Origin of the sequence: Streptomyces sp. NPDC101118, assembly GCF_044759445.1 — a bacterium.
Lineage (GTDB): Bacteria > Actinomycetota > Actinomycetes > Streptomycetales > Streptomycetaceae > Streptomyces.
This window is the reverse complement of sequence record NZ_JBIVZG010000026.1, coordinates 55681-106205: the sequence shown is the minus strand read 5'-3', so window position 1 is coordinate 106205 and position 50525 is coordinate 55681. Positions and strand designations below refer to the sequence as shown.

The 50525-nt window shown below is 75.0% G+C and carries 50 protein-coding genes (1 of these 50 running past the window's edge); 30 read left to right on the top strand and 20 right to left on the bottom strand.

The window, feature by feature from the left end:
• Window positions 1-246: 246 nt before the first annotated feature.
• From ACIQUQ_RS31525 to mug, 5 genes are all read left to right on the top strand, one after another.
• Entirely contained in the window at window positions 247-1596 is a 1350-nt protein-coding gene (locus ACIQUQ_RS31525) for a hemolysin family protein (protein WP_403982806.1), read from the top strand.
• Window positions 1593-2612 (top strand): hemolysin family protein, encoded by a 1020-nt coding sequence (locus ACIQUQ_RS31520; RefSeq protein WP_403982803.1) that lies wholly within the window; start codon window positions 1593-1595, stop codon window positions 2610-2612. Before ACIQUQ_RS31525 ends, ACIQUQ_RS31520 begins: the two co-directional genes overlap by 4 nt.
• An 84-nt stretch (window positions 2613-2696) precedes the next feature.
• Window positions 2697-3476, top strand: coding sequence for an SGNH/GDSL hydrolase family protein (locus ACIQUQ_RS31515; protein ID WP_403982800.1), 780 nt, complete (start codon window positions 2697-2699; stop codon window positions 3474-3476).
• A 135-nt stretch (window positions 3477-3611) separates the two neighbouring features.
• The gene (gene purB, locus ACIQUQ_RS31510) at window positions 3612-5045 is read left to right on the top strand and encodes an adenylosuccinate lyase (RefSeq protein ID WP_403982797.1); all 1434 of its coding nucleotides are present in this window, start codon (window positions 3612-3614) and stop codon (window positions 5043-5045) included.
• Entirely contained in the window at window positions 5042-5590 is a 549-nt protein-coding gene (mug, locus tag ACIQUQ_RS31505) for a G/U mismatch-specific DNA glycosylase (protein WP_403982823.1), read from the top strand. The genes purB and mug overlap by 4 nt, the downstream gene beginning before the upstream one ends.
• A 41-nt stretch (window positions 5591-5631) precedes the next feature.
• Here the strand turns inward: mug and ACIQUQ_RS31500 are convergent, their stop codons facing one another.
• Genes ACIQUQ_RS31500 through ACIQUQ_RS31490 form a run of 3 tightly spaced genes read right to left on the bottom strand, consistent with a single transcriptional unit; the run spans window position 5632 to window position 7801 of the window.
• Window positions 5632-6069 carry a hypothetical protein gene (locus ACIQUQ_RS31500; protein ID WP_403982795.1) on the bottom strand — a complete coding sequence of 146 codons (438 nt, stop codon included), beginning with the start codon at window positions 6067-6069 and terminating at the stop codon, window positions 5632-5634.
• Window positions 6070-6109: 40 nt separating this feature from the next.
• Window positions 6110-6862, bottom strand: a complete 753-nt coding sequence (locus ACIQUQ_RS31495; RefSeq protein WP_403982793.1) for an ABC transporter permease subunit — start codon at window positions 6860-6862, stop codon at window positions 6110-6112.
• Window positions 6863-6865: 3 nt separating this feature from the next.
• Window positions 6866-7801: an ABC transporter ATP-binding protein gene (locus tag ACIQUQ_RS31490; protein ID WP_403982790.1), complete on the bottom strand. Its 936-nt coding sequence runs from the start codon at window positions 7799-7801 to the stop codon at window positions 6866-6868.
• Window positions 7802-7909: 108 nt separating this feature from the next.
• Here ACIQUQ_RS31490 and ACIQUQ_RS31485 point away from each other — a divergent pair, with 108 nt between their 5' ends.
• The 8 genes from ACIQUQ_RS31485 (at window position 7910) to ACIQUQ_RS31450 (ending at window position 14351) form a co-directional block, all read left to right on the top strand.
• Window positions 7910-9088: a sensor histidine kinase gene (locus tag ACIQUQ_RS31485; protein WP_403982787.1), complete on the top strand. Its 1179-nt coding sequence runs from the start codon at window positions 7910-7912 to the stop codon at window positions 9086-9088.
• Between the two features lie 4 nt (window positions 9089-9092).
• Window positions 9093-9743, top strand: coding sequence for a response regulator (locus ACIQUQ_RS31480; RefSeq protein ID WP_403982785.1), 651 nt, complete (start codon window positions 9093-9095; stop codon window positions 9741-9743).
• A 99-nt stretch (window positions 9744-9842) separates the two neighbouring features.
• Window positions 9843-10997 carry an ROK family transcriptional regulator gene (locus tag ACIQUQ_RS31475; protein WP_403982782.1) on the top strand — a complete coding sequence of 385 codons (1155 nt, stop codon included), beginning with the start codon at window positions 9843-9845 and terminating at the stop codon, window positions 10995-10997.
• A 351-nt stretch (window positions 10998-11348) separates the two neighbouring features.
• Window positions 11349-11573 (top strand): hypothetical protein, encoded by a 225-nt coding sequence (locus ACIQUQ_RS31470; RefSeq protein ID WP_403982779.1) that lies wholly within the window; start codon window positions 11349-11351, stop codon window positions 11571-11573.
• Between the two features lie 91 nt (window positions 11574-11664).
• On the top strand, window positions 11665-12717 hold the full coding sequence (locus ACIQUQ_RS31465) for an aldo/keto reductase (RefSeq protein WP_403982776.1): 1053 nt from the start codon (window positions 11665-11667) through the stop codon (window positions 12715-12717).
• Between the two features lie 225 nt (window positions 12718-12942).
• Window positions 12943-13545: an RNA polymerase sigma factor gene (locus ACIQUQ_RS31460; RefSeq protein WP_403982774.1), complete on the top strand. Its 603-nt coding sequence runs from the start codon at window positions 12943-12945 to the stop codon at window positions 13543-13545.
• A complete protein-coding gene (locus ACIQUQ_RS31455) occupies window positions 13535-13897 on the top strand; it encodes a hypothetical protein (protein ID WP_403982771.1) in 363 nt (120 codons plus the stop codon). Before ACIQUQ_RS31460 ends, ACIQUQ_RS31455 begins: the two co-directional genes overlap by 11 nt.
• Window positions 13898-14024: 127 nt before the next feature.
• Window positions 14025-14351 carry a cupin domain-containing protein gene (locus tag ACIQUQ_RS31450; protein WP_403982768.1) on the top strand — a complete coding sequence of 109 codons (327 nt, stop codon included), beginning with the start codon at window positions 14025-14027 and terminating at the stop codon, window positions 14349-14351.
• A 93-nt stretch (window positions 14352-14444) separates the two neighbouring features.
• Here ACIQUQ_RS31450 and ACIQUQ_RS31445 read toward each other — a convergent pair whose 3' ends face one another.
• A complete protein-coding gene (locus tag ACIQUQ_RS31445; RefSeq protein WP_403982765.1) occupies window positions 14445-15206 on the bottom strand; it encodes a GntR family transcriptional regulator in 762 nt (253 codons plus the stop codon).
• Between the two features lie 412 nt (window positions 15207-15618).
• Here ACIQUQ_RS31445 and ACIQUQ_RS31440 point away from each other — a divergent pair, with 412 nt between their 5' ends.
• From ACIQUQ_RS31440 to ACIQUQ_RS31425, 4 genes are all read left to right on the top strand, one after another.
• Complete coding sequence (locus ACIQUQ_RS31440) at window positions 15619-16494, top strand: alpha/beta fold hydrolase (RefSeq protein ID WP_403982762.1); 876 nt, start codon at window positions 15619-15621, stop codon at window positions 16492-16494.
• 124 nt (window positions 16495-16618) lie between these two features.
• A complete protein-coding gene (locus tag ACIQUQ_RS31435) occupies window positions 16619-18232 on the top strand; it encodes an alkaline phosphatase D family protein (protein WP_403982759.1) in 1614 nt (537 codons plus the stop codon).
• A 173-nt stretch (window positions 18233-18405) separates the two neighbouring features.
• Entirely contained in the window at window positions 18406-19827 is a 1422-nt protein-coding gene (locus ACIQUQ_RS31430; RefSeq protein WP_403982757.1) for a GNAT family N-acetyltransferase, read from the top strand.
• A gap of 311 nt (window positions 19828-20138) precedes the next feature.
• Entirely contained in the window at window positions 20139-21836 is a 1698-nt protein-coding gene (locus tag ACIQUQ_RS31425) for a DUF885 domain-containing protein (protein ID WP_403982754.1), read from the top strand.
• Between the two features lie 136 nt (window positions 21837-21972).
• Here ACIQUQ_RS31425 and ACIQUQ_RS31420 read toward each other — a convergent pair whose 3' ends face one another.
• Complete coding sequence (locus ACIQUQ_RS31420; protein ID WP_403982752.1) at window positions 21973-22476, bottom strand: rhodanese-like domain-containing protein; 504 nt, start codon at window positions 22474-22476, stop codon at window positions 21973-21975.
• Window positions 22477-22570: 94 nt separating this feature from the next.
• On the opposite strand from ACIQUQ_RS31420, the gene ACIQUQ_RS31415 reads away from it, so the two are divergent.
• Complete coding sequence (locus ACIQUQ_RS31415; protein ID WP_403982749.1) at window positions 22571-23017, top strand: Lrp/AsnC family transcriptional regulator; 447 nt, start codon at window positions 22571-22573, stop codon at window positions 23015-23017.
• A gap of 33 nt (window positions 23018-23050) precedes the next feature.
• Here the strand turns inward: ACIQUQ_RS31415 and ACIQUQ_RS31410 are convergent, their stop codons facing one another.
• Window positions 23051-26065, bottom strand: a complete 3015-nt coding sequence (locus tag ACIQUQ_RS31410; protein WP_403982746.1) for an AAA family ATPase — start codon at window positions 26063-26065, stop codon at window positions 23051-23053.
• Window positions 26062-27228, bottom strand: a complete 1167-nt coding sequence (locus tag ACIQUQ_RS31405) for an exonuclease SbcCD subunit D (RefSeq protein WP_403982743.1) — start codon at window positions 27226-27228, stop codon at window positions 26062-26064. The genes ACIQUQ_RS31410 and ACIQUQ_RS31405 overlap by 4 nt, the downstream gene beginning before the upstream one ends.
• 124 nt (window positions 27229-27352) lie before the next feature.
• On the opposite strand from ACIQUQ_RS31405, the gene ACIQUQ_RS31400 reads away from it, so the two are divergent.
• The gene (locus ACIQUQ_RS31400) at window positions 27353-28375 is read left to right on the top strand and encodes an enoyl-CoA hydratase/isomerase family protein (protein WP_403982741.1); all 1023 of its coding nucleotides are present in this window, start codon (window positions 27353-27355) and stop codon (window positions 28373-28375) included.
• Window positions 28376-28830: 455 nt separating this feature from the next.
• Entirely contained in the window at window positions 28831-30060 is a 1230-nt protein-coding gene (locus tag ACIQUQ_RS31395; RefSeq protein WP_403982738.1) for a phosphoesterase PA-phosphatase, read from the top strand.
• A gap of 27 nt (window positions 30061-30087) precedes the next feature.
• Here the strand turns inward: ACIQUQ_RS31395 and ACIQUQ_RS31390 are convergent, their stop codons facing one another.
• Window positions 30088-30717, bottom strand: coding sequence for a YigZ family protein (locus ACIQUQ_RS31390; RefSeq protein ID WP_403982735.1), 630 nt, complete (start codon window positions 30715-30717; stop codon window positions 30088-30090).
• A gap of 84 nt (window positions 30718-30801) precedes the next feature.
• Here ACIQUQ_RS31390 and ACIQUQ_RS31385 point away from each other — a divergent pair, with 84 nt between their 5' ends.
• Entirely contained in the window at window positions 30802-31209 is a 408-nt protein-coding gene (locus ACIQUQ_RS31385; protein WP_403982732.1) for a CoA-binding protein, read from the top strand.
• 8 nt (window positions 31210-31217) lie between these two features.
• On the opposite strand, the gene ACIQUQ_RS31380 is transcribed toward ACIQUQ_RS31385, so the two are convergent.
• Entirely contained in the window at window positions 31218-31802 is a 585-nt protein-coding gene (locus tag ACIQUQ_RS31380; protein ID WP_403982729.1) for a helix-turn-helix domain-containing protein, read from the bottom strand.
• Window positions 31803-31910: 108 nt separating this feature from the next.
• Between ACIQUQ_RS31380 and ACIQUQ_RS31375 the strand changes: the two genes are divergently transcribed.
• Window positions 31911-32777, top strand: a complete 867-nt coding sequence (locus ACIQUQ_RS31375) for an EamA family transporter (protein WP_403982726.1) — start codon at window positions 31911-31913, stop codon at window positions 32775-32777.
• Window positions 32778-32818: 41 nt separating this feature from the next.
• Here ACIQUQ_RS31375 and ACIQUQ_RS31370 read toward each other — a convergent pair whose 3' ends face one another.
• The 4 genes from ACIQUQ_RS31370 to ACIQUQ_RS31355 all read right to left on the bottom strand — a co-directional run bounded on the left by ACIQUQ_RS31370 (window position 32819) and on the right by ACIQUQ_RS31355 (window position 37560).
• On the bottom strand, window positions 32819-33571 hold the full coding sequence (locus ACIQUQ_RS31370) for an acyltransferase (protein WP_403982723.1): 753 nt from the start codon (window positions 33569-33571) through the stop codon (window positions 32819-32821).
• Window positions 33572-33653: 82 nt separating this feature from the next.
• Window positions 33654-34187 (bottom strand): gamma carbonic anhydrase family protein, encoded by a 534-nt coding sequence (locus ACIQUQ_RS31365; protein ID WP_403982720.1) that lies wholly within the window; start codon window positions 34185-34187, stop codon window positions 33654-33656.
• 83 nt (window positions 34188-34270) lie between these two features.
• A complete protein-coding gene (locus ACIQUQ_RS31360; protein WP_403982718.1) occupies window positions 34271-34945 on the bottom strand; it encodes a DedA family protein in 675 nt (224 codons plus the stop codon).
• A 77-nt stretch (window positions 34946-35022) separates the two neighbouring features.
• Window positions 35023-37560 (bottom strand): beta-glucosidase, encoded by a 2538-nt coding sequence (locus ACIQUQ_RS31355; protein WP_403982716.1) that lies wholly within the window; start codon window positions 37558-37560, stop codon window positions 35023-35025.
• Window positions 37561-37795: 235 nt separating this feature from the next.
• Here ACIQUQ_RS31355 and ACIQUQ_RS31350 point away from each other — a divergent pair, with 235 nt between their 5' ends.
• Window positions 37796-38290 carry an NUDIX domain-containing protein gene (locus ACIQUQ_RS31350; RefSeq protein WP_403982713.1) on the top strand — a complete coding sequence of 165 codons (495 nt, stop codon included), beginning with the start codon at window positions 37796-37798 and terminating at the stop codon, window positions 38288-38290.
• Window positions 38291-38382: 92 nt separating this feature from the next.
• Here ACIQUQ_RS31350 and ACIQUQ_RS31345 read toward each other — a convergent pair whose 3' ends face one another.
• A complete protein-coding gene (locus ACIQUQ_RS31345) occupies window positions 38383-38835 on the bottom strand; it encodes a DUF4442 domain-containing protein (RefSeq protein ID WP_399957048.1) in 453 nt (150 codons plus the stop codon).
• A gap of 96 nt (window positions 38836-38931) precedes the next feature.
• Here ACIQUQ_RS31345 and ACIQUQ_RS31340 point away from each other — a divergent pair, with 96 nt between their 5' ends.
• Complete coding sequence (locus ACIQUQ_RS31340) at window positions 38932-40104, top strand: hypothetical protein (RefSeq protein ID WP_403982711.1); 1173 nt, start codon at window positions 38932-38934, stop codon at window positions 40102-40104.
• On the top strand, window positions 40101-41387 hold the full coding sequence (locus tag ACIQUQ_RS31335) for an MFS transporter (RefSeq protein WP_403982708.1): 1287 nt from the start codon (window positions 40101-40103) through the stop codon (window positions 41385-41387). The genes ACIQUQ_RS31340 and ACIQUQ_RS31335 overlap by 4 nt, the downstream gene beginning before the upstream one ends.
• Here the strand turns inward: ACIQUQ_RS31335 and ACIQUQ_RS31330 are convergent.
• From ACIQUQ_RS31330 to ACIQUQ_RS31310, 5 genes are all read right to left on the bottom strand, one after another.
• Window positions 41349-42164, bottom strand: a complete 816-nt coding sequence (locus tag ACIQUQ_RS31330) for a spermidine synthase (protein ID WP_403982820.1) — start codon at window positions 42162-42164, stop codon at window positions 41349-41351. The genes ACIQUQ_RS31335 and ACIQUQ_RS31330 overlap by 39 nt on opposite strands.
• Window positions 42165-42545: 381 nt before the next feature.
• On the bottom strand, window positions 42546-43400 hold the full coding sequence (locus ACIQUQ_RS31325) for a patatin-like phospholipase family protein (protein ID WP_403982705.1): 855 nt from the start codon (window positions 43398-43400) through the stop codon (window positions 42546-42548).
• 107 nt (window positions 43401-43507) lie between these two features.
• Entirely contained in the window at window positions 43508-44689 is a 1182-nt protein-coding gene (tuf, locus tag ACIQUQ_RS31320) for an elongation factor Tu (RefSeq protein ID WP_403982702.1), read from the bottom strand.
• A 154-nt stretch (window positions 44690-44843) separates the two neighbouring features.
• Window positions 44844-45005 carry a hypothetical protein gene (locus ACIQUQ_RS31315; protein ID WP_403982699.1) on the bottom strand — a complete coding sequence of 54 codons (162 nt, stop codon included), beginning with the start codon at window positions 45003-45005 and terminating at the stop codon, window positions 44844-44846.
• A gap of 194 nt (window positions 45006-45199) precedes the next feature.
• The gene (locus ACIQUQ_RS31310) at window positions 45200-45934 is read right to left on the bottom strand and encodes a DNA alkylation repair protein (protein WP_403982817.1); all 735 of its coding nucleotides are present in this window, start codon (window positions 45932-45934) and stop codon (window positions 45200-45202) included.
• Window positions 45935-46169: 235 nt separating this feature from the next.
• Here ACIQUQ_RS31310 and ACIQUQ_RS31305 point away from each other — a divergent pair, with 235 nt between their 5' ends.
• From ACIQUQ_RS31305 to lnt, 5 genes are all read left to right on the top strand, one after another.
• Window positions 46170-46883: a TVP38/TMEM64 family protein gene (locus ACIQUQ_RS31305; protein WP_403982696.1), complete on the top strand. Its 714-nt coding sequence runs from the start codon at window positions 46170-46172 to the stop codon at window positions 46881-46883.
• 95 nt (window positions 46884-46978) lie between these two features.
• On the top strand, window positions 46979-47851 hold the full coding sequence (locus tag ACIQUQ_RS31300) for an undecaprenyl-diphosphate phosphatase (RefSeq protein ID WP_399957072.1): 873 nt from the start codon (window positions 46979-46981) through the stop codon (window positions 47849-47851).
• Between the two features lie 121 nt (window positions 47852-47972).
• Window positions 47973-48140, top strand: coding sequence for a hypothetical protein (locus ACIQUQ_RS31295; RefSeq protein WP_403982693.1), 168 nt, complete (start codon window positions 47973-47975; stop codon window positions 48138-48140).
• A 156-nt stretch (window positions 48141-48296) separates the two neighbouring features.
• Window positions 48297-48794 (top strand): nuclear transport factor 2 family protein, encoded by a 498-nt coding sequence (locus ACIQUQ_RS31290; RefSeq protein ID WP_403666410.1) that lies wholly within the window; start codon window positions 48297-48299, stop codon window positions 48792-48794.
• A 31-nt stretch (window positions 48795-48825) separates the two neighbouring features.
• The gene (lnt, locus tag ACIQUQ_RS31285) at window positions 48826-50391 is read left to right on the top strand and encodes an apolipoprotein N-acyltransferase (protein WP_403982691.1); all 1566 of its coding nucleotides are present in this window, start codon (window positions 48826-48828) and stop codon (window positions 50389-50391) included.
• On the opposite strand, the gene ACIQUQ_RS31280 is transcribed toward lnt, so the two are convergent.
• On the bottom strand, window positions 50336-50525 hold the final stretch of the coding sequence (locus ACIQUQ_RS31280) for a Gfo/Idh/MocA family protein (RefSeq protein ID WP_403982688.1). Its footprint extends 716 nt past the window's final position; 190 of the gene's 906 nt are visible here — the last part of the coding sequence; the start codon falls outside the window, past its right edge — the gene reads right to left on this strand; the stop codon is at window positions 50336-50338. The genes lnt and ACIQUQ_RS31280 overlap by 56 nt on opposite strands.

The window sequence follows — 50525 nt, the reverse complement described above, 5'->3', positions numbered from 1 at the left end:
GGCTGCACTGGTACAACTACCACCGACCCCATACCGGGATCGGCGGCCAAACACCCGCCAGCCGCGGCACCAACCTGCCCGGACAACACACCTAGCCGCTTTGCCTGTCCTTTACTATGGGGTGACCGTATGAACGACCACCCCGGCATTCGAAAGGTGTGAGCGTCCGCCCATGGGCGAGCCTCCCAGTACCCGACATCGCGCGATACCCCTCCTCCTGGCTGATCATGGGACGGAGGTGAACCGATGACCGAAGTGCTTCTGCTGGCCGTGGCGCTCCTGCTCTGCGTCGCCTGCGGCGCCTTCGTGGCCGCGGAGTTCTCGCTGACCACGGTCGAGCGCAGTGAGCTCGAGCGGGCGGTCGAGCGCGGGGACCGCGGTGCCGCGAGCGCCCTCAAGGCGGTGCGCAGCCTCACCTTCCAGCTCTCCGGCGCCCAGCTCGGCATCACGGTCACCAACCTGGTCATCGGCATGCTCTCCGAGCCGTCCATCGCCAAGCTGCTGAGCGGCCCGTTCGAGGACATGGGCCTCTCGGAGACGACGGCCTCCTCGGTGGCGCTGGTGCTGGGCACCGCCCTGTCGACCGTGGTGCTGATGGTCGTGGGCGAGCTGGTGCCCAAGAACTGGGCGATCTCCTCGCCGCTCAGCGTGGCCCGGCACGTGGCCACGCCCCAGCGGGTCTTCAGCGCGGCCTTCAAGCCCCTCATCGGGCACCTCAACACCACCGCGAACCACGTGGTGCGGCGCTTCGGCATGGAGCCGGCCGAGGAGCTGGCCTCCGCACGCACCCCGCAGGAGCTGGTGGCGCTGGCGCGGCACTCCGCGAAGGCGGGCGCGCTGGAGAAGGACACGGCCGAGCTGTTCGTGCGGACACTGAACCTGGCCGACCTGACCGCGGAGAACGTGATGACCCCGCGCGTGCAGGTGACGGCGCTCGACGTGCAGACCACGGCGGAGGACGTGGCGAACGCGACCATGGCCACCGGTCTGTCGCGGTTCCCCGTGTACCGGGGCAGCCTCGACACCGTGGTCGGCACGGTGCACATCAAGGACGTGCTGGCTCTCCCCGCCGAGCAGCGGCACCGGTACCCGGTGTCCCAGCTGCTGCGCGAGCCGCTGCTGGTGCCCGAGTCGCTGACCGTGGACCGGCTGCTGGACCGGCTGTCGGGCCGGCAGACGATGGCCGTGGTGATCGACGAGTACGGCGGCACGGCGGGCGTGGCCACCCTGGAGGACATCGTCGAGGAGGTCGTCGGCGAGGTCCGCGACGAGCACGACCCGCACGAGACCCCCGACCTGGCCCCGGCGGGCACCGACGCCAACGGCCGCAGGCTGTACTCGGCCGACGGCGCGGCCCGCACGGACCAGCTCGAACGCATCGGGCTCCGGGCTCCGGAGGGGCCGTACGAGACGCTGGCCGGACTGATAGCCACCGAGCTGGGCCGGATCCCGGCCGTCGGCGACAGCCTGGAGATGGACGGCTGGAAGGTGGACGTGGTGGACGCCAGCGGCAGGCGGGCGGCCCGCGTGCTGCTGCACGCCCCGGTCACCGGCGGTGCCGGTGAGGGCGAGCGAGGGACGGGGACGGACCGATGACCGCGGTACAGCTGCTGATCGGCTTCCTGACACTGGTCGTGAACGCCTTCTTCGTCGGCGCCGAGTTCGCGCTGATCTCGGTGCGGCGCAGCCAGATCGAGCCCTATGCGGAGCGCGGCGACCGTCGTGCGCGCAGCGTGCTGTGGGGCCTGGAGCACGTGTCGGCGCTGATGGCGGCCGCGCAGCTCGGCATCACGCTCTGCACCCTGGTGCTGGGTGTCGTCGCCGAGCCGGCCATCGAGCACCTGCTGACGCCGGTGTTCGACTTCTTCGGGGTGCCGGACGGGCTGACCCACGCGATCTCCTTCGTGGTCGCCCTGGCCCTGGCCACCTACCTGCACATGCTCTTCGGCGAGATGGTGCCGAAGAACATGGCACTGGCCGAGCCGGTGCGCACTGCGCTGCTCCTCGGGCCGCCGCTGGTGACGCTGACGCGGGCGCTGAAGCCGGTGATCTTCGCGATCAACGCCTTCGCCAACGCGCTGTTGAAGCTGCTGCGGGTGGAGACGAAGAACGAGGTGTCCGCGACCTTCTCCGACGACGAGCTGGCACGGATCGTGAGGGACTCCAGCGAGGCCGGGCTGATCGACGGACGGGCCAGCGAGCGCCTGCACGACGCGCTGGAGCTGGGCCGGCGCCCGGTGACCGACGTGGTGCTTCCCGAGGAGCGGGTGGTCACCGCCCACGAGGGGATCACCCCCGAGGAGCTGGAGCGGCTGTCGGCCTCCAGCGGGTACTCCCGCTTCCCGGTGATCGACGACCAGCGCCGGATCCTGGGGTACCTGCACGTCAAGGACGCGCTGGACGCCGCGGAGCGGGACCGGGCCTTCCCCGCCCAGGCGCTGCGGCCGATCGCCCAGGTGCGGGCGGAGACCCCGCTGGACGACGTGCTGACCGCCATGCGGCGCAGCCGGACCCACCTGGCGGCCGTGCTCGGCGCCGACGGGGCACTCGCCGGTCTGGTCACCATGGAGGACGTGCTGCGGGAGCTGTTCGGCAACGCCCCGGCCACCTGAACCCGCGCCCCCGGAGCCGGCGGGCCCCTCGGGGTCCGGGTTCCGGGGGCGCCGGACCGAACCGCGCGGTAACATCGCACCGCCATGAAAATGAATGCCTCGTACACCAGTTTCGTCGCCGTCGGAGACTCCTTCACGGAGGGGATGTCCGACCGGCTGCCGGACGGCACGTACCGGGGCTGGGCCGATCTGCTGGCGGCGAGGCTGGCCGCCCGCGAGCCGGACTTCCGGTACGCGAACCTCGCCGTGCGCGGGAAGCTCATCGGCCAGATCGTCGAGGAGCAGGTGGACGCCGCGGCCGCGATGCGCGCCGACGTCGTCACCCTGGTGGGCGGGCTGAACGACACGCTCCGGCCCAAGTGCGACATGGGCCGGGTCAAGGGCCTCCTGGAGGAGGCCGTCGGGAAGCTCGCCCCCTCCTGCGACCGCCTGGTGCTGATGCGCTCCCCCGGCCGCAACGGTCCGGTGATGGAGCGCTTCCGCCCCCGGATGGAGGAGCTGTTCGCCTTCATCGCGGAGCTGTCGGCGCGCTACGACACGCTCGTGGTCGACCTCTACGGGGCGCCCGCGCTCGCCGACCCGCGCCTCTGGGACGTGGACCGGCTCCACCTGACCGCGGACGGGCACCGGCGGGTGGCCGAGGCGGTCTGGCAGACCCTGGGGCTGCCTCCCGAGGAGGACTGGCGCACCGAGCTGCCGCCCTCCCTGCCGCCGGGCTGGGCGGCGCGCCGGGCCGCCGACGCGCGCTTCGCCCGCGAGCACCTGCTGCCCTGGATCGGGCGGCGGCTCAGCGGCCGCTCCTCGGGCGACGGCCTGCCGCCCAAGCGCCCCGACCTCCTGCCGTACGACGCCCGGCGGCCCTAGGGGCGTGTCGGGGGCCGCGGGGCCCGCGGCAGCGGAGGCCGGGCTTCCGGTGGGCGCCGGGCGCGCCCTCTCGTAGCAAGCCACAATCGGGGGCGGGGCGCTGGCCTGCGCGAACCGACAGTAGAATCCGTTTACGTGACAGCCAAGCCCCGCATCCCCAATGTCCTGGCCGGCCGCTACGCCTCCGCGGAGCTCGCCGTCCTGTGGTCCCCCGAGTACAAGGTGACGCTGGAGCGTCGGCTGTGGCTCGCCGTGCTGCGTGCGCAGAAGGACCTCGGTATCGAGGTGCCGGACGCGGCCCTCGCCGACTACGAGCGCGTCCTGGAGCAGGTCGACCTCGCCTCCATCGCCGAGCGCGAGAAGGTCACCCGGCATGACGTGAAGGCCCGCATCGAGGAGTTCAACGCCCTCGCCGGCCACGAGCACGTCCACAAGGGCATGACCTCGCGCGACCTCACCGAGAACGTCGAGCAGCTCCAGATCCGCCTCTCCCTCGAACTGGTCCGCGACCGCACCGTGGCCGTGCTGACCCGCCTGGGCAAGCTGGCCGGCGAGCACGCCGAGCTCGTGATGGCGGGCCGCTCCCACAACGTCGCGGCGCAGGCCACCACCCTGGGCAAGCGCTTCGCCACCGCGGCGGACGAGCTGCTGGTCGCCTACGCCCGCCTCGAGGACCTTCTCGGCCGGTACCCGCTGCGCGGCATCAAGGGCCCCGTCGGCACGGCGCAGGACATGCTGGACCTCCTCGGCGGCGACGCCGGCAAGCTCGCCGAGCTGGAGCAGCGGATCGCCGGCCACCTGGGCTTCGGTCACGCCTTCACCTCCGTGGGCCAGGTCTACCCCCGCTCCCTCGACTACGACGTGGTCACCGCACTGGTGCAGCTGGCCGCCGCCCCGTCCTCGATCGCGAAGACGGTCCGGCTGATGGCCGGCCACGAGCTGGTGACCGAGGGCTTCAAGCCGGGCCAGGTCGGCTCCTCGGCGATGCCGCACAAGATGAACACCCGCTCCTGCGAGCGCGTCAACGGCTTCATGATCATCCTGCGCGGTTACGCCTCGATGACCGGCGAGCTCGCGGGCGACCAGTGGAACGAGGGCGACGTCTCCTGCTCCGTGGTCCGCCGCGTGGCCCTGCCCGACGCGTTCTTCGCGCTGGACGGCCTGATGGAGACCTTCCTGACGGTGCTCGACGAGTTCGGCGCCTTCCCCGCCGTCGTGGCCCGCGAGCTGGACCGCTACCTCCCCTTCCTCGCCACCACCAAGGTCCTGATGGGCGCGGTGCGTGCCGGTGTCGGCCGCGAGGTCGCGCACGAGGTCATCAAGGAGCACGCCGTGGCGTCCGCCCTGGCGATGCGCGAGCAGGGCGCCGAGCGCAACGAGCTGCTGGACAAGCTCGCCGCCGACGAGCGCATCCCGCTGGACCGCGCCCAGCTGGACGCCCTGATGGCCGACAAGCTGTCCTTCACCGGTGCCGCCGGCGACCAGGTCGCCACGGTGGTCTCCCGCATCGAGGAGATCGCCAAGCAGCACCCGGAGGCCGCCGCCTACGCGCCGGGGTCGATCCTCTGACCCCCGAAGAGCTGGCCGCCGCCCGTGACCGCGTCCTCCCGGACGTGGTCGCGGGCGGTCTGCGCGTGCTGTTCTGCGGCATCAACCCCGGCCTGCTCTCCGCCGCCACCGGCCACCACTTCGCCCGCCCGGGCAACCGCTTCTGGCCGGTGCTCCACCTGTCGGGCTTCACCCCCCGCCGCCTCGCCCCCGCCGAGCAGGACGAACTGCTGACCTACCGGCTGGGCATCACCAACGTCGTGGCCCGGGCCACCGCGCGGGCCGACGAGCTGAGCGCCGAGGAGTTCATCGAGGGCGGCCGCATCCTGACCGCCAAGGTGGAGGAGCTCCGCCCCCAGTGGCTGGCGGTCGTCGGCGTCACCGCCTACCGCACCGCCTTCGGGGAACGCCGCGCCAAGATCGGCCCCCAGGAGCGCACCATCGGCTCCACCCGCATCTGGGCCCTGCCCAACCCCAGCGGCCTCAACGCCCACTGGACCGCGGAATCCATGGCGGAGGAGTACGCCCGCCTCCGCGCCGCCGCGGAAACCGACCCCCTCGCCTGACCACCCCCCTCGTTTCCCCTTCTCCCGTGGCTCCCCCGGCGCTACGGCAGGTCCACCTCGGTGACCGCCGCCATCAGGAGCCAGGGCTGGTCCTCGCCCCAGCGCGCCGCGCACACCGCGATCCAGCGCCCGTCCACCCACCAGAGGTGGACGTGGTCGGTGAGCCCGCACAGCTCGGACCAGGGCTCCGGCATCTCCCCGGTCAGGACCATCCGCTCCAGTCTCGCGGCCAGTCCCAACTGCTGCGGCTCCCCCCAGCGTGCGGTCAGGACCCCTACGAGCGCTCCGTAATCCGCCGCGACCTGCTCGTCGTGGCCGGCCCGCAGCGCGGCGTCCTCGTCCGCCTCCCACTGGGCAACGCCCAGCTCGGCGAGGTGGTACCCGGGCCCGCTCCGGATACCGTCCTCCCGTCCCGCACCGACCGGGAAAGCGAGCCTCCGCATCCGGTCGATGGTCTCCAGCTGCTGTGCCGTGGTCATACCGTCAGTAAAGCTGCCCCCACTGACAACTGGCCTGGCGTCAGGCGTCCCTCCGGTGCACGGCCAGCCACCCGGCGACCAGCGCGGCGCCCGCCCACAGGGCCATGACGGCCAGTCCGCTCCACGGGCCCGGACCGCCCGCCGTGTCCTGGTGCAGCACCGCCTGTCCGGCCCTGTCGGGGAGGTACTGGGCGACTCCGCCCACCGTGTCCCCGACGACGAACGAGACGATGAGCACGAAGGGTATGAGGAGGCCCAGCACCGCGGCCCCGCTGCGCAGCAGCGCGGTGAGACCGGCCGCGAACAGCGCCATCAGGGCGAGGTAGCAGCCGCTGCCGAACACGGCCCGCGGAACGCCCGCGTCACCGAGCCCCAGCGCCGCCGACCCCATGAAGGCCTGGCCCGCGAGGAACGAGACGAGTCCCGCGACCCACCCCACGAGCAGCGCGAGCACCCCGATCACGGTGATCTTGCCCAGGAAGAACCGGGTGCGGTCCGGCACCGCGCTCAGGGAGACGCGCAAGGCGCCCTGGTGGTACTCACCCGCGACGGCCGTGGCGCCGAAGGCGATGGCCGCTATCTGCCCGAAGTTGAGCCCGAAGAAGGCGCCGGCCAGGCGGTCGGAGCCGAGCGCGTCCGCCTCCCCCTCACCGGTGGTGGCACCGGCCAGGACGCTGATGGCGACCGCGGCCGGCACGATGCCCAGCAGGGACCACGCGACGGCGCGGACGGATCGTATCTTGATCCACTCCGAGTGCAGGACGGGGCGGACGGCAGGGTTCGCGGTGTTCACGGATCAGACCTCCTGGGGGGAGTGGGCGGGGGACGACGAGGCGAACTGGGTCGCCGTGGCGGTGAGGTCGAGGTAGGCCTGCTCCAGCGAGGCCCGCTCGTCGGCGAGTTCCAGGACGGCGATGCCCTCGCGGGCGGCCAGGGCGCCGAGTTCCTCGGCGCGTATCCCCTCCACCGACCAGCGCCCCTCTCCGGCGGCCGTCAGCGCGCGGCCGTCGCGCCTGAGCACTGCCCGGAGCCGGTCCGGGTCGGTGGTGCGGACCCGGGCCCGGGGAGTGCTGCGGGCATCGATGAATTCCCTCATCGACATGTCGGCGAGCAGCCGCCCCCGGCCCAGCACGACGAGGTGGTCGGCCATGGCCGCGGTCTCGGACATCAGGTGGCTGGAAACCAGCACGGTGCGGCCCTCCCGGGCCAGCCGGCGCGTCAGCTCGCGTATCCAGACGATCCCCTCGGGGTCGAGGCCGTTGGTCGGCTCGTCCAGCATCAGCACGCCCGGGTCGCCGAGCAGTGCCGCCGCCATGCCCAGGCGCTGGCGCATGCCGAGTGAGAAGGTCCGGATCCGGCGGCGGGCGACCGGGGCGATGCCGGTCTCCTCCATCACCTCCGCGACCCGCCGGCCCGGCAGGCGGTTGCTGACGGCGAGCGCGAGGAGGTGGTCGCGTGCGGTGCGCGCGCCGTGCGCGGCCTGGGCGTCGAGCAGCGCGCCGACCTCGCGCAGCGGCTCGGCGAACGAGGCGTACGGGCGCCCGCCGATGGTGGCCGTCCCCGACGTGGGGCGGTCCAGCCCGAGGACCAGGCGCATGGTGGTGGACTTGCCGGCGCCGTTGGGACCGAGGAATCCGGTGACGGTCCCCGGGCGCACCGTGAAGGTGAGGTGGTCCACGGCACGGGTGGCGCCGTAGGCCTTGGTCAGGTCTCGGATGTCGATGCTGTTCATGGCTTCAGCGTGGCCGCCGGCCACCGCCGAGCTCCTCCCCCGCCCGGGGGGATCGTCTCCCCCGCACGGGGGAGACGGAGTCGATCACCGCCCTGGCACGATGACGGCATGTCCCGATTCCTCCGTGCGCCGCTGAGGCCGGTCACGTACACCCGCTGGCTGCACCTGTCCGTGCCCGTACTCGTCGTGGCCGTCTGGCTGTTCATGTTTCCCGAGTGGCCGTGGGGTCCGGCGCTGTGGATCTGGGCGCTGGGGCTCGTGCCGTGGGTGCGGAGCGCCGAGGGGCTGCAGGCCCAGTTCCTGCTGACGCCCGAGGACCGGGGGCGCCAGGACGGGCCGATATCCACGACGCCCGCCGTGACCTGGCCCGACCGGTGGCGGACCGTGCTGTGGCTGGAGATACGTCTGGCGGTGGGCGCCCTGACCACGCTCTCCACCGCCTGGCTGCCCTTCACCACGATCGATCTGGTGACGCGTACCGCGGGCGGGCCGATCGCGGACGAGACGCTGCTGCCGGTGGACATGCCGCGCTGGCTGGCGGCCGTCCTGATCCCGGTGCCGCTGCTGGTCCTCCTCGCCCTCGTGATACTGCTCGGCGAGCTGGTCACCGTGCTGGCCCGGCGATTGCTCGGCCCCTCGGCGGCGGAGCGTCTGACGGCCCTGGAGGAGCGGACGGAACAGCTGCTGGAACGCACGCGCATCGCACGGGAGCTGCACGACTCGATCGGTCACGCGCTCACCGTGGCCGTCGTCCAGGCCGGGGCGGCCCGCGCGGCCGGCAGCCCCGAGTTCACCGACCGCGCGCTGGAGGCGATCGAGGAGACGGGCCGGGCGGCGCTGGAGGACCTGGAACGGGTGCTGGTGGTGCTGCGGGAGTCCGGCACGAAGCCCTCGCAGGCTCCGACGCTGGCCGAGGCGGACCGGCTGCTGGAGTCCGCCCGGGGATCGGGTTCACCGGTGGTGGCGCAGTTGTCGGGACCGCTGGACCGGCTGCCCGGGCCGGTGACCCGGGAGGCGTACCGGATCCTCCAGGAGTCGCTCACCAACGTGCTGCGGCACTGCGGGCCGGTGCCGGTCCGGGTGCGGATCGAAATGACGGAGAAGGAACTGCAGTTGGAGGTGACGAATCCCATGCCGGAGACGACGGCGGCCCTTCGGGTGGGGAGCGGCAGCGGACTGCGCGGGCTGCGCGAACGCGCCGCGCTGCTGGGCGGGGTGGCGGACACCGGGCCGCACTCGGGCGAGTGGCGGGTGCGCGCCCGGCTTCCGCTGGAGCGCATACCCTGACCCGATGCCGGTCACCGTACTTCTCGTCGACGACGAGCCCCTGGTGCGCGCGGGGTTGCGCGCGGTCCTGGATGCCCAGCCCGACATCGAGGTGGTCGGTGAGGCCGCCGACGGCGCGGCCGTGGTCCCGCTCGTGCGGTCGCTGCGGCCGGACGTGGTGGCCATGGACGTGCGGATGCCGCTGCTGGACGGCATCGAGGCGACCCGGGCCGTGCTGCGCTCGGTGGACGCGCCGCCGAAGATCCTCGTCGTCACGACGTTCGAGAACGACGAGTACGTCTACCAGGCGCTGCGGGCCGGTGCGGACGGGTTCCTGCTGAAGCGGGCCCGCCCTTCGGAGATCGTGCACGCGGTGCGGCTCGTCGCGGAGGGCGAGTCGCTGCTCTTCCCGGCTGCGGTCCGGTCGCTGGCCGCCGAGTACGGCAACCGGGCGGCCCGGGAGGCGCTGGCGGCGGCCGCGCTGACCGAGCGGGAGGAGGAGGTGCTGAGGCTCATGGCGCGGGGGCTGTCGAACGCGGAGATCGCCGGCCGGCTGTTCGTCGGGGCCGAGACGGTGAAGTCGCACGTCAGCGCCATCCTCGCCAAGCTGGGGGCGCGGGACCGCACGCAGGCGGTCATCGCGGCGTACGAGTCGGGCTTCGTGGCACCGGCGTGACCGGTGTGCGGGGAGCCGGGGGACCCCCTCGTCCTCGCCCGCCCGGGAGCGGCGCAGTACGATCCGCCTGAACAGGTGCACGAGCTGGGAGGACACACGTTGGGGCAGCTGACCGGCGGGGATCCCTCTCTGCTCAGGCGGATCAACTCCGCCGTCGTGCTGCGCGCGCTGCGCGCGGCGGGGGCACCCACGCTCACCGACCTCACCCGCGTGACCGGGCTGTCCCGGCCCACGGTCGAGGGTGTCGTGGAAGGGCTGATGTCGACCGGGCTCGTCGTCGAGGCCGAGGCCGAGGAAGGCGCGCGCCGTCAGGGGCGTCCTGCGCGGCGGTTCCGGTTCCGTGCCGAGGCAGGGCACCTGCTGGGCATCGAGATCGGCTCCCACCGGGTGGCCGCGCTGTTGTCGGGGCTGGACGGCCGGGTGATCGGCGCCGGGACCAAGGACGTCTCGGAGGCCGCCTCGGCCGACGAGCGGCTGGAGAAGGTCCGGGCGTGCGTGGCGGACCTGCTGCGCCGGGCCGGTGTGCCGCGGGATTCGCTGCGCGCCGTCGGCGTGGGCAGCCCGGGCATCGTGGAGGCGGACGGCACCGTGCGCCTGGGTACGGCGCTGCCCGGCTGGACGGGACTGCCGCTGGGCGACCGGCTGCGGCGTTCCTTCCGCTGTCCGGTCCAGGTGGAGAACGACGCGAACGCGGCGGCGGTCGCCGAGCACTGGAAGGGCGCGGCCAAGGACGTGGACGACATCGTCTTCGTCATGGCCGGCCTGAGCCCCGGCGCGGGATCGCTGATCGGCGGGCGGCTGCACCGGGGCTTCGGCGGGGCGGCCGGCGAGATCGGCGCCCTGCACCTGCTGGGCCGGGGCGTGACGCCGGAGCGGCTGCTGTCGACCACCGGCGAGCCGCTGCACCCCCTGGACGAGCAGGCCGTGGCCGAGGTGTTCGCGAAGGCCCGAAGGGGCGACGAGCAGGCCGTGGCGGCGGTGGACCGGTTCATCCAGCGGCTGGTGCACGACGTGGCCGCGCTGGTGCTGGCCCTCGACCCCGAGCTGGTGGTGGTCGGCGGCTGGGCGGCCGGGCTGGACGGCGTACTGGACCCGCTGCGCGCGGAACTGGCCCGGTACTGCCTGCGCCCCCCGCGGGTGGCCCTGTCGATGCTCGGCGAGGCGGCGGTGGCCACCGGCGCCCTGCGCCTGGCCCTCGACCAGGTCGAGGAAGAGCTCTTCGCCATCGAGAAGACGGTGACGTCCCGCCGCTAGCGCCGGTCGCCGCCGGGCCTGGGGGCGGGTGCCTCCAGGCCCGGACCGGTTCGGCACCGGCAGCCGCCGCGGTTCGAGGCGGGGGCCCCGGCCCGCACCGCCGTCGCCCCGCGCGGCGGCCCGTCGCGGGCGCCGGAGGGCGGGGTTGGCATCCCCGGATGGGGTTCTCGGGTTCTCGGATCATCTGGACGTCGAGGGTGCCGCGGCCGAGATGGCGCGGGTCCTCGGGGCGCACGTCGACGCGGACTGGTCACCGCCTGCGCGGGGCTGGTCGGCACTGCGCTGGCCTCGGCCGGCCCGGAGATGCGGGCCTGGCACTGGGGACCGTGCGACCGGACCGGGTTCGCGGCGATGGGCAGGGCCGAGGTCCTGCTGCACACCTTCGACATCACCCAGGGGCTTGGCGTGGACTGGCTGCCCCCGGCGCCACGGTGCGTGGCGGTCCGCGACCGCCTCTTCCCCGACGCCCCGCCCGGCGACCCGGCCGACGTCCTCCTGGGGTGCACCGGCCGCGGAGAGCTGGAAGGGCGTCCCCGCCGCACCTCGTGGAGCTGGCGGGCCGCAGTCTCCGACTGACCGGACCACGGACACGGGCGGGTGCGGCTTGCGCTGGAGTGCGCTCCAGCATTTAGCGTCGGGGCACGACCCACCTGGAGGGGAACGATTCGTGCGGTACACACTGTTCGGCAGGACCGGTCTGCGCGTGAGCGAGCTGTGCCTCGGCACCATGACCGTCGGCGACGACGGGGGCTGGGGGGTGGACCGGGAGACAACCTCGCGGATCCTGGACTCCTACGCCGACGCGGGCGGCAACTTCCTGGACACGGCCGACATCTACGCCGGCGGCGGCTCGGAGCGGATGCTGGGCGAGCTGCTCGAGGGGCGGCGCGACGCGTTCGTGCTGGCCACCAAGTACACCTGCGCCACCCGCGAGGGCGACGTCAACGCGGCCGGCAACCACCGCAAGAACCTGGTGCGTTCGGTCGAGGCGAGCCTGGACCGGCTGCGCACCGACCACGTCGACGTGCTGTGGGTGCACGCCCGCGACAACCTCACCCCGGTCGAGGAGGTGATGCGGGCCCTGGACGACCTGGTCAGGTCGGGCAAGGTGCTGTACGTCGGGGTCTCGGACTGGCCGGCCTGGGAGATCGCCCAGGCCAACACCCTGGCCGAGCTGCGGGGCTGGACTGCGTTCGCCGGTTCGCAGCTGCGGTACAACCTGCTGGAGCGCACCCCGGAGCGTGAACTCCTGCCGCAGGCGCGGGCGTTCGACCTCGCGGTGCTGGCGTGGGCCCCGCTGGCCGGCGGCCGGCTCACCGGCAAGTACCGCCGGGGCGAGGGCGGGCGGCTGGACGCCTGGGAGGTGACGGCGACCCCGCAGGAGGAGGCCGTCGTCACGGCGGTCCTGGACGTCGCCGAGCAGGGCGGCTGGACGCCGGCCCAGGTGGCGCTGGCCTGGCTGCGCGGCCGGCCGGGCAACGTGGTCCCCATCATCGCCGCCACGAAGGAGCACCAGCTCGCGGACAACCTCGGGAGCCTGGAGGTCCGTCTCGACGCGGATGCCGTCGCCCTCCTCGACGGGGCGAGCGCCGTACCGCTCGGCTTCCCCCACGACTTCCTGGCCGATCCGGCCGTGGTCCGCACCGTCTACGGCGACCGCTGGCAGCACATCGAGGACCGCCGCTCCACCCACCGCCGCACCCCGACCGAGATCCGCTAGCGGAGCGTCGCCTGCGGGCCCGCCGCAGTGCGGAACGCCGGGCCCCCGGACCGGGGTGAATCCTTTTGCGTCCCGCAGGTCTCTAGTAGGCGTGCGGACGACCACGTCCGCCCCGCACCCCACCGGGAGGATCCCCCATGACCACCACCGTCGTCATCGTCGCCGCGGCCGCCGTGCTGCTGTGCGCCTGCACCGTCACGCTGCTGCGCCGCCGGGGGCGTCGGCGTGGCTGACCACACCTGGCCCGGTGCCACCCTGGTCGCCTCAGCCCAGCGCGGCGACGTCGAGGCGCTCAGCGCCCTCGTGTACGGGTCCCACCCGCACGTGCAGAGGTTCGCGCACTCTCTCTGCGCCACGCCGCAGGACGCCGAGGACGCCGCCCAGGAGGCGCTGATCATCCTCTACCGGAAGATCGGCATGCTGCGCGCCTCCGGGGCGCTGGCGTCGTGGATGTTCCGGATCGTCCGCAACGAGTGCCTGCGGCGCACCCGTGGCCTGCTCCAGCGCCTGCCGCCGGCCGTCCCGGGCGGGCCCGGGGAGCCGGACCGCTTCGAGGGCGCCGGCGGCACCACCCGGTCCGCCGAGGAGGACGTGCTGCTGCGCCTGGAGGCCGAACGCGTGGCGGCCGCCGTCGCCGCGCTGCCCGACGACCAGCGGCAGGTGCTGGTCATGCGGGACATCCAGGGGCTGCCCGGACGGGCGGTCGCCGACCGGCTCGGGCTCAGCACGGCCGCCATGAAGTCACGCCTGCACCGGGCCCGTTCGACGGTGCGCGAAGCGCTGAGCGAGGACCTGGCCGCGACGGGAGGATCCCACGATGGCACCTGACCCGACCACGGCACCGCCCGCCACCGCACCCCGCGGGGGCACCGCACCCGGAGGGCTCGCCGCCACCGCGTCCGCCCACGGCGGCCAGACCGCCCGCCGTGGCTTCGCCAGCGCCAGCGTGCCGCGCCATCTGGCCCGGGGCGCCCTCGGGTTCGGGGCCCTCGCCGGCGCCCTCGCCCTGCTGCCGGTCGTGGGCGTGGCGAGCCTGCTGCTCGCTCCGGTCGGCCTGGTCGCCCTCCGCGGCTGCCCGATGTGCTGGGCGATCGGCCTGGCGGAAACCGTCTCGGCCGGACGCCTGCGCCGGTCCTGCACGGAAGGAAGGTGCGAACTGACCCGCACAGGGCAGCACTAGGCCCGCCCGGTCGGGCTTTGCCAATCGGTCGACCCACCGTCCGTGCGGGTCACGTAGCGTCTGGGGCATCCAGAAATTCCGTCGCAGGCGGCCGGTGGACACTGCCGGCCGTCAGGAGAGATGCGCCGTGACCCTGATCGACCTGATGAAGACCGCGGCAGAACTCCCGGAAGGGTGGCGTTCGCTCGCCCTGGGAGAGGTGGGCACGGCCTGCGTGAAGGTGCTGAGGATGGACGAGATGCCCGTCGAGGCGGAGAGCCACGGGACCACCGAGGCCCTGCTCGTCCTCGACGGCGTGCTCCAGCTCGACGTCGCCGGCCGCCTCGTCCCGGTGGAGGCGGGCGAGCTCTACCTCGTCCCGGCGGGGACGACGCACGCGGTCCGGCCCGGGAGCCGGGGGACTCTCGTGGTCGTGGAACTCCGGGAGGAGGACGCGTCACCCGACCGGCCGTGACCGCGGGGTCGGGGCCCGCGGACGGGACGGACACGGACACGGCTCCGCCCCGGCCGCCCTTGGCGGGACCGGGGCGGTCCGTGACGGGGTCCGTCAGGAGGCCTGGCGGGGGGTGTCCGGGTGGATTTCCACGGCGCCCGCCGCTCCGAAGGTGAGGCGGCAGGTGTCCGCGCGGTAGGTCGCGACGGAGACGGCCGCGGTGCCCTCGGTCGTGAAGTACCGGGTGGTCACCAGCAGCACCGGCGAGCCGGGCAGACGGTCCAGTTCCTTGGCGTCGTCGGCGCGGGCCGAGCCCAGCTCCACCGACCGGTCCTGGCCGTCGAGTTCGAGGCGGCGCAGCTCCCGCAGCACCGCGCGCGCCCGGGCCGGTCCCGCGGGGGCGTCTATCCCGGAGAGGCCGGGAACGGAGGCGGCGGGCACGTACAGCAGCTCGGCCGCGACCGGCTGGCCCTGCGTGACGCGGATGCGGCGGACCGTGTGGACCCGGGTCCCGGCGTCGACGCCGAGCAGTCGGGCGACCGCGGCGGCCGGCACGGCCTCCACGGAGTCCACGGGCTGCCAGCCCTCGCCCGCGTCGCCGGGCCAGTCGTGGCGGGCACCGTCCACGGCCACGCCCACGCGCGGCGGGGCGACGGTGGTGCCGACGCCGCGGCGGCGCTGGAGACGGCCTTCGAGCTCCAGCTGCTCCAGGGCCTGCCGGAGGGTGGCCCTGGCCACACCGAAGCGGGCCGCCAGGTCACGCTCGTTCGGCAGCACCTCGCCGACGGCGAAGTCCTGATCGAGCGCCTCGCTGAGCACGGTCTTGAGGTGCCAGTACTTCGGCTCCGGCACCGTTTCGAGCTGCGTGGTCCCCACCCTGACTCCTCCTGCTATCGCTGTCTTCCAGCGGCAGTTCCGCGCCTTTGTTTATTAAAGGTTCCTGCACTATCCCTGCGACCATAGGGGCGCGCCACCCCTTGGTCAAGACCAATCCTCATACCTTTGCCGGGCACACCGGGCATACGTATCAGGCCGTTCACAGGATGTTCTTGCGGAGTGCAAAGTCCGCGAATCGCTCACGACCAGGCGTCGGGGGAAGGCGGCCCCGCCCACGGTTACGGCCGCACAGCCGTTGCGGGAACCGCCGGCGGCCGGTGCCTGGCCGGATTTCACGGCGCGTGCCCCAAGATCGGGTCCCCACCCCTTGAAGCAGCCCCTACTGGGCGGTAATCATCTGCTGACGCCGGGTCTCACAACGGCGCGTCCCCCGCCTTCGACGAGGAGCAGCATGACCGCCACGGTCTCCTTCCCGCTCGACACCCCGGCCGGCCCCCGCGAGGCCACCGTCGCCTACGAGCGCCGCGGCGCGGGCGAGCCCCTCCTGCTCCTGCACGGCATCGGCCACCACCTCCAGGCCTGGCACCCCGTGCTGGACATCCTGGCCACCGAGCACGAGGTGGTCGCCGTGGACCTGCCCGGCTTCGGCGTCTCCCCGCCGCTGCCGGACGGGGTCCCGTACGGGCTCGGCAGCGTCGTCCCGGCCCTCGGCTCGCTCTGCGCGACACTCGGCCTGGACCGCCCCCACGTGGCGGGCAACTCCCTCGGCGGCCTGCTGGCCCTGGAGATGGCCCGCGCGGGGCTGGTCCGCTCCGTCACCGCCCTCTCCCCCGCCGGCTTCTGGTCCGAGGCCGAGCGCCGCTACGCCTTCTCCACGCTCCGGGCCATGCGCGCGGGCGCACGTGTGCTCCCCCGGCCCGCGCTGGACCGCCTCTCCCGCACCGCCGCCGGCCGCGCCGCCCTGACCAGCACCATCTACGCCCGGCCGGGCCGCCGCTCCCCCGAGGCGGTGGTCGCCGAGACCCTGGCCCTGCGCGAGGCCCCCGGCTTCGCCGAGACCCTGGCGGCGGGCGAGGGCGTCCTGGTGACCGAGGACGTGCCCGGCCTGCCGGTGACCATCGCCTGGGGCACGCGGGACCGGCTGCTGCTGCGCCGACAGGGGGTACGCGCCAAGCGGACCCTGCCCGGCGCGCGGCTGGTCCGCCTCCCGGGCTGCGGGCACGTGCCGATGAACGACGACCCGGCGCTGGTCGCCCGCGTCATCCTCGACACCGCGCGCGAGACCTCGTCCGTCGCCGGCGGCACGGCCCGCCCGGCGACTGTCTGACGGCTGTTCACCGGCGGTTCGCGCGGCGGACGTCGGGGCCCGGTGTGCCCTCGGCACACTGGGCGGCCCCCGCCCGCCACCGCCGGGCGGGGGTCACCCCTGGTCCCCGCCCGGAGGCGCACCGATGACGCAGCCCAGTCCCGACCGCCGTTCCCTCGTCCGCGGTTCCCTCGCCGCGACCGCGGCGCTCACCCTCCCGGCCGTGCCGCTCGCGGCACCGGCGAGCGCGGCCGCCCCGCGTACGGCGCCCGCGGCGCCCGTCCTGGCCCTGTCCGGCCGCCCGAAGGCCCTGTGGGGCGTCCAGTCCGGCGAGGTCACCGCCCACTCCGCCCTGGTCTGGACGCGCGCGGACCGTCCCGCCCGGATGCTCGTGGAGACCTCGCCGAGCGAAACGTTCCGCTACGGCACGCGCCGCTGGTACGGGCCCCTGCTCGGCCCGGCCACCGACCACACCGGGGTCACCGCCCTGCACGGCCTGCCCCCGGGCACCCGGATCCACTACCGGGTGCTGCTCGCCGACCCCGCCGACCCCCGCCGCACCTCGGAGCCGGTGGCCGGCAGCTTCCGCACCGCGCCCGTGCTGCGCCGCACCGGCGTCCGCTTCCTCTGGTCGGGCGACCTGGCCGGCCAGGGCTGGGGCATCAACCCCGACCGCGGCGGGCACCGGGTCTTCGACGAGATGCGGGCCCTGGACCCGGACTTCTTCCTCTTCAGCGGCGACACCGTGTACGCCGACGGGCCGGTCCAGGCCACCGCCGTCCAGCGCGACGGCCGCGTCTGGCGCAACCTCACCACCCCCGAGAAGTCGAAGGTCGCGGAGACGCTGGACGAGTTCCGCGGCAACTTCCGCTACAACCTGCTCGACGAGCCGTACCGGCGCTTCCGGGCCCAGGTGCCGGTCATCGCCCAGTGGGACGACCACGAGGTGCGCAACAACTGGTACCCGGGCCAGCTCCTCGACGACCCCCGCTACACCGTCAAGGACGTCGACGTGCTGGCCGCCCGCGCCCGGCAGGCCTTCGGCGAGTACTTCCCCGTCGCCGCCCCGGCGCCCTCACCGCGCGCCCAGGGCCGGATGTACCGCGTGGTCCGGCACGGACCGCTGCTGGACGTGTTCGTCCTCGACATGCGCACGCACCGCAACCCCAACTCCCCCGGCCGCCAGGACAACGACCCGGCCGGCATCCTCGGCGCCGGCCAACTGGCCTGGCTCAAGCGGGAGCTGTCCCGCTCGCGGGCCGTCTGGAAGGTCATCGCCGCCGACATGCCCCTGGGCATCGTGGTCCCCGACGGCACCGCGGACTTCGAGGCCGTCGCGCAGGGCGACCCCGGCGCACCGCTCGGCCGGGAGCTCCAGATCGCCGAACTCCTGCGCCACATCAAGCACGAGCGCATCACCGGCACCGTGTGGCTCACCGCGGACGTGCACTACACCGCCGCACAGCGCTACGCGCCGGAGCGGGCGGCCTTCGGCGACTTCGCGCCCTTCTGGGAGTTCGTGTCGGGACCGATCGGCGCCGGCGCCTTCCCCGCGGGACGGCTCGACCGGACCTTCGGCCCGGAGCAGGCGTACGTCCACGCGCCGACCGTGCCGAACCTGTCTCCGGACGAGGCGCCGCCGCACTACGGCGAGGTCGTGATCGACGGGGACTGCGGCGAGCTGACCGTGCGACTGCGCCAGGAGGGCGGTGCTGTGCTCTTCAGCCAGGTGCTCACGCCGGGGCGCGTGGGCCAGTAGGGTGGCGGAGGGCCGTAGGGGCGCACCGCCCCGCCGGCCCCCGGTCCGCCGCACCCGGCCCGTAACCCGGAAGGCCCCGACGAAAACAGGACGAAACCGGCCAGATCCACCTTTTACCAGCCGGTCACAGTACGTTCGTGATCACGCAACACCCCGGGGCCAGAGTGGTGTGCATGACTCACCGCACCCCTGCCGAAGCCCAGCACCCCCACCGCCACCACCACTGGCGCCGTGACGTGGTCGAACTGGCCGCGCTCTTCACGGCCGTGGCCGTGGCCGACGCCCTCGCCAACCTCGTCGTGCACGGCCCGGAGGGCCCCTACCTCCTGGTGGCCTCGGCGGTGGCCCTGCTCATCACGGCCGGATTCCACACCTGGTGGGCCCGGCGGCACAGTCATGCGCCGCCCCGCCCGCCGGCACCGGCATCCGCCGCGCCCCGGTCCGATGCCGCACCCCGCCGTCAGGCACCGGCGCCCGCCGCCGGCACCCTGTGGCGGATGCGGACGACCGTACGGGACGAGCCGGGCAGCCTCGCGGCCCTGTGCACGGCCCTGGCCCGCCACGGCGTCGACATCCTCTCCCTCCAGACCCACCCGCTCGCCGAGGGCGGCACCGTCGACGAGTTCCTGCTGCGCGCCCCCCAGGAACTGCCCGCCGCCGAACTGACCCGCACCGCGGCCCTGGCGGGCGGCCACAGCACCTGGACCGAGCGGGCCGACGCCCACGACCTGGTCGACGCGCCGACGCGGATCCTCGGACTGGCCACCCGCACCGCCCTCGACGCCGCCGAACTGCCCCTCGCTCTGCGCCAGCTGCTCGGCCGCTGCACGATCCACTCGATCCCCGCGACCACCCTCTCCGGCCGGCCGAACGCGGCCGCCGACGCGCCCGTCGAGGGCGTCCTGGAGGCCACGGTGATGCGGCTGCGCGACCCGTCGGGCGGTGCCATCACCATCGAGCGCCCCTACCTGCCCTTCACGCCCACCGAGTTCGCGCGGGCCCGCGCCCTCGTCGAGCTCGACGCCCGGCTCGGGCCGCGCGTACCGCGCAGTCAGGACGTGCTCACCCTGCCCGAGGGCAACGAGATCACGGTCCGCCGCGCGGACACCTCCGACCTGGCGGCCGCCCGCGCGATGCACGACCGCTGCTCGCCCCGCACGCTGGGCCTGCGCTACCACGGCCCGGTCGGCGACGCCGACCGCTACCTCGACCACCTGCTGAGCCCGCGCTTCGGACGCACCCTGGCCGTGCAGACCGCCTCGGGCCGCCTGGTCGCGCTCGGCCACCTCCTCTGGGACGGCGACGAGACCGAGGTCGCGCTGCTCATCGAGGACGACTGGCAGCGCCGCGGCATCGGCTCCGAGCTGCTGCGCCGGCTGCTCGCGATGGCCGTCGAGGCCGGCTGCGACAGCGTGTACGCCGTCACCCAGTCCTCCAACACCGGGATGGTGGCCGCCATGCGGGGTCTGGGCCTCCCCCTCGACTACCAGATCGAGGAGGGCACCCTGGTGATCACCGCCCGCCTGGACGCGACTCCGGTACGCTCCCGCCTCGCCTACGAGGTGCCGCAGGACCGGCCGACCCACCAGCGCTGACGCGGCACGGACACGGATCCGGTCGATCTTCGCCAGTCCTCCGGATCCGCCCCCGCCGCGCGCCCCGGCCCGGGGCGTGCCCCCGGTGCCGCCCCCAGGGACCGGGGGCACGCCCGCCACCAGCCGGTACGGGCGGCGCGCCCCCCGCGCGCCGCCCACGTGCGCCGGAGCACCCGGACGGCCCCGACTTCCCGGCCACCCGGCGGAATCCGGCCGCCGACCGGCCCGGGCACCCGTTCCGCCCCCGCGCGACAGGCGGCCGGAGCGGAACGGTGGTGACGCGGGGCCCTTCTTCGTACGAAGATGTCCGCATGTCAGACACCCTCAACGGCACCCTGCTGCCCCGCCAGGTCGCGGACGCGTACGTCGACGACCTCATCGCCCTCGACCCGCTCACCGGCACCTACCTGGGTGTCGCCGAGAGCTCGCGCAAGCTCCCGGACTTCTCCCCCGCGGGCCGCCAGGCCGTCGCCGAGCTGGCGCGCACCACGCTGCGCAGGCTCGACGCAGCCGAGCAGCTGCCGGGCGCGGACACCGACGCCGAGCGTCGCTGCGCGCGCCTGCTGCGCGAGCGCCTGACCGCCGAACTCGCCGTGCACGAGGCCGACGAGGACCTGCGCGCCGTCTCCAACATCCACTCGCCGGCCCACTCCGTGCGCGAGGTCTTCACGATCACCCCCTCCGAGACCGAGGAGGACTGGTCGGCGATCGCGGAGCGGCTGCGCGCCGTCCCGGCCGCCCTCGAGGGCTACCGCTCCTGCCTCGAACTCGGCCTGGAGCGCGAGCTGTACGGCGCCCCGCGCCCCACCGCCACCTTCGTCGGCCAGCTCAGCGCCTGGGCCGGACAGGGTGAGAAGGGCGAGCCCGCCTTCTTCGACGACTTCGCCGCGGGCGGCCCCGACGCGCTGCGCGCCGAGCTGGACAAGGCCGCGGCGACCGCCACGGCGTCGGTCGTCGCCCTGCGCGACTGGATGCGCGACGTGTACGCCCCGGCCGTCGAGGGCCGCGCCGAGACGGTGGGCCGCGAGCGCTACGCCCGCTGGGCGCGCTACTTCAACGGCACCGACCTCGACCTGGACGAGGCGTACGCGTACGGCTGGGCCGAGTACCACCGCCTGCACGCCGAGATGAAGGCCGAGGCGGCGAAGATCCTGCCCGGCGCCACCCCCTGGGAGGCGCTGAAGCACCTCGACGAGCACGGCACGCACATCGAGGGCGTCGACGAGGTGCAGGCCTGGCTGCAGGGCCTGATGGACGAGGCGATCGAGGCGCTGGACGGCACGCACTTCGAACTCGCCGAGCGGGTGCGGAAGGTGGAGTCCCGGATCGCGCCCCCCGGCGGTGCCGCGGCCCCGTACTACACCGGCCCGTCCGAGGACTTCTCCCGGCCCGGGCGCACCTGGCTGCCCACCATGGGCGCCACCCGCTTCCCGGTGTACGACCTGGTGTCGACCTGGTACCACGAGGGCGTCCCCGGCCACCACCTGCAGATCGCGCAGTGGACGCACGTGGCCGACCAGCTCTCGCGCTACCAGGCCACCATCGGCATGGTCAGCGCCAACGCCGAGGGCTGGGCGCTGTACGCCGAGCGCCTCATGGACGAGCTGGGCTTCCTGAAGGACGCCGAGCAGCGCCTGGGCTACCTGGACTGCCAGATGATGCGCGCCTGCCGGGTGATCGTGGACATCGGCATGCACCTGGGCCTGGAGATCCCGGCCGACTCGTCGTTCCACCCGGGCGAGCGGTGGACCCCCGACCTCGCGCAGGAGTTCTTCGGGCTGCACAGCGGCCGTCCGGCGGACTTCGTCGAGAGCGAGCTGACCCGCTACCTCTCGATGCCGGGCCAGGCCATCGGGTACAAGCTCGGTGAGCGCGCCTGGCTGCTGGGCCGGGACAACGCCCGCAAGGCGCACGGAGACGCCTTCGACGCGAAGGCCTGGCACATGGCGGCCCTGTCGCAGGGCTCGCTGGGCCTGGACGACCTGGTCGACGAGCTGTCGAAGCTCTGACCCGCGACGCGCGAACGCGGCGCACCCGACACGCGCACGCGTGACGTCACGCACGACGGCCGCCCGTCCCCTGCCGGGGGCGGGCGGCCGTTCGCGTGCGTGCCGGCCCGGGGGCGTTCCGCGTCCCGGAGGGCGGTCAGCAGCCGCAGTCGTCCGAGTCGGTGGGCGCGGTCAGCGGGTCGGCCTCGGCACGCTGCTCGCGGCCCTGCCAGGTCTCGACCTCGAAGCCCTCGCGGATCCAGTACTCGATCCCGCCGAGCATCTCCTTGACCTGGTAGCCGAGTTCGGCCAGGGCGAGGGCGGCGCGGGTGCCGCCGTTGCAGCCGGGGCCCCAGCAGTACGTCACCACGGGCACGTTCCTGTCGAGGAGGTCCTCGGCCTGCTCGGGGATCAGCGCGGTCGGCAGGTGGACGGCACCGGGCACGTGGGCCTGGTCCCACGCGGCGGTGGAACGCGAGTCGACCAGCACGAAGCCCGGGTCCCCGCCCTGCTTGAGCACGGCCGCGACGTCGGAGACGTCGGCGTGGAAGGCGAGGCTGGCACCGAAGTAGGCGGCCGCGGCGGCCGGGGAGGCCGGGGGAACACGGAGGACGGGGTTGGTCGGGGCGGGGGCCTGGGTGGTGTTCGTCTGCGTGGTCATGGCAATGAATCTACGTTTCGTTGATCCACCTCGGAAGCGGGATTCCCCGGCAGTTGCGTTGCCGCGCCGGGGAATCCCCTGCTATTCCTGGCGCATGACCAGCTATTCACCGGACGCCACCGACTGGCGCATCCTGGCGGCCCTCCAGCGCGACGGCCGGGCCAGCTTCGCCGAACTCGCCCGCGCCGTCTCGATGTCCGCCAGCGCGGTCACCGAGCGGGTGCGCAGGCTGGAGGAGGCGGGCGTGATCACGGGCTACACGGCCGTGGTCGACCAGGAGAAGCTCGGGCTGCCGATCCTCGCCTACACGCGGCTGCGCTACCCGCACGGCAACTACAAGCCCTTCCACGACCTGCTCCAGACCACCCCCGAGATCCTGGAGGCGCACCACGTCACGGGGGACGACTGCTTCGTGCTGAAGGTGGCCGCCCGCTCGATGGGGCACCTGGAGGAGATCTCCGGGAAGGTGGCCTCGCTCGGCTCGGTCACCACCAGCGTGGTGTACTCCTCGCCGCTGCCCCGGCGGGCGCTCGGCAACTGACCGGCGGACCCGCCCGGCCTCCCGGGCGGCGGCTCAGTGGCCGGTGCCGCCCGTGTGGTGCCGTACCGCCGAGCCGCCGCGCTGCTTGACGACCTCCAGCTGGGCCTGGACGCGGGTGCGCAGGTCCGCGACGTGGCTGACGATGCCGACGCTGCGGTCGCGTTCGCGCAGCGAGTCCAGCACGTCGAGCACCTCGTCGAGCGCCTGGTCGTCCAGGCTGCCGAAGCCCTCGTCGATGAAGAGGGTGTCCAGGCGCACGCCGCCCGCCTCGTCCGTGACCACGTCGGCCAGGCCGAGCGCCAGGGCGAGGGAGGCGAAGAAGGTCTCGCCGCCGGAGAGGGTGGCGGTGTCGCGGGTGCTGCCGGTCCAGGCGTCCACGACGTGCAGCCCGAGCCCGGACTTGGCGCCGCGGCCGGCCCGGGCGTCGGAGTGGACCAGCGTGTAGCGGCCGCCGGACATGGCGAGGAGGCGCACGGTCGCGGCGGCGGCGACCTGTTCGAGGCGGGCGGCCAGCACGTACGACTCCAGGCGCATCCGGCGCTCGTTGTCGGCCGAGGTGCCCGCGGTGAGCCCGGCCATCCGGGCCACCCGGCCGTACTCCTCGCGCAGCGGTCCGAGGGCCCGCAGTTCCGTCTCGGCCTGGCGGGACAGCCGGTCGAGGTCCGCGCACCGGCCGCGGGCGGCGTCGGCGGCGGAGCCCGCGGTACGCAGCCGGGCCGCGGCGGTCGCGGCCGCCGCCTCCGCGGCTTCGGGCCGGGCCGGCGGCAGGGCCGCCGCCGCGACGGCGTCGGCCTCGGCGAGCCGGTCGGCGAGCGCGGCCCGCTCGGCGGCCCAGGCGTCGAGACGGTGCTGGAGGGCCCGGCGCTCGGGTTCGGCGACGCGGGCCGCGGCGGCCGCCTCGGTGGTGTCGAAGCCCGCGGCGAAGGCGGCGTCGGCCAGGGCCGCGTCGGCCTCCTTCAGCCGGCGCGCGGCGCCCTCGGCGTCGGCTGCGGCCCGGCCCGCGTCGGTGACCAGTCCGATGCGGCGCTCCAGCACCCCGGCCTGGGCGGCAACGCTGGGGGCGTCGCCGCGCACCCGGGCCAACTCGGCCTCCAGCGTGGCCTGTTCCCGCTCCAGGCCCTCGCGGCGGGAGCCGGCGGCGGCCAGGGTGGTCTCCGCCTCGCGACGGGTCTCCAGCCGGCGGGCCTGCTCGCGCTCGGCCCGGGCGAGGGCCTCCGCGGCCGCGTGCAGCCCGGCGGCCTCGGCCCGGGCACGGGCGTGTTCGGCCGTCAGCTGTTCTGCGCGCTCGCGGAGTTCGGCGGTGGTGGCCGCGCCGGCGGCGGCCGCCGCCTCGTCGCGGGCCTGTTCCACGACCGCGAGGGCGCGCTCGGCGGCGGCCCGGTCGGCGTCCAGCCGCTCGAAGCGGGTCCGGGCGGCGTCCTCGGCGGCCCGGTCCACGTGTCCGGGTGCGGGCCTGGCCGGGCGGGGGTGCTCGGGGGACCCGCAGACCGTGCAGGGTTCGCCGTCGGCGAGGGCGGCGGCCAGCTCGGCGGCGATGCCGGCCAGCCGGGCCTCCTTCAGCTCCAGCCAGTGCTCGCGTGCGGCGCCGGCGGTCTCGCGTACGGAGAGCAGCGCGGCGGCCGCGCGTTCGGCCTCGCTGGTGCGCTCGTCGCGGCGGCGGGCGGTCTCCAGCTGCTGCCGGGCGGGTTCGAGGCGGCCGGCGAGCGCCTCGGCCCGGGTGGCGGCCTGCCGTGCGGCCTCGACGTCCTGCTGGAGCGCGGCACGCCGGGAGTCCCAGTCGGCCAGCCAGGCGGCGGCCTCGTGGAGCCGTTCCTCGGCGGCGCGGGTCTCGCGGTCGAGGGCGGCGCGTTCGCGCGTGATCTCGGCGCTGCGGGCCTCGTCCCGGCGGGCGGCACCCAGGGCACCCAGCTCCTCGCGCAGCCGCCGCTCGACGGCGGCGAGCTGCTCGGCCCCGGCCTCGGCCAGCGCGGGCGGCAGCTGCCCCCGGCAGCGGGCGTCGGCGGCCCGGGCGGCGCGGTGCGCGGCCTCGGCGGTGGCCCTGAGTTCGAGGGCGGGGGTGACGCGGTCGGCGCGCGCGGCCCGGTCGAGGCGGGCCCGTACCCGGTCGCGCTCGGGCGCCTCCGCGGCCAGGGCCTCGGAGCGGCGGAGGGCCTCGGCGTGGCGGCGCTGGAGGCGGTCGAGTTCGCGGGCGTCCTCCAGGGCGAGGCGGCTCGCGTGGTGGGCGCTCTCGGCGGCGGTCAGGGCGGACTCGGCGACGGTCAGCCGCTCCCGGGCGCTCACCCGGGCGACGGCGGCCCAGGCGCGTACCTCCTCGGCCAGCCCGGGGTCGCCCGGCGACAGCTGCGGCAGGGGCCGGGCGCGCAGGTCGGCCGCGTCTCCGGCGGCCTGGGCCAGCCGGTGCGCGACGGCCAGCACCCGCTCGTCGCCCTCGCGCACCCGGGTCTCGGCGGCCCGGCGCCGGTCCCCGAGGCGGGCCTCGACCGCGGCGAACCGGCGGGTGTCGAAGAGGCGGCCGAGCAGGCGGCCGCGGGCCTCCGCGTCGGCGCGCAGGAAGCGCGCGAACTCGCCCTGCGGGAGCAGCACCACCTGGCAGAACTGCTCGCGGCTCATGCCGAGCAGCACCTCGATCTCCTCGCCGATCTCCTGGTGGGAGCGGCTGAGGGCGCCCCATCCTTCGGCGGCGGTGTGCTCGCGCAGCCAGCTCTGCGCCTTGTCGCGGGTGGTGCCGGTGCCGCGCTTCTTGGGGCGGTCCTGTTCGGGTCGCCGGGTGATCTCCAGGCGCCGTCCGCCGACGGTGAGTTCGAGCGTGACCTCGGTGGGCGTGCCGGGGTCCGCGTGGTCGCTGCGGAGGGTGGTGCCGGGGGCCTGCCGGGGGCCGGGCACGGATCCGTAGAGGGCGTAGCAGACGGCGTCCAGGACGGAGGTCTTGCCGGCACCGGTGGGGCCGTGGAGCAGGAAGATACCGGCCGCGGAGAGCGCGTCGAAGTCGATCTGCTGGGGGGCCGCGAAGGGCCCGAAGGCGGTGACGGTGAGCCGGTGGAGCCTCATCGGGCCGTCTCCCGCAGGGTGTCGTCGGTGCGTACGTCGTCGAAGGCCTGGCGCAGCACCGCCTGTTCGGCGGGGTCCGCGCCGCTGCCGCCGCGCACGTGGGCGACGAAGTCCTCGGCGATCTCCTGGTCGCTGCGGCCCTTGAGGCGCTGGGCGTACGAGGCTCCGGTGCCGGTCTCGCCGCCCTCGGGGTCGAAGAGCAGGCTGAGCGTGCCGGGGAAGCGGGCGGCGAGGCGGGCCATGGGCTCGGCGGGGCGGACGGGGTCGGTGAGGGTGGCCTCGACCCAGGCGTCCTCGTGGGGCGCGAGCGCCGGGTCGTCGAGCAGGTCGTCGAGGCGGCCGCGGATCCGGGCGAGGGGGCGGGGCACGGGGGTGTCGAGGCGCTCGGCGGTCAGCTCGCCGGCGGGCCCGAGGTCGACCAGCCACATGGACTTGCGTTGGTGGACCTCGGAGAAGGAGTAGGCGATCGGGGAGCCGGAGTAGCGGACCCGCTCGGTGATGGTCTGGCAGCCGTGCAGGTGGCCGAGGGCCGCGTAGTCGACGCCGTCGAAGACCTCGGCGGGGACGGCGGCGACCCCGCCGACGGTGATGTCGCGCTCGCTGTCGCTGGCGAGGCCGCCGGTGACGAAGGCGTGGGCGAGGACCACCGAGCGGGTGCCGGGGGCGCGGCCGGCGAGGTCGGCGCGGACCCGGTCCATGGCGGCGGTCAGCACGGCCTCGTGGCCGGCCCGGTCGGTGCCGAACTCGTCCTTGACCAGGGCGGGTTCGAGGTAGGGCAGGCCGTAGAGGCAGACGTCGCCGTGCGCGTCGGCCAGGACGACGGGCTCGGCGCAGCCGGCCGGGTCGGTGCGCAGGTGGATGCCGGCCCGGCCGATCAGTCCGGCGCCGACGCCGAGGCGGCGGGCCGAGTCGTGGTTGCCGGAGATCATCACGGTGGGCACGCCGAGGTCCGCGAGGCGGTGCAGGGCGCGGTCGTAGAGGGCGACGGCGGCCAGCGGGGGGACGGCCCGGTCGTACACGTCGCCGGCCACGAGGACCGCGTCCACCGCGTGCTCCCGGACGGTGGCGACGAGGTGGTCGACGAAGGCGGCCTGGGCGTCGAGCAGGTTGACGCGGTGGAAGCTCCGGCCGAGGTGCCAGTCGGAGGTGTGCAGAAGTCTCACCCGTCCGCTCCGAGCTGCCGCCGCCGCACGTCCGCCTCCGCCTGACTCATCCGCCGTCTCTCCTGTTGGCCCCCACCACGCTAACGGACCGGGGCCCCACGACCGGCCTCGTATGCTCGGGCTCATGTCTGTACTGGTCCGGAAAACCGGCAAAGCGGGACGAATTACCCTTGACCGGCCCAAGGCGCTCAACGCCCTCACCCACGAGATGGTGCGCGCGGTCGCCGCGGCGCTCGACGGCTGGGAGGGCGACCCCGAGGTCCGTGCGGTGGTCCTCGACGGCGCCGGCGAGCGGGGCCTGTGTGCGGGCGGCGACATCCGGGCCATCCGCGAGTCGGCGCTCGGGGACGGCTCCTGGGCGCGGGCCTTCTGGCGCGACGAGTACCGGCTGAACGCGCGCATCGCCCGGCTGTCCGTGCCGTGGGTCGCGCTGATGGACGGCATCGTGATGGGCGGCGGCGTGGGGCTGTCCGCCCACGGGAGCGTGCGGGTCGTCACGGAGCGCTCGCGGGTGGCCATGCCGGAGGTGGGCATCGGCTTCGTGCCGGACGTCGGCGGCACGTACCTGCTGGGCCGGGCGCCGGGCGAGCTGGGCGCGCACCTGGCGCTGACGGCCGACGCGATGGGGCCGGGGGACGCGCTGCTGTGCGGCTTCGCCGACCTGTACGTCCCGTCGGCCGACCTGGCCCGGCTCACGGAGGCGGTGGCCGCCGAGGGCGCGGAGGCGGTACGGGACTTCGCGCGCCCGGCGCCGGACGCGGCGCTGGCGGAACACCGGGGCTGGATCGACGCGTGCTACGCGGCGGACACGGTGGAGGAGATCGTGGACCGGCTCCAGGGGTACGGCGAGCCGGCGGCCAAGGAGGCCGCTGAGCGGATCCTGGGCCACTCCCCCACCTCGCTGAAGGTCACCCTGGCCGCGCTGCGCCGGGCGCGGTCGCTGGGCTCCCTGGAGGAGGTGCTGGAGCAGGAGTGGCGGGTCTCGCTCGCCGCCCTGGCGTCGCCGGACCTCCCCGAGGGGGTCCGCGCGCAGGTGGTGGACAAGGACCGCACCCCCCGCTGGACCCCGCCGGCCCTCGAGGAGGTCACACCGGCCACGGTGGCCCGCCACTTTGCGGAGCCTGGCGAGCCGTTGACGCTGCGCTAGCGGTTGCCCCCACGGGCGGCGTCCCGGGCGCGACCCTGCGGGTGCGGGCGGCGGGGTGCGGGGGGCGGGGCGCGGGGGGCGGGGCGCGGGGGGCGGGGCGCCGGGGGGGGCGGCGGGGCGCTGCCCTGCGGGGCGGTTCCCCTACGCACCCTTCTCCCGTTCACCGGGGCTCCGCCCCGCACCCCGGGTCCCGGCCCCCGCGGGGCGCAGCCCCGTGCGGGGTTGGGGCGTACCCCCAAGGGGTCCGGGGCGCAGCCCCAGGGGGGCCGGGGCCCTGCCCCGGTGAACGGGAGAAGGGCGGGGTGGGGTGCCTTCCCGGGGCTGCCGTGTGGCGCCCGTGTGACACCCGTATGGCAATCGCGTCATGGCCGGATCAGGGCACTTGCCCCACCCCGCACCCCCTGGTTGGCTTCCGAGCGCCACAAGATCGCCACCCACCGTCACCGGGAGTGCTCGTGAAGAGGTCCGCCCTGCTCGCCCTCGGCTCCGCCCTGCTCATGGCCGTCGGCGCCGTGCCCGCCCAGGCCACCGCGCCCGCGAAGGACCGCGGGAACGTCGTGGGCGAGTGGTACGACGTGACCGCGCAGACCGTGGACGCCGCCGGCGCACCCACCCAGATCACCAACAGCCGCACCTGGGCCATCGGCTGGATCGCCGCCGCCCGCGCCACGCGCGAGGCCCCCCACGGACCGCACCGCGCCGCGTTCCAGGACGCCGCCGTCGCCTCTGCCGTCCACGACGCCCTGGCCGCGCTCGCGCCCACCCGCAAGGCGGAGCTCGACGCCGCCCTCGCGGCCACCCTGCGCCGCGTCCCAGACGGCTCCGCGGAGCGCCGGGGCGTCGCCGCCGGGGCCCGCCAGGCCAAGGCCGTGCTGGCCTCCCGCACCGGCGACGGCCTCGACCCGGCCTCGGTCAACGCGCCGTTCACCGTGCCGGCCGCCGCCCCCGGCGTCTGGCAGCCGACCCCGAACGGCTACGCGCCCGCCGTGCAGTACGGCAACCGCGTGGCGAAGCCGTTCCTCCTGGACAGCCCCCGGCAGTTCAGGATCGGCCCGCCGCCGGCGCTCGGCTCCGCCCGCTACCTCGCCGACCTCGCCGAGGTCCGCGCGTACGGCGCCGCGGACAGCACCGTCCGCACCGCCCGGCAGACCGAGACGGCCACCTTCTGGTACGGGGGCTCGCTCGCCCTCTACACCGAGCCGCTGCGCGTGGCGCTGTCCCGGTCCAGGGCGTCCACCGCCGAGCGTGCCGCCTTCGTGGGCCTGTTCCACGCCGCGCTGGTCGACACCCAGATCGCCACCTCGGACAGCAAGTACACCCACCTGCGCTGGCGCCCCGTCACCGCCATCCGCACCGGGAACGTCGCCCAGGACACGACGTGGTCCCCGCTGCACAACACCCCGGCGCACCCCGACTACCCGAGCGGCCACGGCACCTACGCCGGCGCCGCCGAGGTCCTGCTGACCTCCCTCGCGGGGGCGCGCACCGCGCCGTACACGCTGACCAGCCCGACGGCGCCGGGCGTCACCCGCACGTACACCGGCTGGCAGCAGCTGACCCGGGAGAACGTGGACGCCCGCGTCTGGTCCGGCATCCACTCCCGCACCGCCGACGAGGCCGGCGTGCGGCTGGGCGCGGACGTGGCCGGGTACGCGCTGCGCCACGCGCACCGCCTGTTCCGCTGACGCGGGGAGGGCAGCTCGCGGGGGGGCCTACGCGTCGCCGTAGGCCTCCCCGCCCAGTTCGAAGCCGGCCGTCCCGGCAGTGGTGTCCGCGAGCCAGGCCCGGAACGCCTCGACGTCGCCCTCGGGCAGGCCGATCTCGATGGCGACGGCCTCCCCGTACCGCACGTCCAGCACCGCGCGGCCGGTCGCGCGCAGGTCGTTCTGGGTCTTGCCGGCCCGCTGGTGGTCGACGGTCACGGTGGCGAGCCGGTAGCGCCGGCGGGTCAGGGTACCGAGCTCGTCGAGCGCCTCGCCGACGACGCCGCCGTACGCGCGGATCAGGCCGCCGGCGCCGAGCTTGACGCCGCCGTAGTAGCGGGTGACGACGGCCACCGCGTAGCGCACCTCGCGCCTCATCAGCATCTGGAGCATCGGCACGCCGGCGGTGCCGCCGGGTTCGCCGTCGTCGCTGGCCTTCTGCACCGCGGCATCGGCGCCGATCACGTAGGCGAAGCAGTTGTGCGTGGCGGTGGGGTGCTCCTTGCGGATGCGTGCGACGAAGTCCTGCGCCTCCTGCTCGGTGGCGGCGGGCGCCAGGGAGCAGATGAAGCGCGAGCGGTTGATCTCGGACTCGTGCACGCCCTCGCGGGCCACCGTCACGTACTGGTCTGCCTTCACCCACCCACCCTAAGCGACCGGGAATCCCCGAGGTCGTCGGCGGTGTTGACCCCGGGGACGACCGAGGGAAGAAGGAGACAGGGCGTGTACGCAGACCCGGCGACCATCCGCAGGATCCTCACGGAGCTGGGCGACACCTGGGCCGTGGTGGGCCTGTCCGCCAACCAGGACCGCGCGGCCTACGGCGTGGCGCGGGTGCTCCAGCGGTACGGCAAGCGGATCGTCCCGGTGCACCCGAAGGCCGAGACCGTGCACGGGGAGCGGGGCTACCCGTCGCTGGACGCGGTCCCGTTCAAGATCGACGTGGTGGACGTGTTCGTCAACAGCGCGCTGGCCGGACCGGTGGCCGACCAGGCCGCGGCGGCCGGCGCCGAGGCCGTCTGGTTCCAGTTGGGCGTGGTCGACGAGGCGGCGTACCACCGCACCCGGGAGTCCGGCCTGCACATGGTGATGGACCGCTGCCCCGCCATCGAGATCCCGGCCCTCGGCTGACGGACCCGTCAGCCGGCGGGTCGGCCCACGGGCGGGATGGAGACCGCGAGGGTCATCTCGACGGTCTCCGCGCCCCGGTTGTGGTAGCCGTGGGGCACGTTCGCCTCGAAGGTGGCCGCCGAGCCCGCGGGCAGCGCGAAGTCCTCGCCGTCCACCACCAGCGTCAGTTCCCCGGCGGTGACGTGCAGCATCTCGACGGTGCCGGCCGGGTGGGGGTCGGAGTCGGTGCCCTCGCCGGGCTCCAGGAGGTAGGCCCACAGTTCCAGCGGGCCGCGCCGGTCGTCGCCGGTGAGCATCGCGGCGGAGCTGCCGCCCGCGGCCGACCACATCCGCACGCCCTCTCCCGGGAGCACGACCTGCACCCGGGGGCCCCGGTCGTGGTCGAGGAGCGTGGTGATGCTGACGCCGAGCGCGTCGGCGAGCTTCACCGTGGTGCCCACGCTGGGGTTCGTACGGGCCTGCTCGATCTGGATGATCATCCCTCGGCTGACGCCGGACCTGGCGGCCAGAGCGTCGAGCGTGAACTGGCGTTCCACCCGCCACTTCTTGAGGTTGCGGGCGAGCGCCTGGGTGAGCTCTTCGAGGTCCGTCACGGTTCCGTCCGGCTCCGATGGTCAATATTTTGTATGACAGGGTTCAATGGAGTGAACTAGTCTGCGCTGTACTCCACCGTTCACCGCACTGTACTGCGAGGCCCTGCCATGACCACCCTGCTCGCCCTGGCCACCGCCCTGCTCTGGGGCTTCGCCGACTTCGGCGGCGGGCTGCTCGCCCGGCGCCTGCCGGCACTCACGGTGGTCGTGGTCTCACAGGTGATCGCGGTCCTGGTGCTGGGCGCCGTGGTGCTGGCGACCGGCGCCTGGACCGAGGCGGGCCCGCAGCTCTGGTTCGCGGTGGCCGCCGGTCTGGTGGGCCCGGTCGCGATGATCGCCTTCTACCAGGCCCTGGCCCTGGGCCCGATGGGCGTGGTGTCGCCGCTCGGCTCGCTCGGCGTGGTGGTTCCGGTGGGCGTCGGCCTGGCCGTGGGCGAGCGCCCCGGCCTGGCCCAGGTGGCCGGCATCGCGGTGGCCGTCGTCGGCATCGTGCTGGCCGGCGGTCCCGAGCTGCGGGGCGCGCCGGTCCAGCGCAAGGCCGTGCTGCTGACACTGCTGGCGGCCTTCGGATTCGGTGCCGTGATGGCCCTGATCGCGGAGGCGTCGACGACCGTGACGGGCCTGTTCCTCGCGCTCTTCGTGCAGCGCCTGACCAACGTGGCCGCCGGCGGTACGGCGCTGTGGTTCTCGGCGCGGCGCGGCAACCCGGTGCTGCCCGCGGGCGCCGGCCCCGGCGTGGTCCGGGCGGCGCTGCCGGCGCTGGCGTTCGTCGGGCTCGCCGACGTGGCCGCCAACGGCACGTACGCGCTGGCCGCGCAGCACGGACCGGTGACGGTGGCCGCCGTGCTCGCCTCGCTCTACCCCGTGGTGACGGCGCTGGCCGCCCGCGGGGTGCTCAAGGAACGGCTGCGGACGGTGCAGGCCGCGGGGGCCGGCCTCGCCCTCGCCGGAACGGTCCTGCTCGCCGCGGGCTGAACCGGCCCGGCGACCGGGCGGGACACCCGGCCGGTCGCCGGTCAGCCCTCCAGCGCATCCAGCAGTCCGGCCCGCTCCGCCTCCGCCAGGGCCCGCAGCTGCTCCGGCGTCACCCCGTCCGGAATCGGCACCGGGGCGGGCGTGCGCAGCGGGGGCTGCCAGCCGGTGGCGGGCAGCCAGCGGCGTACGACCTTGGCCGGCGCCCCGGCCACCACGGCGTGGTCGGGCACCTCTCCGCGTACGACGGCACCCGCGGCCACCACGACGTTCCGGCCCAGCCGCGCGCCGGGCAGGATCACCGCGCCGGTGCCGAGCCAGCACCCGGGGCCGATCTCGACCGGCTCACTGCGCGGCCACTGCCTGCCGACCGGCTCGTCCGGGTCGTCGTAGCTGTGGTTCGTGGACGTGATGTACACGCCGGGCCCGCAGAAGGTGTCCTTGCCCACGGTGATCCGGGCATCGGCGATCACGTGGCTGCCCCGGCCCAGGACGACGCCGTCGGCGAGCTCCAGGACTGGGGCGGTGCCCAGGTCGAGGCCGGGCATCATGCCGGCGGTCAGGGTCACCTGCTCGGCGATGATGCAGTGGTCCCCGAGGTGGATCCAGCGTTCGCCGAAGACGGTGCCCTGGGGGAAGGCGAGGCGGGTGTTCGGCCCGATGGCGCCGAAGCGCAGCCGCCCGGGGTGCTCCGCGGTGACGGCCCCGGCCCGCTGCATCCAGCCCCAGGCCGCGTGGGCGGCGCGGGACGCGGCCCGCCGCCGCCAGGATGAGAACGTGTTTCTGTTCTTCGGCACCCGGACACGGTAATGGCCGCCGGCCCGGGCGTCCGGACCGACGGCCTGTGATCTTCACCCCACCGGCCGCGGGGAGGGGCCGTCAGCCGGCCAGCGCCTCGCGGTGGGCCTTGACCAGGTCCTGGTACATCCGGGCGTTCAGCTTGATGCCCTCGCGCTCCTCGTCCGTCAGCTGCCGCCTGACCTTGGCGGGCACTCCGGCGACGAGCGAGCCGGGCGGCACGACCATGCCCTGCGGCACCAGCGCCTGCGCGGCGACCAGCGAACCGGCGCCGATGACCGCGCCGTTCAGGACCGTGGAGCCCATGCCGATCAGCACGTCGTCCTCGACGGTGCAGCCGTGCAGGATCGCGTTGTGCCCGACGGAGACGCGCTCGCCGACCGTCACCGGGAAGCCGGGATCCACATGCACAGTGCAATTGTCCTGGATGTTGCTGTCGGCTCCGATCACGATCGGTCCGCAGTCGGCGCGCAGCACGCCGTGGTACCAGACGCTGGCGCCGGCGCCCAGGGTGACCTCGCCGATCACGACGGACGTCGGCGCGGCGAACGCCTCCGGGTGCACCTGCGGCTCCTTGCCGCCCACGCCGTGCACGAGTGCCTGCTGCTCCGCCATCGCCTTCTCCTTGCCGTACCGCTGGTTCTGGTCGCGCGCCCACGTGCACGGTAGGCGATGGGCGCCGGGCGGTGTCCGGCGGGTCAGTCCGTGGCCGGGGCGACCTGCGCGGGCGCGGCCGTCGTCCCGGCGTCCGGCTCGGCCTCGGCGCGCGCCGCCGCCTTCTTCGCGCGGTTCTTCAGCACGAGCATCGAGGTGATGCCGATGAGCACCGCGGCCACCAGCCCGAGCCACGAGAACCGCTTGAGCCAGGCCTCGGCCACGACGCCGACGTAGTAGATGACGGCCGTGGTGCCGCCGGCCCACAGGATCCCGCCGAAGACGTTGGCGATGAGGAACTTCCAGTACGGCATCTGCAGCACGCCCGCGAGCGGACCGGCGAAGATGCGCAGCAGGGCGACGAAGCGGCCGAAGAACACGGCCCACATGCCCCACTTCTCGAAGGACCGCTCGGCCATGGCGATGTTCTGCTCGCCGAAGTGCTTGGGGAACCGCTTGCCGAGCCGGGCCAGCAGCGGCCTGCCGCCCTTGCGGCCGATGGCGTAGCCGATCGAGTCGCCGATGATCGCGCCCGCGGTGGCGCAGATGCCCAGCACCAGCGGGTCGACCTCGCCGTGCTGCGAGGCGAGCAGGGCCGAGCTGACCAGGATGATCTCGCCGGGCAGCGGGATGCCGAGCGACTCCAGCCCGATCACCAGGCCGACCAGCAGGTAGATGCTGACCGCCGGTACGGTCTCGAGCCATTCCTGGATGTGCACCCGTACGTCCTCGCTTCCCTGGGTCCCTCGCCCGCGTGCGCGCCCCCGGCGGCACAGTCCGCGAGCCTACCCGCTCCTCAACCGGTGGCGGCCGGCCGCCGGACCTCGGCCGCACCGCGCAGCGGCAGGTCGCGCGAGGACCGCCCGGCCCAGACCTCGCGCCGCCCGGTGCCCAGGACCCAGGCGTGCGCGGCCGGGTCCCAGGAGGACAGGGTGCGGGCGTCGACGGCGACCGTGACGCGGCGGGACCTGCCGGGGTCGAGGGTGAGGCGGGCGTACCCGGCGAGCGCCCGGACCGGCTGGTCGAGGCGGAGGTCGGGCGAGGGGCCGAGGTAGACCTGGGCGACCTCGGTGCCGCGGCGGGCGCCGGTGTTGCGGACGGTGAACTCGACCGCGAGGCCCTCCCCGCGCCGCCGGACGGCGAGCTTCTCGTAGCCGAACGAGGTGTACGAGAGCCCGTGCCCGAACGCGAAGAGCGGCGCCACCCGCTGCGCGTCGTACCAGCGGTGCCCCACGTGGATGCCCTCGGTGTACTCCTGGCGGCCCGCGACGCCGGGGTAGCGCAGCGGGTCCCCGGCGACCGGGTGGAGGTGCTCGGCCGCGGGGAAGGTCTGGGTGAGCCGGCCGCCCGGGTCCTCGTCACCGAAGAGCACGGCGGCGGTGGCCGCGGCGCCCTCCTGGCCCGGGTAGTACATCTGCAGCACGGCGCCCGTGCGGTCCAGCCACGGCATGGTGGTGCTGGAGGAGGTGTTGAGCACCACGGTGGTGCGGGGGTTGGCCGCGGTGACGGCCTCGATCAGGCGCTGCTGGGCGCCGGGCAGGGCGAGGGTGGTGCGGTCGCGGCCCTCGGTGGCGTCCTCGTAGGCGAAGAGCACGCAGCTGTGCGCTCCCCTCGCGGCGCGTACGGCCTCGGCGAGGTCCGCCTCGCGGGTGGCGCGGGTGCTGTGGCGGAGCCGGAAGCGCTGGCCGGCCGGGCCGCCCTCGGCGGAGACGGCGAGCGAGTGGGTGCCCTTGGCCAGACGGAGGGTGCGGCGGCGTACGGACCGGCCGTCGGGCGCGGTGCCGAGCAGGCCGCCCGCGAAGAACTCGGCCACGCCCTGCTGGACGGGGAACAGCTCCTGGCCGTCGAGCTTCACGCTGGGCCGGCGGCCGGTGTAGTGGACGTACAGGGTCCATTCGTCGTCGGCGGCCAGCGTGAACCTGCCCTGGTGGGTCCAGGAGCGCCCGGCCGCCACGGCCCGGTCGTCGAGGGCGGCGGCCGGGGTGAGCGCGTTCCCGGGGAGCGGGCGGCCGTACAGGTCCTCGCCGGGGGCGTACCGCACCTGCGCGCCCTTGCCCGCGCGCCGGCGCAGGGCGTCGAGCGGGCTCTCGGCGCGGTCGGGCACCACGTGGGCGCTGCCGCCGCCGCTGACGAAGGGGTGTTGCCCGGTGGGCCCGACGACGGCCAGGGAGCGTGCGGCGGGCCCGGTGAGCGGCAGGGTGCCGCGCTCGTTGCGCAGCAGGACGGCTCCGGCGACGGCCACCCGGCGGGCGGTGCGGGCGCCGGCGGCGGGGTCGCGCACGGGCCGGGCGGGCGGCGCGCCGTCGAGCAGCCCGAACCGGTCCAGGGTGGCCAGCAGGCGGCTCACGGCGCGGTCGACGTGGCCGAGCGGCACCTTGCCCGAGGTGACGGCCTGCTTGAGCGCGGCGCCGAAGTGACGGCCGCCGGGCATCTCCATGTCGAGCCCGGCGGTGAGGGCGGCGGCCGTGCTGTGGGTGGCGTCCCAGTCGGACATCACCCAGCCGTCGAACCCCCAGCGACCGCGCAGCAGTTCGTCCAGGAGCGGCTTGCTCTCGCACGCGTGCACGCCGTTGACCATGTTGTAGGCGCCCATCACGGAGCCGCAGCCGGCACCGACGGCGGCCTCGAAGCCGCGCAGCTCGGTCTCGTGCATGACCTGCTCCCCCGCCACCACGTCGACGGACGTGCGGCCCTGCTCCTGGTTGTTGAGGGCGAAGTGCTTGACCGTGGCGATGAGGCCCTCGTCCTGGATGCCGCGGATCACCTCCCCGACCAGGTCCGCGGTGAGCTTGGGATCCTCGGCGAAGGTCTCGAAGTTCCGTCCGGCGTACGGGGTGCGGATCAGGTTGACCATGGGCGAGAGCAGCACGTCCTGGCCCAGCGCGCGCCCCTCGCGGCCGATGACCCGGCCGTACTCTCGGGCCAGCGCGGGGTCGAAGGCGGAGGCGAGGAGCACGGGTGCGGGCAGGGCCGTGGCGGGCTTGGCCACGCGCACGCCGGCGGGACCGTCGGCGAGGCGGAGCGGGGGGATGCCGAGCCGGGGGACGCCGGGGACGTACCCGGCCTGGCCGAGGGAGGCGGGGTCGCGGTCGCCGTGCAGGAGCCCCAGCTTCTCGTCCAGCGTGAGGCGTTCGAGCAGGGCCTGGACCCGGGCCGCGCTGCCGGGCCTGGCGGGGCGGGCGGGGGCCTCGGCGGCGAGCCGGGCTGCGGTGAGGGGCTCGGCGCCGGTCCGGGCGCCCGCCCCCGGAGTCACCGTGCACCCGGCGCCGCCGGCGGCCACGGCGGCGGCGCCGAGCAGGCGCATCGCGGTACGGCGGGACACGTGCTCGCTCATGGGCGGTCACTCCTGGGGGTGGCGGCACCGGCTGGGTGCGGGCAGCCCCGCGCCGGAACTCCCCGCGCGTGCCACTCTGCGCCGCGCGCCCCGTACGGCCGGGCCCGGCGCCCGGTGCGGCGCCCGGGATTAACCCGACTGCCCGTACGTCCGGGCCGGTCCCGGCCCCGCACGGAAGGGCGGACGGCGCGCGCTCCCCGGCGTGTCGGCGTGCCCCGGCTGGTAGACGAGGGGCATGACCTCCACCTGGCTGCCGCCCGAGCAGTACATCGAGACGATCGCCCGCGCCTCCTCGTACGCCTGTCTGTTCTTCACCGACACGCGGGACCGGCCGGTGCAGCTGCGCGCCGTGTACAACGAGGGCCAGTGGCAGTGGCCGGGCGGGAACATGGACCCGGGCGAGACGCCCTGGGAGTGCGCGGTGCGGGAGTGCCGCGAGGAGACGGGGATGGTCTTCGAGGGGGCACCCGTGCTGCGCGGGGTGACCTTCGGGGGCCCGGACGGCGAGTGGCCGGCCAACAAGATCGGCTTCGTCTTCGACGGCGGCACGCTCACGGACGAGCAGCTCGACGCGATCGTCCTGGACCCGTCGGAGCACTCGGAGTTCCGGGTGCACACGCTGGAGGAGTGGCGGCGCCTGATGACGCCCGAGGCCTTCGCGCGCCTGGGGGCGGTCGCCGAGGCCCGCCGCACGGGCACGGTCGCGTACCTGGAACGCCCGCGGCACTGAGCCCGGGGGTGCCGCGACGTGCCCGCGGCCGGTGCGGACACGACGGCGGCGGGGCCCCGCGAGGGACCCCGCCGTCGTTGCGCGGTGTGCGGCTACGCGTTGGGGCGCAGCGTCCAGATCACGGTCATCTCGCCCGTGACGGCCTCGTCCTCGCGCTGGATGCTGATGGTCACCGGGAACTCGGGGCGGCCGCCCGCGTCCAGCTCGGCGACGACCTCGGCGGCCGGGCGGCCCAGGGTCGCGGTGGCGGTGACGGCGCCCTTGGCGACCTTCTTGTAGCCGATCTCGGCGCTCACGGCGAGCGGCACGGCGCGGGAGAGCTGGTCCCCGAACGCGGCGATGACGATGGCGCCGCTGGCCGACTCGGCCAGCGTGAACATCGCGCCGGCGTGCGGGCCCGCAATGTGGTTGTGGTAGTCGGGCTGGTCCGGCAGGCGCAGCACGGCGCGCTCCGGGGTGGTCTCCAGGAACTCCAGGTTCAGCGTCCGGACCATCGGCACGGTGGCCGCCAGCAGTTCGCCTACGTTCATCTGATCAGCGCTCATGGGCCAGGATGTTACCCACGAGTAGGCAGCATTGGCCAGACCTTGGGGCGGGGGCGGCCGTAGCCCGTGTCACCCGCCACCTCTATGGTTACGGCCATGTGGCCAGGACAGCAGCCGCCCGGGGGCGAGCAGAACCCGCAGGACGCGAATCAGAACCCGTACCAGCAGCCCGCGCAGCCGGGGCAGCCGGGACAACCGCCGAACCCCTACCAGCAGCCCGCCGGTGAGGGTGGTTACGGCTACCCCCAGCAGCCGCCCGCGGCACCGCAGCAGGGCGGGTACGGCTACCCCCAGCAGCCCCCGGCCGCGCCCCAGGAGGGGTACGGCTACCCCCAGCAGCCCCCGGCCCCGCCGCAGGAGGGCTACGGCTACCCGCAGCAGGGCGGCTTTGGCCAGCCGGGCCCGTACGCCCAGCAGCCGCCCACCGCCGAGCAGTGGGCGTACCAGCAGCCGTACGACCCGTACGGCCAGGAGCCCTCGGACGGCCGCAAGAAGACCACGATGATCGCGATCATCGCGACCTCCGTGGTGGTCGTGGCCGCCGCCGTGATGGGCGCCTACGTCCTGACCCGGGACGACGACAAGAAGGACGAGGCCGACGGCAAGCCGTCCGCCAAGCCCTCCGCGTCCGCCTCGGCCTCCGCGAGCGCCAACCCGCGCGGCGGCGGCGACCTCAAGCCGACCGTCCCCGGGTGGAAGGTGGTCGTGAACCCGAAGTACGGCACCGCCTTCGACGTCCCGCCGGAGTGGAAGGTCGAGACGCCGGACACCTACATCGGCTTCGCCGACGAGAAGAAGGACACCGGCCAGCCGATCATCAGCATGTCCGCGCCCGCCTCCCTCAAGGAGCAGTGGTGCATCGTCGACTCCGACAAGGACGGCGACGAGGAGGACTACAGCCTGGCGGGCTCCGGCACCAAGGGCGGCCAGGGCGCGAAGGACACCGCCGAGGCCGCGCGCAACGAGGCCGGCAACTGGGTGTGGGCGGCGTACGCGCAGACCGAGCCGAAGGGCACCGTCAAGGTGACCAAGGCCAAGCCGTACACCACCAAGTCGGGCCTGAAGGGCCACTACGCCACGGCCACGGCCAACGGCGTGAAGAAGGAGCACAAGTGCTCCACGGACGGCAAGTCCATCGCCTTCAGCTTCAAGAACGCCAAGGGTGACTTCTCCAGCTGGGTGCTCTACGCGCCCAACAACGTGAAGGACGAGATCCCGCACGCCACGGTCAAGAAGATCATGAGCACCGTGCGGCTCACGAACGGATGACGTTCCGGCGTCCGGCCCGCCCCTCGTGGGCGGGCCGCAACTACACCCTCCTGACGGCCGCCGCGGTCGTGACGAACCTGGGCAGCCACGGCGCCCTGATCGCGGCGGCCTTCGCCGTGCTCCAGTCCGGGGGCTCCGGCGGGGACGTCGGCCTGGTCGCCGCCGCCCGCACGCTCCCGCTCGTGCTCTTCCTGCTCGTGGGCGGGGCGCTGGCGGACCGGATCCCGCGGCACCGGGTGATGGTCGCGGCCAACGCCCTCAACTGCCTCTCGCAGGCGGTGTTCGCCGTCCTCGTGCTGACGGGCGAGGCGCGGCTGTGGCAGATGATGCTGCTGTCCGCCCTGGGCGGCACCGGGCAGGCGTTCTTCAACCCCGCCGCCGAGGGCATGCTGCTGTCCACCGTCTCCGGCGAGCAGGCCAACCGCGCCTTCGCGCTCTTCCGGATGTCGATGAACGGCGCGGGCATCGGCGGCGCCGCGCTCGGCGGCGCGATGATCGCCGCGCTCGGCCCCGGCTGGGTGCTCGCCGTCGACGCGGCGGCCTTCGCGGTCGCCGGGGCGATGCGGGCCTTCCTCGACGTCAGCCACGTGCCGGAGCGGGAGCCGGGCGGCGGCCTGCTGTCCGATCTGCGGGAGGGCTGGCAGGAGTTCATCACCCGGCCCTGGCTGTGGAGCATCGTGCTCCAGTTCTCCGTCGTGGTGGCCGTCGTCGGCGCGGCCGAGTCCGTGTACGGGCCCCTGGTCGCCCGGGACGAACTCGGCGGCGCGGGCCCGTGGGGGCTCGCCCTGGGCGCCTTCGGGGTGGGCACCATCGCGGGCGCGGTGCTGATGATGCGGTGGAAGCCGCGCCGCCTGCTGCTGGTGGGCACGCTGTGCGTGTTCCCGCTGGCGATGCCGTCGGCGGCGCTGGCCGTGCCGGTGCCGGCCTGGGCGCTGTGCGCGGTGATGTTCGTCAGCGGCACGGCGATCGAGGTGTTCGGCGTCTCGTGGATGGCGACGATGCACCAGGAGATACCCGAGGAGAAGTTCTCCCGGGTCTCCGCCTACGACTGGTTCGGCTCCGTGTCGATGCTGCCGCTGGCCACCGCGCTGGCGGGGCCGGTGGAGTCGCTGGTGGGCCGGACGGCCGCGCTGTGGGGCTGCGCCGGGCTCGTGGTGGCGGTGACTGCGGCGGTGCTGCTGGTCCCGGACGTCCGCCGGATGACGCGGCGAACGTCCGGGGTGAAGGCGGCGGGCGCCGCCGGGTCAGCCGATGCGGAAAGCCCCGTCGGGCGGCTGGGGTGACGGCACGGCGTCCGCGTCCCCCACGGTCGCGGCGCCGTCGGTCAGCCGGCTGAGCGCCTCGCCGTCCTCGACGCGGGCGGGGAAGGCGTCGGCGGCGCAGCGGCGGGCGAGCGCGGCGAGGTCCGGCTCCCGGTGGCCGGCCAGCAGCACGGCGTTGCCGAAGCGGCGGCCGCGCAGCACCGCGGGCTCGGCGACCAGCGCCACGTACGGGAACACGGCGGTGAAGTTGGCCAGCTGGGAGCGGAGGAAGCCGAAGGGGGCACCGTCCGCGAGGTTGGCCGCGTAGACGCCGCCGGGGCGCAGCACACGGGCCGCCTGGCGGGCGTACTCCAGGGAGGTCAGCTGGGCGGGCACCCGCGAGCCTCCGAAGACGTCGGCGACGATCACGTCCGCGGCCGCGTCGGGGGCGTCCTCGATCCAGGCGCGGGCGTCCCGTACGAGGACCTCCGCGCCGTCGAAGGGCAGGTGCTCACGCACCAGTTCGACCAGTCCCCCGTCGAACTCGACGACCAGCTGCCGCGAACGGGGCCGGGTGTGGGCCACGTAGCGGGGCAGCGTCAGGGCACCGCCGCCGAGGTGGACGACGTCCAGCGGGTCGCCCTCGGGAGCGGCGACGTCGAGTACGTGGCCCAGCCGGCGGGCGTACTCGAACTCCAGGTGGGCGGGGTCGTCCAGATCGACGTACGACTGCGGCGCCCCGTCCAGCGTGAGCAGCCACCCCCGCTCCCGGTCCACGTCGGGCATCAACTTCGCCCACCCACTGTCCACGCCCCGCATCACGGGCACCGCGTCATCATCCACCCCACCATTCTCCCCACGCCGCGGCAGCCACCCCACCCCTCTCCCGTTCACCGGGGCCACCCCGGCCCCCGAAGCCCGGGGCACAGCCCCACGCGGAACAGGGGCGCAAGCCCCGAGCGGCCCGGGACACAGCCCCGCCGGTGAACGGGAGAAGGGTGGGGAGGGGCTCGCCCCGCAGGGCAACGGCCCGCAGCCGTCCGAACCGGCACCCGGCCGCCCGGCCCAGGCGCGGCGGCCTGCACCCGGCAGGGGAGCGGTGGCCCGCCGCGGGGGCGGTACGGGCCACGCCCGACACAGGGCCGGTGCGGGCCCCGCCCGGCACAGGGCCGGTGCGGGAACGCGCGTACCGGGCCGGTACTACCCCCAGACCGCCTGCGCCTCAGCGGCCAGCGTCGCGGCCTGCGCCAGCCCCGCTTCGGCGGCCGGCCGCCGCCGGGCCGGGTCCAGTACGTTCCGCCCGAAGGCCCGCCTGGCCTCCCGCGACGGCGAGACCAGCAGCACCGACGAGCCCCCGGCCCGCAGCCCCTCCGCCATCGACCGCGCCGAGGCCAGCACCCCCGCGCCGCCCGGCATCGGGGCGAGGATCACCACGCGCCGGTACCCGGCGGCCAGGTCGGCGTTGGTGCCCGACCGCATCCCCCCGTCGATCCAGCGCCGCCCCCCGATGGTCACCGGCGGCCACACCCCCGGCACCGCACAGCTCGCGCCCACCGCCTCCAGCAGGGTGGCCTCGCCGCCCCGCCCGAAGGCCCGGAACTCCCCCGTGACCGCGTCCACCGCCGTGACCAGCAGTTCCGGCAGCTCCGGCCGGTCCGGCCACTCCTGCGAGACGAGCCGCCCGGCCAGCACCTCGCGGCGCACCTCCTCCGGCTCGGTCTCGGCGGCCAGCGCCATCGCGCCCAGCCGCGCCCCGTAGGCCTGGGCGTCCTTGGCCCGCAGCATGGCGCCCGCGTACCGGGCCAGCAGCCCTGGGCCGAGCCGGGCCGCCCGCTCCCCGGAGGCGTCGCCGGTCTGACGCTCGTACAGCTCCCGCGGGGTCAGCAGCCCGGAGGCCAGCTGCGCGCCCACGACCGATCCGGCGGACGTGCCGACCACCAGCTCGGCGTCGAAGAGGTTCACGCCCGCCTCGGCCAGCCCGTACAGGATCCCGGCCTCCCAGCCGATCCCGGTCAGGCCGCCTCCGCCGAGCACCAGTGCCGTGTCGCCGCCCATCGCCCACCCCATCGTGTCGCCGCAGGTCCCGTGGGTTCCCGCGTCCGCGTGTGGACGGCAGTCTGGCGCACGCCGGACCGCCGCCCCCACACCGGGGCCGCAGAGGATCAGCCCAGGGACGTCACCGTCCCCGCGCCGACCGTCCGCCCGCCCTCGCGGATCGCGAAGCCGAGCCCGGCCTCCAGCGGCACGTCACGCCCGAGCTCCACGGTCATCGTGACCGTCTCGCCCGGGCGGGCCGTCCCCGCCCCGCCCAGGTCCACGTTCCCCACCACGTCCGCGGTGCGGATGTAGAACTGCGGCCGGTAGCCGGTGGACAGCGCCGTCCGGCGGCCGCCCTCCCGCGCCGAGAGGACGTACACCTGCGCGGTGAACCGCCGGCTCGGCGTCACGCTGCCCGGCGCCGCGACCACGTCGCCGCGCCGCACCCCGTTCCGCGGGACGCCGCGCAGCAGCAGGGCCACGTTGTCGCCCGCCTCCGCGGACTCCATCGGCTTGCCGAAGGTCTCCAGGCCGGTGACCACGGTCTCGGCCGCCTCGTCGGCGCCCGCGCCGAGCAGGGACACCCGGTCGCCGACCCGCACCGTGCCGCGCTCCACGGCACCGGTGACGACGGTGCCGCGCCCGGTGATGGTCAGCACGTTCTCGACCGGCAGCAGGAACGGGGCGTCCGTGTACCGCACCGGCATCGGCACGTACGTGTCCACCGCGTCCAGCAGCGCCTCGACGGCCGCCGTCCACTGCGGGTCGCCCTCCAGCGCCCGGAGCCCGGAGACCCGTACCACCGGCAGCGAGTCGCCGCCGTAGCCGTGCGCGGTCAGCAGCTCGCGGACCTCCAGCTCGACCAGGTCGGTGAGCTCGGGGTCGCCGGCGTCGGCCTTGTTGAGGGCGACCACGATGTGGTTCACCCCGACCTGCCGGGCGAGGAGCACGTGCTCGGCGGTCTGCGGCATGACGCCGTCGGCCGCGGACACGACGAGGATCGCGCCGTCGAGCTGCGCGGCCCCGGTGACCATGTTCTTGACGTAGTCGGCGTGCCCGGGCATGTCGACGTGGGCGTAGTGGCGGGTGTCGGTCTCGTACTCGACGTGGGTGAGGTTGATGGTGATGCCGCGGCGGGCCTCCTCCGGGGCCCGGTCGATGCGCTCGAACGGCACGAAGGCGGCGCCCCCGCGCTCGGCGAGGACCTTGGTGATGGCGGCGGTGAGGGTGGTCTTGCCGTGGTCGACGTGACCCATCGTGCCGATGTTGAGGTGGGGCTTGCTGCGGACGTACGCCGTCTTGGGCATGGTTCCTTCCCGGAACTGGGACGTGGGACCGCGGCCGGCGCCCGGGCGCGCGCCGAGGGGCGCGCGGACCGTCGGGCGGTACCGCGGAGGAGTGGGGACCCCGGGGCCGGACCGACCCTCCCCCTGCGGGGTCCGCCGGAATGTCCGGGAAGGGTCAGCGTCGGGCGCCGTCGAAGGGCCACGCGGCGGTGGCGGCGGCGACCGCCGCGGCCGGAGCCGGGACCGGCGACGCGGTCGGGGCCCCGTGGGCGTGGAGGGCAGCCTTCGGCGCGTCCGCGTGGGCGGACGTCGCATCGGGGAAGGCGTGCCGGAACATGTCCCCGATCCTGCCGTGCGGCGCCCGCCGGGTCGAATGCTTTTCCGTCAGGAACCTTCCGGGGCCCGTCCGTTCGGGACCCGCCGGTTCGGGACCCTCCGGCCCGGGGCCTCCGCTCCGGGGCCGCCGGCCCGGCACCCGCCGGTTCGGCACCCGCCGGTTCGGCACCTGCGGGCACTCCGGGCCGAACGCGCTCAGAGGTTCTTCAGGGCCTCGCGCACCGACAGCGGCGCCAGCCGGTCGCGCGCCCCGGCGACGAACTCCCGTACCGCGTCCGGGTCGGTCTTGGCGTACTCGCGCAGGCTCCAGCCGATGGCCTTGCGGACGAAGAAGTCGGGGTGGCCGGCCTGGCGCAGGCAGTAGCCGAACAGCCGCCCGGTGTCCGTGGCCTCCTTGTAGCGGAGCTGGTGCAGCAGGGCCGTGCGCACCAGCCACAGATTCGCGTCCCCGCTCCAGTCGTCCATCACGGCCGGGAGCGCGGGGTCGGCGGCGACCAGCGGCCCGACGGTGTGGGCGGCCAGCAGGTCGACGGTGTCCCACCAGGGGACGGTGACGAGGAGCCGGCGCACCACCGGCAGCAGGTCCGAGGAACAGCGGCCGACGTACCGGCGCAGGTAGTCGACGGCGAAGTAGTGGTACTCGCGCTCGGGCAGCGCCCAGCAGCGCAGCGCGACCGCGGCGCAGTCGGCCTCGGCCGGGCGGGGCAGCCCCGCCAGGACGGCGCGCGACAGCTCGCGGCGGCGCGGGGTCGGGATGCCGAGGAAGGGGGCCACGCCCTTCATGTACGCGGCTGCGCCCGCGGCCCGTACGGGGTCGGCGGCGGGCCCGTACGCGGCCGTCAGCCGCTCCAGCACGGCGTCGGCCAGCGCGCTCGGCGGGGGCGTGACCGCACCGGCCGTGCCGTCGTCCGCAGTGCCCTCGCCCGCCACGCCCCGGCCCGTCGTGTCCCCGCCCGCCACACCCCGGCCAGCCGTGTCCCCGCCCGCCACACCCCGGCCCGCCGCCGCAGCGCCCTCCGGGTCCGTGCCCGCCGCGCCGGCGCCCTCCGTGTCCCGGTCGGCCGGGCCCCGGTACGCCGTCCCGACTTCCGTCCGTCCCGTGTCCTTCGGCCGCATGAGGCACAGATTACGGCGGTCCGACGGGTACGTCGGTTACTCTCCCCGGATGTCCGCCCCCGCCGCCGCTCCGGCCGTCCGCCCGGGCCTGCCCGCCCGCTGCGCCCGCGCGCTGCTCGCGCCCCGCGCCCGGCTGGCCCTGCTCGTCGTCCTGCTGGTGGCCGCGGGGCTCTGCGTACTCCGGTACGAACCCCAGCGGCTGCTCTCCGAGGGCTGGCCCCCGTCACAGGTCGCGGGCGCCGGCGCGGTGCTGCTCTTCGCCGTCGGCTACGGCGTGTGCACGGCCGCGTTCGTGCCCCGGCCGCTGCTGAACCTGGCGGCGGGCGCCCTGTTCGGGGCCGGGTTCGGGCTCGCCGCGGCGGTCGCCGGCACGGTCCTCGGCGCCGGCATCGCGTTCGGCCTGGGCCGGACGCTGGGCCAGGATGCGCTGCGGCCCCTGCTGCGGGGGCGCTGGCTGAAGGCGGCGGACGGGCAGCTGAGCCGGCACGGCTTCCGGTCGGTGCTGGCGGTGCGCATCTTCCCGGGCGTGCCCTTCGCGGCGGCCAACTACTGCGCGGCGGTGAGCCGGTGCGGCTGGCTGCCGTTCCTCCTCGCCACCGCGCTCGGCACGGTGCCGAACACGGCCGCCTACGTGATCGCGGGCAGCAGTGCCTCCTCCCCCACGTCCCCGGTGTTCCTGGCGGCGATGGGGTTCATCACCGCGTCCGGCCTCGGGGCGGCCGCGGTGGCCTGGCGCAAACGTCACCGGCTGAAGGCCGCCTGACCCTTCGGGGGACCCCTGTGGTCGGACGTCCCCCGTACGGGCCCTAGCATCGGACCCGAACTGCCCGACGATCACAAGGACGAGCGCACCCCGACATGAGCTGGTTCGAATCCCTAATCCTCGGTCTCGTCCAAGGGCTCACGGAGTTCCTGCCCATTTCCTCCAGCGGCCACCTGCGGCTGACGGCGGCCTTCGCCGGCTGGGAGGACCCGGGCGCGGCCTTCACCGCCATCACCCAGATCGGTACCGAGGCCGCCGTCCTCATCTACTTCCGCAAGGACATCATGCGGATCGTGGGCGCCTGGTTCCGGTCCCTGACGGACCGCTCGATGCGCTCGGACCACGACGCGCAGATGGGCTGGCTGGTGATCGTGGGGTCGGTCCCGATCGGCGTGCTGGGCGTGACGCTGAAGGACCACATCGAGGGACCCTTCCGCGACCTGCGGCTGATCGCGACCACGCTGATCGTGATGGGCATCGTGCTGGGTGTCGCGGACCGGCTGGCGGCCCGCGACGAGGTGGGCGGCAGGCACCGCGCGATCCGGGAGCGCAAGACGCTCAAGGAGCTGGGCGTGCGCGACGGTCTGATCTTCGGTTTCTGCCAGGCGATGGCACTGATCCCGGGCGTCTCCCGGTCGGGCGCGACCATCAGCGGCGGCCTCCTGATGGGGTACACGCGTGAGGCGGCGGCGCGTTACTCCTTCCTGCTGGCGATTCCGGCCGTGCTCGCGTCGGGCGCGTACGAGCTGAAGAGCGTGGGCGAGGGGCACGTCTCCTGGGGCCCGACGATCTTCGCGACGGTGATCGCCTTCGTCGTCGGCTACGCGGTCATCGCGTGGTTCATGAAGTTCATCACCACCAAGTCGTTCATGCCCTTCGTGATCTACCGGATCGCGCTCGGCATCGCCATCTTCGTGCTGGTCGGCACGGACGTGCTCAGCCCCCACGCGGGCGAGTCGGCCGGCTGACGGCCCGCCCACCGCTTCGCGGGGCGCGTCCGGGAACGTTCCCGGACGCGCCCCGCGTCGTTGTGCCCAGGGAGGCGGTTCGCGTCGGGGCGGCCGCCGGACGAGGAACCGGGGGTGCCCGATGGGCGGCCGAGTGGTGCTGGAGCGTTTCCCGGCGGGGAGTCCGCACGGGAGCTGGCCCGCCGAGGAGTACGCGGCGGAGCGGATGCGGGAGGGGGTGGCGGCCGAGGTGGTGATGGACCTGGCCACGGACGCCTTCCTGGTGGTGGTGCGGCAGCGGGAGCCGTGACGCCGGGGCGGGCGTACTGGCGTACGGGCCCCGGGTCGGGCGGCGGGGCAGCGGGCGGGCCTGCCGGCAGCCTCGCGCACCCGGTTCCGGCCAGTGCCGGAGACCGGTGGCCGCACGGCTCTTGGCCTCCGGGGCCCGCTGTCCCAGACTGACCCGATGACGCAGCGTGTGGACCTCGCGACGGTGATGGACCGGATGGCGGTGGACGCCGTGGTGACCGGGTACGCGGTGGCCGTGGACGACGGCGACTGGGTGGCGTACCGGGCCCTGTTCACCCGGGACGGGCGGGCCGACTACACCTCCGCGGGCGGGATCGAGGGACCCGCCGGTGAGGTGGCCGACTGGCTGGCCGAGACGATGCGGATCTTCCCGGTCCGTCAGCACCTGATCGTGAACCGGCGGGTGGAGCTGGAGGACCTGGGCGGTTCGCCGGGCGACCGTGCCGAGGTGCGCGCGGACTTCGTCAACCCGATGCGGCTGACCGACGGCACGGACGGCGCCGGCGGCCCGGACCTCTCCACCGCCCCCAATTTCGTCGCGGGGGGCCGCTACACCTTCGAGCTGGCCAGGACGTACGAGGGCTGGCGGCTGCGGAAGGTCACGGTGCACGAGAAGTGGCGGCACCTCGCCCCCGCCGGGGCGCCGGTCTCCTGACCGGGGCCCACACTGGGAGCGGAGGCGCCTGATGCGGTGGTGGCCCTGGCGGCGGTTCGCCGCCTCCCCGTGGTGGCGCGCGGGTGCCGCGTTCGCGGCCGGCGCGCTGCCCGCCCTCGCCTTCCCGGCGCCGGGGCTGTGGTGGTTCGCCTTCGTCGCCCTGGTGCCCTGGATGCTGCTGGCCCGCTCGGCGCCGACCGCACGGCGGGCCGCGCTGGACGGGTGGCTGGGCGGGGCGGGCTTCATCGTGGCCGTGCACCACTGGCTGCTGCCCAGCCTGCACGTGTTCCTGCTGCCGCTGGCCGGCCTGCTCGGGGCACTGTGGATCCCGTGGGGCGTGCTGGTGCGGCGGATGCTGGCCGGCCGGCCTCCGCCGGCGCGCGCCGCGTGCTCCCTGGTGGTGCTGCCCTCGGCCTGGCTGCTCTCGGAGCTGGTCCGGTCCTGGGAGGGGCTGGGCGGGCCCTGGGGGCTGCTGGGGGCGAGCCAGTGGCAGGTGCCGACGGCGCTGCGGCTGGCCTCGGTGGGCGGGGTGTGGCTGGTCAGCCTGCTGGTGGTGGCCCTCAACTGCGGCTGGGTGCTGCTGGTGTGCGGCGGCCGGCCGGCGCGGGCCGTCGCGGTGGGCGGGGCGACCGCCTGTGCGGTGCTGACCGGCGCGGTGTGGGCCTGGGCGCCGCGGCCCGAGCCGTACGAGGAGATACGCGTGGCCCTGGTGCAGCCGGGGGTGGTGGGCGGCGCGGACGGCGTGGAGCGGCGGTTCGCCGAGGGCGAGCGGCTGACCCTCGGGCTGGCGGGGCAGCGGCCGGACCTGGTGGTGTGGGGCGAGTCGAGCGTGGGCGCGGACCTGGCGGCGCGGCCGGACCTGGCCCGGCGGCTGGCGGCGCTGTCGGCGCGGGTCGGCGCACCGCTGCTGGTGAACGTGGACGCGCGGGCGGCCGACCGGCCGGGCATCTACAAGAGTTCGGTGCTGGTGGGTCCCGCCGGGCCGACCGGTGACCGGTACGACAAGATGCGGCTGGTCCCCTTCGGGGAGTACGTGCCGGCCCGGGCGGTGCTGGGCTGGGTGACCTCGTTCGGCAAGGCCGCGGGCGAGGACCGCAGGCGCGGCACCGAGCAGGTGCTGATGGAGCTGCGGGGGCCGCTGGCGGGCGTCCGGGTGGGGCCGCTGGTGTGCTTCGAGTCGGCGTTCCCGGACATGTCGCGCCGGCTGGTCCGCGAGGGTGCCGGCCTGCTGGTGGCCCAGTCGGCCACGTCCAGCTTCCAGGACAGCTGGGCGCCGGCCCAGCACGCCTCGCTGGCCGCGTTGCGGGCCGCCGAGACCGGCCGGCCCTTCGTGCACGCGACGCTCACCGGGGTGAGCGTGGTCCACGGGCCCTCGGGCGAGCGGCTGGGCGCCCCGCTGGGCACCGGGGACCGGACCGCCGCGGTGTACGGGGTGCCCCTCGCCCGGGGCACCACCCTGTACGTGCGGCTGGGCGACTGGCCCGTGTGGGGCGCCCTGCTGGTGCTGGCCGGGGTGTGCGCCGCCGAGGGGGCGCGGGCCTTCAGGAAGCCTGCTCCAGCGCTTCCCGCACCACCCGCTCGCACAGCTCGTGGGTGAGGAGGGCGTCCCGGGCGCTGAGGACCGTACCGAGCTCGACCGCGGCCAGGAAGGTGTCGACGATCTGCTCGATGCCGCGCTGGCGGGCCACCGGCACCCAGTCGCCGCGCCGGCGCACCGTGGGCTGGCCCTTG

Excerpts from the sequence above, each read along its gene's own strand:
- ACIQUQ_RS31365 (WP_403982720.1), bottom strand. The coding sequence starts at position 34,187 with ATGGCGGAGCAGCAGGCACTCGTGCACGGCGTGGGCGGCAAGGAGCCG.
- ACIQUQ_RS31375 (WP_403982726.1), top strand. The coding sequence starts at position 31,911 with ATGACCACCCTGCTCGCCCTGGCCACCGCCCTGCTCTGGGGCTTCGCC.
- lnt (WP_403982691.1), top strand. The coding sequence starts at position 48,826 with ATGCGGTGGTGGCCCTGGCGGCGGTTCGCCGCCTCCCCGTGGTGGCGC.
- ACIQUQ_RS31515 (WP_403982800.1), top strand. The coding sequence starts at position 2,697 with ATGAAAATGAATGCCTCGTACACCAGTTTCGTCGCCGTCGGAGACTCC.
- ACIQUQ_RS31485 (WP_403982787.1), top strand. The coding sequence starts at position 7,910 with ATGTCCCGATTCCTCCGTGCGCCGCTGAGGCCGGTCACGTACACCCGC.
- ACIQUQ_RS31400 (WP_403982741.1), top strand. The coding sequence starts at position 27,353 with ATGTCTGTACTGGTCCGGAAAACCGGCAAAGCGGGACGAATTACCCTT.
- ACIQUQ_RS31355 (WP_403982716.1), bottom strand. The coding sequence starts at position 37,560 with ATGAGCGAGCACGTGTCCCGCCGTACCGCGATGCGCCTGCTCGGCGCC.
- ACIQUQ_RS31440 (WP_403982762.1), top strand. The coding sequence starts at position 15,619 with ATGACCGCCACGGTCTCCTTCCCGCTCGACACCCCGGCCGGCCCCCGC.
- ACIQUQ_RS31430 (WP_403982757.1), top strand. The coding sequence starts at position 18,406 with ATGACTCACCGCACCCCTGCCGAAGCCCAGCACCCCCACCGCCACCAC.
- ACIQUQ_RS31520 (WP_403982803.1), top strand. The coding sequence starts at position 1,593 with ATGACCGCGGTACAGCTGCTGATCGGCTTCCTGACACTGGTCGTGAAC.
- ACIQUQ_RS31415 (WP_403982749.1), top strand. The coding sequence starts at position 22,571 with ATGACCAGCTATTCACCGGACGCCACCGACTGGCGCATCCTGGCGGCC.
- ACIQUQ_RS31345 (WP_399957048.1), bottom strand. The coding sequence starts at position 38,835 with ATGAGCGCTGATCAGATGAACGTAGGCGAACTGCTGGCGGCCACCGTG.
- ACIQUQ_RS31350 (WP_403982713.1), top strand. The coding sequence starts at position 37,796 with ATGACCTCCACCTGGCTGCCGCCCGAGCAGTACATCGAGACGATCGCC.
- tuf (WP_403982702.1), bottom strand. The coding sequence starts at position 44,689 with ATGCCCAAGACGGCGTACGTCCGCAGCAAGCCCCACCTCAACATCGGC.
- ACIQUQ_RS31500 (WP_403982795.1), bottom strand. The coding sequence starts at position 6,069 with ATGACCACGGCACAGCAGCTGGAGACCATCGACCGGATGCGGAGGCTC.
- ACIQUQ_RS31290 (WP_403666410.1), top strand. The coding sequence starts at position 48,297 with ATGACGCAGCGTGTGGACCTCGCGACGGTGATGGACCGGATGGCGGTG.
- ACIQUQ_RS31340 (WP_403982711.1), top strand. The coding sequence starts at position 38,932 with ATGTGGCCAGGACAGCAGCCGCCCGGGGGCGAGCAGAACCCGCAGGAC.
- ACIQUQ_RS31490 (WP_403982790.1), bottom strand. The coding sequence starts at position 7,801 with ATGAACAGCATCGACATCCGAGACCTGACCAAGGCCTACGGCGCCACC.
- ACIQUQ_RS31300 (WP_399957072.1), top strand. The coding sequence starts at position 46,979 with ATGAGCTGGTTCGAATCCCTAATCCTCGGTCTCGTCCAAGGGCTCACG.
- ACIQUQ_RS31335 (WP_403982708.1), top strand. The coding sequence starts at position 40,101 with ATGACGTTCCGGCGTCCGGCCCGCCCCTCGTGGGCGGGCCGCAACTAC.
- ACIQUQ_RS31330 (WP_403982820.1), bottom strand. The coding sequence starts at position 42,164 with ATGCGGGGCGTGGACAGTGGGTGGGCGAAGTTGATGCCCGACGTGGAC.
- ACIQUQ_RS31435 (WP_403982759.1), top strand. The coding sequence starts at position 16,619 with ATGACGCAGCCCAGTCCCGACCGCCGTTCCCTCGTCCGCGGTTCCCTC.
- ACIQUQ_RS31525 (WP_403982806.1), top strand. The coding sequence starts at position 247 with ATGACCGAAGTGCTTCTGCTGGCCGTGGCGCTCCTGCTCTGCGTCGCC.
- ACIQUQ_RS31295 (WP_403982693.1), top strand. The coding sequence starts at position 47,973 with ATGGGCGGCCGAGTGGTGCTGGAGCGTTTCCCGGCGGGGAGTCCGCAC.
- ACIQUQ_RS31455 (WP_403982771.1), top strand. The coding sequence starts at position 13,535 with ATGGCACCTGACCCGACCACGGCACCGCCCGCCACCGCACCCCGCGGG.
- ACIQUQ_RS31420 (WP_403982752.1), bottom strand. The coding sequence starts at position 22,476 with ATGACCACGCAGACGAACACCACCCAGGCCCCCGCCCCGACCAACCCC.
- ACIQUQ_RS31410 (WP_403982746.1), bottom strand. The coding sequence starts at position 26,065 with ATGAGGCTCCACCGGCTCACCGTCACCGCCTTCGGGCCCTTCGCGGCC.
- ACIQUQ_RS31425 (WP_403982754.1), top strand. The coding sequence starts at position 20,139 with ATGTCAGACACCCTCAACGGCACCCTGCTGCCCCGCCAGGTCGCGGAC.
- ACIQUQ_RS31470 (WP_403982779.1), top strand. The coding sequence starts at position 11,349 with ATGGGCAGGGCCGAGGTCCTGCTGCACACCTTCGACATCACCCAGGGG.
- ACIQUQ_RS31315 (WP_403982699.1), bottom strand. The coding sequence starts at position 45,005 with ATGTTCCGGCACGCCTTCCCCGATGCGACGTCCGCCCACGCGGACGCG.
- ACIQUQ_RS31305 (WP_403982696.1), top strand. The coding sequence starts at position 46,170 with ATGTCCGCCCCCGCCGCCGCTCCGGCCGTCCGCCCGGGCCTGCCCGCC.
- ACIQUQ_RS31325 (WP_403982705.1), bottom strand. The coding sequence starts at position 43,400 with ATGGGCGGCGACACGGCACTGGTGCTCGGCGGAGGCGGCCTGACCGGG.
- ACIQUQ_RS31480 (WP_403982785.1), top strand. The coding sequence starts at position 9,093 with ATGCCGGTCACCGTACTTCTCGTCGACGACGAGCCCCTGGTGCGCGCG.